The organism is Aeromonas sp. 600527 (assembly GCF_049175415.1).
Classification (GTDB): Bacteria; Pseudomonadota; Gammaproteobacteria; order Enterobacterales; family Aeromonadaceae; genus Aeromonas; species Aeromonas veronii_A.
This window is the reverse complement of the sequence record NZ_JAAKVA010000003.1, coordinates 1-57,671: the sequence shown is the minus strand read 5'-3', so window position 1 is coordinate 57,671 and position 57,671 is coordinate 1. Positions and strand designations below refer to the sequence as shown.

Below are 57,671 nucleotides of genomic sequence, written 5' to 3'. Positions count from 1 at the left end.
GTCTCTCCGCCCTCACTCTGCAACTGCCTGACAGTGTTCGGGTTGCCCTGAAGGGGATGACGACCGAGACCCGTCTTACCGGCGATGATGCCCAGACTCTTTCCAGCAGCTATCAGATGAGCATTGCCAAGCTGGATCTGGAGAACGAGACCGACACCCTGGCGGTGACCGACAGCAAGTTGGCGCTCAACCTCAACGGTCTGGATCTGGAAGGGTATCAGGGGCTGCAGGCCGCTGGTGGCAAGGGAGTTGAAGATGCCGCTATTCAGCAGGCGCTGGATAAGATGCTCAAACGTGGCGCGACCCTTGAACTGGCCGATCTCAGCGCCAAGCTCAACGGTGAGGTGGTGACCATGAAGGGGAACGTGAAGCTGGCCTCCACCTCGCTGGAGCAGCTGTTCAACAGCGACACAGGGATGCAGGCCCTCAGCGGCGTGCTGCATGCCAGCCTTAGCGACAAGCTGGGCAAGGCGGTACCGCAATTGGCCCCCATGCTCGATCAGCTGACCCTCATGGGTTATCTGAAGGCCGACAAGCAAGCGCTGACCTCCGAGCTGAAGCTGGAGAAGGGCGCGGTGACGGTAAACAATCTGTCGCTCTGATGCATGGTGTAGAAACAACAACGGCTCCCGCGGGAGCCGTTGTTGTTGCTGGCGTTTGCATACGTGCCACGTGGACGGATTACTTGAAGACTACAGTCTTGTTGCCGTAGACGAACACCCGCTCGTTCAGTACCAGCTCCAGCGCGCGGCTCAGCACCGATTTCTCTACATCCCGGCCCGCCTTGGCCATGTCGTCCGCACTGAAGGCGTGACCGACGTGGATCACGTCCTGTTCGACGATGGGACCCTCATCCAGATCGTCAGTCACGAAGTGGGCGGTGGCACCGATCAGCTTGACCCCGCGATCGAATGCCTGCCGGTAGGGGCGGGCACCGATGAAAGCGGGCAGGAAGGAGTGGTGGATGTTGAGGATCTTGCGCGGGTAGGCCTCGACGAAGCTCGGTGTCAGCACCCGCATGTACTTGGCCAGGATCACATAGTCAGGCTCATAGCCGTCGATGATGGCGCGAACCTGCTCCTCATGCTCTGTCCGGCTCAGACCCTCGTGACTGACGGTGTGGAACGGGATATCGAATTTGCCGGTGAGCTCGGCCAGGGTGTCGTAGTTGCCGATCACCGCGACGATATCCATATCCAGCGCGCCCGCGTAGTTCTTCATTAGAATATCGCCGAGGCAGTGGGTCTCCTTGGTCACCAGGATAACGATACGCTTCTTGCCCGCCTTGACCAGACGGCGCTGGGCTCCGGTGGGCAGGGCATCATCAAGGTCGGCCAGCAGGGTCTCGTCGTTGAAGCGCCCTTCCAGCTCGGTACGCATAAAGAAGCGGCCATTCTCGTGATCCACAAACTCATCGTTCTTGATGATGTTGAGCTGATGCTTGTAGCAGATGTTGGTGATCTTGGCGATGAGCCCTTTGGCATCCGGGCAATCCGTGAGCAGTATTTTCTTTTCCATCTCTGTCATTTTCCGTTTGTGGTGTTGGCGCTACTGTCTGCGCCGGCAGCGTTGTTCAGGCTCTCTTTTCGGGCCCTGTTTTTTGTTTCGGGAACTATGCCATAAACCGATCCGCGCCATAAAGAAATTCGCCAGTCGCCAGTCACTGTCTTTCGCGCTGGCGAACGGGTTGAAGAGCGCGATCCTGGGCGCAATGTTGAAACACTTTTCAGCCAGCGGGGATTTTGGCTGGTATCTGCAACCGTTTTTCTTTAGGCTGTCTGCGCTTATTCTCAGGGCGGGGTGCAATTCCCCACCGGCGGTATCCTGATTGACTCGGGGAGCCCGCGAGCGCCCGACTTGGCTGATTGCCGAGTTGGGGTCAGCAGATCCGGTGAGATGCCGGAGCCGACGGTCATAGTCCGGATGAAAGAGGATAAGACAGACATTGCCGCGTTGGCCCTAGTGGGCTGGCCGCTGCATGCTCATCTCTGTCTGCCTTTCCATGCCCTGATTCTGGTCCTTGTCTTGTTTAGGAGTTTTACCATGAATCAGTCTCTACTCAGTGAATTCGGTGATCCCATTGCCCGCGTCGAAGCTGCCCTAACGGCTTTACGTGCCGGAGGCGGCGTGCTGGTGGCCGACGATGAAGATCGGGAGAATGAGGGTGACCTCATTTTCGCAGCAGAATCCATGACCAATGAACAGATGGCGCTGATGATCCGCGAGTGCTCCGGCATCGTTTGCCTCTGCCTGCCCGACGAGCGGGTTCGCCAGCTGGAACTACCGATGATGGTGGAGGCCAACTCCAGCCACTACCAGACCGCGTTTACTGTCACGATAGAAGCGGCGCAGGGGGTCACGACCGGCGTCTCGGCTGCTGATCGCATCACCACTATCCGCGCCGCCATTGCCGACGGTGCCAAGCCCGGTGATCTGCACCGCCCGGGTCACGTTTTCCCGCTGCGGGCGCGAACCGGTGGGGTGCTTACTCGCCGCGGTCACACCGAAGCCACGGTCGATCTGATGCAGCTGGCCGGCCTCAAACCGTTCGGTGTGCTGTGCGAACTGACCAAGGAAGATGGCTCGATGGCCCGTCTGCCGGACCTGGTGGCATTTGGCCGCAAACAGCGGATGCCAGTGCTGACCATCGAGGATCTGGTGCAATATCGTCAGTTGTTGTCAGAACGTACAGCCTGAGCTTCATACGAAATTGTAATAAGGCAAAAATTTGGTTAACCTTTGTCCGTGTCCTCACCATGTGGCACTCATTTTTTAGACGAGTCTGGACAAAAAATGTCCGCTCAAAAAAAAATGAGGGTTTTAATGCATTTATCTGTGGTGGGGGCTATGCAAAGTATTATTTTTTTGTGCCATAATCACGCCGCTTGCTAAACGTCTGGCGAGTTCAAGGGAGCTTTAAAAATGAAAAAATTGTTGTTGGTAGGTGTTGTTGGTCTGTCCGCTCTGCTGGGTGGTTGTGCAAACACTAGCGAACTGGAAACTTCCGTTCAGAATCTGTCTAACAAAGTTGACCAGCTGGCTCAAGATGTTAGCGCAGTTCGTGCTGATCAGTCCAAAATCGCTGCTGATGTTGCCGAAGCCAAGCAAGAAGCTATGCGTGCTAACCAGCGCATCGACAACATGGCTACTTCCTACAAGAAGTAATCCATGCGAAAAAAATGGCGCAGTTTTGCGCCATTTTTTTTTGCCCAAAATTCACCGTTTCTACACTATACCCACAGCGCCTTCTTCGTACTTGACCCATGAGGTCATGCCGGTCTCCCGGCACTCCCCCATCATTACCAGACAGTTACTATCCGATCAGTAGAGCAGACTATAGAGTTTGCGACGATAGCTCTGCGCCGCCGGTGTGCTGCCCATGGTCGCCAGAATATCAAGATAGGTCTTTCTGGCATCGCCGAATGCCAAGTCCCGTTTGAGGATCGCCAGCAGCAGTTCTAATGCATCTTCCTGACGGCCAGCCTGGTTGTATTGCACAGCCAGTTCTTGTGCCAGGCCAAAATCATCGGGTTGTTCTGCATGGCGGGCTTCCAGCGCACGCAGTTCCGGGCTGTCTGCTGCTTGCAGGGCCAGCGCCAGCCGTGAGCTCAGGGCATGGAAGTGACCATCCTGCGCTACCATCGGGATGGTACCGAGGCGTTCCTGAGCTTCATCCAGCAGATTGAGATCGAGTGCGGCCTGAATGAGCCACAGGCTGATGTCGTGACGCTCCGGAGCGATCTGATGAGCTTTACCCAGATGAGCATAAGCCTCGCCGGGCTGCTCGTCAGCCAGTGCCCGCTGCCCCTTGGCCAGTAGTTCCTCTTCCTCTTTGGGGGCAAATGCTGCGAAATACTGGCGCAGGGTGGCTTCATCCTGCGGCCCTTCGATGATCCCCTGTTCGTCAGGGCGACCCTGATGGAACAACACCAGCGCCGGCAGGGCTCTCAGACCGAGTTGGCTGGCCAGTGGTTGCAACTGGGGATTGTTCATGTCCACCTTGGCCAGAGTGACCTGCTCATTGGTGGGCCCAATCAGCGACTCGATCAGTGGTGTCATCCCCTGACACTCCGGCATCTGCGGAGCATGGAAATAGATGACGACCGGCTTCTTCATGGACGCATCGATAAGTTCTGCATGAAAATTCTGGGGAGTAATGTCGACGATCATGAGTTGGACTCTTCAGAAAGGGTGTTTAGTAACATGGGGTTGAGTGACTGGCAATTCAAGCGCTCATCAAGCCGGTAAAAGGTCACGGGGGTTGCCGCCGCCGCGAGACTGAGCCAGCCGCTGGCAAAGGGCCAATCCTGCACCTGATAAGGGGTGTCATCCAACCGGTTGTCGAGTCGCCATCCTTGCTCCGGAATGAAGCGCACCTTCTCGAGCCCTGCTGCTATACCGCCACCATGGGCTTTCAGAACCGCCTCCTTGCGTGACCAGAGCCGATAGAAAGCACTCTCCTGCTCTTGAGCAGGCAGCGCGCAGAGCCATTCATATTCACTCTGTGCATAAAACCGACGGGCCAGGGGGAGGGGGTGATGCCGCCGTTTACCCAATTCGATATCCACCCCAAGAGGCCCCTGTGGGCAGAGCGCCAACACCAGCCAGCTGCCACTGTGGCTCAGATTGAACTGCCAGCCGTCATCGTGCAGTCGGGGCTTGCCGTGGGGGCCGTTGCAAAATTGCAGGCTGGCGGCGGGTTGTTGCAGCCGCTCGGCCAATAGCTGGCGTAGCAGGGCGCGGCTCACCAGATATTCCTGACGCCGTTCAGGATGGGTCATGGCTTGCCAAATATGCTGCTCATCGGTTGACAGCCATTCAGGAAATTGAGCAAGCAGTTCCTGGCATACCCTGGCCGGTTTTAACAAAAAAAGATCGGTTTCGATCATGATTTTTCACTTTAAAAAGGTGCTGAAGCAGGGATAAAAGCCAGTTATCTATGAGGCCCAAGGCTCTTTTTGCGATTGTATATTGTTTGGTCATGATCACATTAATTATGAAAAATCGTGCATTTCCTTGCAAAAATGTGAGCTTGATAGGGATTTTCACTTGCCTCGATAGAATTCTTGGATATAGTCGGGTGCTGTTGCCTTATAAATTGCCCTTTGGGGCCGTATTTTAACAAGATTTACTATTTAGCGGGGATAAAGGATTGCGCCACCTGATGCTACTGCTGGTCGCGCTCGGAATGGTGGGTTGTGCCTCGGCACCCCAACCCGAGGTCGCGAGCAAGATCGAAGTTTCCATGGTTGAACCTGTCATCGAACCGGAAGCTTCCCAGACACCCGATGTGAATGAAATCCTGACTGTATACAAAGAGTGGCGTGGTGTTCCTTACCGGATGGGTGGCAGCAGCCAGCGCGGTATCGACTGTTCCGCCTTTGCCCGTGAAGTGTTCCGCAATGCCGTCGGTATCGAATTACCCCGCGATACCCGCTCCCAAGTCCACGAAGGGACGCGCGTTTCCAAGCAGGATTTGGTCGAGGGTGACCTGGTCTTCTTCAAAATCAATCGTCGTCTCAACCACGTTGGTATCTATGTCGGCAATGGTGAATTCATCCACGCCTCGACTCGAGCTGGTGTGACGCGCTCCAAGTTGGATAGCCAATATTGGCGCAACAAGTTCTGGCAAGCTCGCCGGATCGATATCTGAGTCAGGCTGGACAAACGGCTCGCAGTACGGACTGTTTTTCCAACCTCACTTGAACCGGGCTCGATAGCCCGGTTTTTTATTGCCCTCGTTTAGACTTTCCCGAGTCAAATCACTATAGTGTGGGCCCGTTTTCTTCGGCAGGCTCAGCATGAAACCCCGCATCCCATCAGCCGGTGGCCCCAAGTCGGGCGACCGCAAATCCGGACTTCACTCCCGTAATCGCCATCAGACGGGTTACGACTTTGAGGCGCTTTGCCTGCGAACTCCCGAATTGGCCGCTCATGTCTTTATCAATGACTACGGCACCCGCACCATCGATTTTTCCAATCCCGATGCAGTGAAGACCCTCAATCGCGCCCTGCTGGCCCATCACTACGGGATTGCCCACTGGGATTTGCCTGCCGGTTACCTCTGCCCTCCTATCCCGGGACGGGTGGACTACCTGCACTGGGCGGCCGACCTGTTGGCCGAGAGCGCAGGCCAGCTCCCTACCGGCAAGGGGGTGAGGGTGCTGGATATCGGGGTGGGGGCAAACTGCATCTATCCGTTGCTGGGGGCCCGCGAATATGGCTGGCGTTTTGTCGGATCGGATATCGATCCGGTCTCGGTCAAGGCGGCCACCCTGCTAGCCAAGAGCAACGGACTCGGCAACCAGATTGAGTGTCGTTTGCAGGGTAACCCCAACCATGTGTTTCGCGGCATCATAGGGCCGAAAGAGCGTTTCGCTCTGACGCTGTGCAATCCGCCGTTCCATGCGTCGCTGGAAGAGGCGAGCAAGGGGACGGAGCGCAAGCTGCGCAATCTGGGCAAGGAGGTGACAGGCGCTCCTGTGCTCAACTTCGGCGGCCAGAAGGCCGAGCTCTGGTGCGAAGGGGGCGAGGCGGCGTTTCTGGCCAACATGATTGCCCAGAGCAAGGAGTTTGCCACTCAGTGCCTCTGGTTCAGCTCGCTGGTGTCGAAAAAAGAGAACCTGCCGGGGGCGAAAAAGGCGTTGAGCCGGGTGGGGGCGCGTCAGGTACGGGTGATCGACATGGCACAGGGCAACAAGGTGAGCCGGATCCTCGCCTGGTCCTTTCTGGATGAGGAGGGATTGCGCAGCGGCTGGTCGAGCGCGCGCTGACTCCCCACCACAAGGCCCGATAAGGGCCTTTTTTCATAACGACCCCGATGAATTTCCCCTGCTGGCAGCATCTTTGGCAATCGATTTCCTCATTGGCAGATCGTGCTGGTTTACATGGTCTAAGCAGTTACTTCCGCCTTGGTACAGGTGTACGCCGAGATTTTTTTGCACTTACAGCTGAAACTTTAATAAAATAGGACTGGTTAGACCTCTTTACAGGCATTGAATCAAATAGGGATCGGTAGATGAAAGTTGTCGATTTTCTGAAGCGCAAGCGCGAAATTCTGGCGCAGCACCCCTTTGAGCTCAAGGATTGGCTCTCTCCGGCGATCCGCGACTACTGGCGTGAGTTTCAGCAAAAGGCACATCTTCACCCTTTGCTGGGGCGTGTGCTGGACTTGCAAGCCGAGTCCCAGAGCGAGCAGCAACAGGATGCAGCAACCGTGGCACAAGTAGCCAACGGTCAGCCTGCCGTGGCTCAGGAACCAGCTGTTGAGCTGGGGGCCGAGGCGGCCGAGCTTTATGCCGCTCTGCAGGCTCGCATTGGTGAAGAGACCCATGTCGGCGAGTGGCTGCACGTCAGCCAGCAGATGATCGATCAGTTTGCTGCAGTGACCGGGGATCACCAGTGGATCCACACCGATCCGGAGCGTGCGGCCGCCGAGTCTCCCTTCAAGACCACCATCGCCCACGGATTCCTGACCCTGGCGCTGCTGCCGCAGTTGACCGGCTCGGTCGATGAGGCCACCCCCGAGTTCCCGACCGCCCGCATGGTGGTGAACTTCGGGCTGGATCAGGTACGTTTCCCGTACCCCATCAAGGTGGACAGCAACATCCGCGCCCGCACCAAGCTGGCCCGGGTCACCCCCATCAAGGGTGGGCTGGAGCTACTCAAAGAGATCAAGGTTGAGATCGAAGGGATCCGCCGCCCGGGTTGCGTCATCGAGTCGGTGACCCGCATCTACTTCTGAGCCTCCTCATCGGCATGAATGGTGAAACGGGCCCGCTGTCGTGTGCAACGAACAGCGGGCCCGTTTTTTTGCCTGTTTGTTGCAAGGGTTGAGGCGTCAGCCATCGCGCGCCGACCCCAGCTTGATATGACTCACAAAACGGTGCGCCGTGCAGTTAGCCAGCTCTCATTTTGGCGAGTTGGCCGCGTGAGGGGATAGCATGTTATGCCACTATTGGCTTCTTACTCCCGATCCTGGAGACAATAGTGCCCATCAATAACAAGATTATTCTGCCACTGCTGCTGAGCCTCACCATCCTGCTGATCCCGACCCACTGGATCCCGCTCGAGGGGATCACCGTCATCGAGCAGCGGGTCGTGGCCATTTTCGTGCTGGCCGCCCTCTGCTGGATCCTGGAGCCCATCCCTATCTTCGCTACCTCGGTGCTGATCATCGTGCTGGAGCTGCTGCTGCTCTCCGACAAGGGGCTCTGGTTCATGACTGCCGACAAGGCTGAACCGGGGTTTGGTGAGCTGCTCAAGTCCACCGAGGTGATGGCGACCTTTGCCTCGCCGGTTATCATGCTGTTTCTCGGTGGTTTTTTCCTCGCCATTGCGGCGACCAAATACCATCTGGACGTCAATCTGGCGCGGGTGCTGCTGCGCCCGTTCGGTCAGGATCCCCGGATCGTCATGCTGGGGCTGATGTTGATCACCGCCACCTTCTCCATGTTTATGAGCAATACCGCCACCACCGCCATGATGCTGGCCATCCTTACCCCGGTGCTGGCGGCGTTCCCCGACAAGGACCCAGCCAAAATCGGTTTTGTGCTGGCCATTCCGCTGGCGGCCAACCTCGGCGGGATCGGCACTCCCATCGGCACTCCGCCCAACGCAGTGGCCCTCAAATACCTGACCGGCGAGCATGCCATCTCGTTCGGTCAGTGGATGGGATTTGCGGTGCCCTTTGTGGTATTGCTGTTGCTGCTTGGCTGGTTTCTGCTGGGGCGCTTCTTCCCGAGCACCCTCAAGCGGATGGATCTCAAGATTGAGGGGCGCTTTATGCAGACCCCTCGCGCCTGGGTGGTCTACCTCACCTTTATCACCACCATAGTGCTCTGGCTACTGGGGGATCTGCACGGCATGAGTTCCTACGTGGTCGCCATGATCCCGGTAGCGGTGTTCCTGACCACCGGCATCATCACCAAGGACGATCTGCACAAGATCTCCCTCGATGTACTCTGGCTGGTCTCGGGCGGTATCGCGCTGGGGCTGGCGCTGGAGGACTCCGGGTTGGCCGAGCGGCTCATCACCCATATTCCGTTCCACGAGTACTCCACGCTGGCGGTACTGGTCGGCGCCTGTCTGCTGGCAGTGGTGATGGCCAACTTTATGTCCAACACCGCAACCGCCAACCTGCTGCTGCCACTGGTGGCGGCACTGGCGGTCAGCATGCCGGAGCTGGCCGAGTGGGGCGGCAGTCATACCCTGATCCTGGCGGTTACCATTTCGGTTTCGCTTGGAATGTCGCTGCCCATCAGTACCCCGCCCAATGCGCTGGCCCACGCCACCGGTCTGGTGGAGAGTCACCAGATGGTGCGCATCGGCGTCATCATGGGGTTGGTCGGTACCCTGCTGGCGATGGTATGGATCTACCAGATTGCCGCTTGGGGGCTGATCTGAGCGTACGGCCGGTTTCTCATCTGTTGCCTGCTCCATCATCGGAGAAGTGCCATGGCAGGTGATGACCAAAACAGAAAGAGGAGCCGACTTGGCTCCTCTTTCTGTTTGCAGTTGACTCAGAAACTGGCGCCCAGATTGAGCAGGTGCCTGAATTCGGTCTCTTTGTACTTTTGCTCGAGACCGACGAAATGTACTTCGCCATCTTCCCACTCCATCTCGCTCGACCAGGAGAGGCGCAGGTGGTCGTTGAAGTAGTAGCGCAAACCAACGCTGCCCGTGATATCCCGATTGCGTATGAAATAGGGGGAGGGCTGGTCCAGATAGGTCAGATATCTCCCCTGGCTGAACAGCTCCAGCTTCTCCCGCCATAGCGGGATGGGTTGGCGATAATCCCAGTTCATGCTGGCAAAGGGATAATCGATGATCCGGTTTCCTCTGAAAAGCACCCCGATCCCGCTATCTTCTCTGACGTATATTTTGCGCAGGCCTGTTTGTGCTACAAACTCCAGCCTGCGGCGTCTCTCGTTCCAGAAGCGGTAACCCGGGCCGGCACCGTAGTCGAGGTTCAGGTAGTTACTATCCAGCATGTCATATTCGGCATTGAGCGAGCTGCGCACAAACCACTGCTGATCGAAAAAGTAGTCAATGGTCGGGTTCAGTTTGTAGTCGTGGTTATCGGTGATGCTGTCAGACGTTTCGTAGGAGTACTCTCCGGAGAAGCTGTAGCGCCAGTCCAGATTGGCCAACTCGGTCTTGCCCTTGAAGTTGACGTTGTTGGTGTGTTTGTCCTTGTGTTTGAGCTTGATGTTGAGATCGCCACTACCGGTCCAGAGCCAGGCCTTGCGTTCATCCTGCTCATCCTTGAACAGGGTGAATCCACCTTTGGCGGTCGCCTTGGGTTTATCCTGATGCTCTAGTCGCCAGCGCTTGATGGCATCCCGCTTGACGGTAACGGCACCGGTATAGGGCAAAGAGATGCGTACCGACTCATCGCCAATCTCTTTGATGGTACCGGTCAGACGATCGCCATTGTTCATCCAGAGGATGTCTTTTGCCCACAGGGGATGGCAGATCACCATGAGTATGAGAGGCAGGTATTTCATGAGGTAAGGTGACTCCGGTGCGACTCGGGCGCAGCTGACTTAACCACTGACAAGCTGGCTGCTGATGGGGCGGGGCAGGCCATTTTTGCTCTCCAGCGCTGCCGTCACCTCATCCTGCATCACATCAGGTGCGCTGATAAAGCTCTCTATGGCCGGTGATAGCATCAGCGGGGCGCCATTTTCAAGCTCCTCTTCGGTGCGGGAGAGCGGGGAGTGTACCTCCAGCCAGCGCCGACCATCCGGTTCGATGGCTACCTTGACCGGTTGATTGATGACCCGTACCGGCGTGCCGATCGGCACAATCTTGAACAGGGCCTCAATATCGTCAGGTCGCAGCCGGATGCAGCCTGCACTTACCCGCAGGCCAACGCCAAAATCCTTGTTGGTGCCGTGGATCAGGTAGTCGCGCTTGCCATAGCCAAGGCGCATGGCGAACTTGCCGAGGGGATTCTCCGGGCCGGGGGGCACCACGGCGGGCAGGGTGATCCCTTTTTGCTCCAGCCAGGATTTGCGCACCATGGGGCCGGGCACCCAGGTCGGGTTGGGATTCTTCTCGATGACGGTGGTGGTCATCTCCGGAGTCTCGCGGCCGATATCACCAATCCCGATGGGCAGCACGATGACCTCGTTCTTCCCTTTGGGGAAGTAGTAGAGGCGCAGTTCGGGCAGATTGATGACGATCCCCTCGCGAGGCACATCAGGCAGCAGCATCTGAGTGGGCAGCGTCAAGCGGGTACCCGGTTTGGGCAAATAGGGATCTACACCCGGATTTGCTTCAAGCAGCGCCAAAAATCCAATTTGTGTATTTTTGCCAACCAGCTCCAGATGCTCATTCTGCTGGATGATGTAATCCTCCAGCTCACCGATGAGGCGACTCCCGGCTGGTGGCAGCGGGTAGCGTTTGGCCTCTGCCGGCGCAGCGCAGAGCAGGATCGCTGCCAGCAGCAGGGAAAGGGCGGGCGTTAAGGATAGGAGCTTGAGTTTCGGCAATCGCATAAGAAGATCCATCAGTTCAATCGGGGCGGAACGTCATCAACACAGCCGCCAGAATGGCGCGATTGTTCCTCAATCAGCCCATGATTACCAGCTTGCTGCGCACCCGCAATGATGTGGGGATACATAGGAAACCGGCCAAAATCGGCATCACCCATAAATTTGAGCGCCAAGCAGGGAAAAGAGACGCCTGATGGCAATGGGGGAATGTCACGATATGGATAATGGCCGGGTGTGCGAGCGGGTGGATACAGGGCCATACAAGAGTGGCCTCGCAACGCAGGCCGTGCGTGAAGCAATGTGAGCCTGCTCCCAGATATCTGATTCAGCCATTTGATATCTAAGAAATTTTTATTGCATCCTCGGCCCAGCTTGGGTAAAAATCTCATCCCACGGAGAGATGCCGGAGTGGCCGAACGGGATTGACTCGAAATCAATTGTGGCAGCAATGCCACCCAGGGTTCGAATCCCTGTCTCTCCGCCACATACCAAGCCCAAGCAATTAAATTGCTTGGGCTTTTTCGTTTCGTGTGATGCCTGATATGCCATCTGATGTTGGCGGGCTTGAAGCGTCCCCTCTATCGACCACCTGTTAGTCGACTCGAGCCCATATCGAGATGTCTTATCGTCGTGCAATAGGGGCCCCCTTTTACTTGCCCGATCGCCTATCGGTTGCAAGGTTGGCCCCAACGGCTTGCTCGCCAGTCATGATGGCGACACAATGGAGTCCCTTTGGTTGGCCGCTCGCAGCTGGGGCTCGTGGCCGAATGGCCAGCGATAATATGAGCGCGCCCGAGTGTTATGGGCCGGTGACAACGGGAAACATGGCGAGAACAGGAGCAAAAGAGGATGAGGGAAGGGCTTGAATGGTGCTGGCTCAATGAACCGGCCGAATGGCACAAAACAAGCGACGGCTTGCTGGTGGTAACGGACAAACAGACCGATTTTTGGCGCAGCACCTGGTATGGTTTCGAGCGCCACAGTGGGCATCTCTATGGCTGTGAGGTCGAGGGTGAATTTACCTTTCAGGTCTGTGTCGAAGGGGAGTTCACCACCCTCTACGATCAGGCGGGGTTGATGTTGCTGCAAGACGAGGCGCACTGGCTCAAAGCAGGGATAGAGTACAACGATGCCCAACCGATGATCGGCAGCGTGCTCACCAATCTGCGATCTGACTGGGCCACCGGTATTTTCAGCGGCAATCCGCGCCGTTTCTGGCTGCGCCTGACCCGGCTGGCCGATTGTCTGCGTCTGCAATACTCCACCGATGGCGAGGTGTGGTCACTGCTGAGGCTCGCTCCGTTCCCGTCAGGCGAGCGCTGCTTTATCGGAGTGATGTGCTGCACCCCCGAGCGACAGGGGTTGGTGGTGCGTTTTTCGGATCTGCGCCTCACGCCGCCCCTTGGCAAGGCACTGCATGATTTGAGCTAGCCAGCCCATGGCTGGCATTGCGTGTCAACCGGCAGAGTGAACAATGCCGTCGGCCTGTAGCGTCATTCGCAGGGCCTACCGAGCGGGAGGGGCGTTGCCCTCCCGCTTTTTTACACCGGTAGGTCGGGAATGGCGGGTGGCTGTGATGGGCAAGCCTTGGCAAGCAACGTCGAAAAGCATGCGGTATGCGATGTAGCAGACAATAAGTTACCGGAACTGGGATCTCGATCGGGACAACAGGACTTTTGTCCTGCAAGGGGAGGTGGGGGGGCGGCTAGGATGGCCACATCAAAACAATAAAACGAGTCAAACTGGAGCACAACAACCATGACCGCTCATATCAATGCCAACCCGGGCGACTTCGCCGAGACCGTCATTATGCCGGGGGACCCGCTGCGGGCCCGCTACATCGCCGAGACCTTTCTGACTGATGCGCGCGAGGTGACCAATGTGCGCAATATGCTGGGCTACACCGGCTACTACAACGGCCAGCGCATCTCGGTGATGGGGCACGGCATGGGGATCCCCTCCATGGTGCTCTACGCCCACGAGCTGGTGAACGACTTCGGGGTCAAGCGGATCATCCGCATCGGCAGTCTGGGGGCGACCCAGCGCCACGTGCAGATGCGTGACGTGATTCTGGCGCAGGCGGCGGGCACAGATTCCCCGACCAACGCCAAGCGCAGCGCCGGTTACCAGATGGCCACCTCGGCCGACTTCGCCTTGCTGCACAAGGCGTTTACCAAGGCGCAGGAGAAGGGCATTCCGGTCAAGGTGGGCAATATCTTCACCGGCGATCTCTATTACGATCCGGATGAAAACCTCATTCCGGCGCTGGAGAAGTTCGGCGTGCTCGGCATCGACATGGAGGTGGCCGGTCTCTACGGGCTGGCCCATCAGCAGGGGATCGAGGCGCTCGCCATCCTGACCGTCTCCGACCACTGCCTGACCGGTGAAGAGACCACTGCCGAGGAGCGGCAACTCTCCTTCAACCAGATGATCGAGCTGGCGCTGCACACCGCGCTGTAAGCGCCGCGGCCCGCCCAACCCTGCACGCACCCTGACCCCAAGAGAGATCCAATATGAACAATAAGCTCTCCCTCACTGCCATCAGCTTCTTGGCCAACTTCGTGATGGCCGGTTTTGCGACCCAGTTCGGCATGCTGATCGACCCCATCGCCGCCAAGTTCGGCGCCGACGTCAATCAGGTGGCCTCCATCTTCTCCCTGCTCAACGGCGGGGCGCTGGCGGGCACCATTGCCGCCTTCTTCCTCATCGAGAAGGTGGGGCTCAAGCGGATGACGCTGCTCTGCTACGGCCTGATCGCGCTGGCGGCGGCTTCGCTTCATCTGACCGGCTCGCTCTATGTGGTGATGGCGGCCATGACGGTGATTGGCCTGTGCGGTGGGGTGGGACTCTGCATTGCGGGGACTCTGGTGGTGAGCGTCTGGCAGGCGCGGATGCAGAGCACCATGCTGGTGGTGCAGGATGCCACCTTCAACGTGGCCGGGGTGGTCTTCCCGCTTGTCACCACCTATACGCTCACTCACGCCATGGCGTGGAGCTGGAGCTATCTGGCGGTGGGCGTGGTGGCACTGGCGACCATGCTGGTGGCGGTGCTGACCAACTTCCGCAGCTGTGAGGCGGGCGGCGAGAGCGCCGGCAACGAGCACTCGGAGTGGAACCTTGGCATCATCAGCGGTGGGCTGGGGCTTTTTCTGGGCATGCTGGCGCTCTACACCTTCCTCACTTGGGCGCCCATGTTCGTGAAGAACAAGTTCGGCATCCCCTTCGAGGAGGCGGGCAACATCATCACCCAGTACTGGACGGCGGCCCTGCTCGGCGCGCTGGTGTCGACCGCCATCGTGACCCGCATTGCGATCCGCACCTTCCTGTTGGTGATCATCACTCTGGCGATGGGGATGACGGCGCTTATCGTCACCACCGACAACCTGAGCCAGCTGCCATACCTCACCTACGGTTACGGCTTTGTCTGCGCCGCGCTCTACAACGCCTTTATCGCCTACGGGGTGTCGTTTGTGCGCCAGGCATCGAGCAAGAACGTCTCCTATATCCTCATCAGCGGCAGCGCGGGGGCCATGTTCAGCCCGGCCATCAGCGCCCTGTTCGAGCAGGTGATCGGCCTGCAGGCGGTGATGTACGCCATCCCGCTTATCTACGGCGTGATCCTCGCCATGCTGGTGGCCTCGCTGCGTATGGCCCGGCCCCAGCCTTGTCTGGCCTGAGCCGGAGAGTAAACAGCAAGAGGGGCGGTATCGACCGCCCCTCTTTTTTGTTGCTGTTCCGCTTGTTGCTGTTCCACTTGTTGCTGTTAAGTCGGCGACTGATGCCCGCGACTTATGGTTGCTCCAGAAAGGCCTTGAGCCCCGCCAGATCGCGGATCTGCAATCCCTCCTCGCCGCGCTCCACCAGTCCCTTGTCCATCAGCTCTTTCACCGCCCGCCGGTAAACCCTGTCCGTGGTGCCGAAGCGTTCCGCCTCCTGATACCCCTTGCGAAAGCCGCTCACCGGGTTGTGGTGACAGTGGCTGTGATAGAGGTCGAGGGCGATGTTGTAGCTGATGGGGTAGAGCATCCGGCAAGTGAAGATATCCACCGTGTCCTGATAGTCGATGGCGATGGCGGTGGCAAAGAAGAGCGCCACCTTGGGGTGGGCGACCAGCGCCTGCTCCAGCTGCTCGCCGTCGATGCGGGCCACTTCCAGCGGCTCCTCGGCAATGATGTCGAGCTGGCAGCGGTAGCCGGTGAAGAACTCCATCTCGCCAAACAGCTGGTTGTCGCACTCAAGCGTGCCGAGCTGAAAGCGGCGGCCATTCATGGCGGTGTGGCCCATGGCGATGAGGCCATTCGGCACCAGCACCAGATCCCGCAATAGCTCCCCCTGACGCATCAGGGGCTCCCCCTCGGGGATCAGGCGCCGCTCAGTGATGCAGGAGATGACCACCTGTTCGATGAGATCATGGCTGGCCTGCCAGTGGGGCTGAAAGCGCCCCTTGAGAAGGGGTTTGAGTTGCATGGGGTTTCGAGTCGTCGCCAAACACAAACGACTATTACACACCCTTGCATACGGATATGCCAGTTTTGTACCGCAAAGTGGGGCTTACAGGTGTAGAAGTGCAATCTGGAAGCATAAAAAAGCGCCCGCAGGCGCTTTTTTCATTTGGCTGGTAAAGCCTCAATTAGCTAATCAGGCTGGCCCACAGGTCATATTCGTCGGATTCGTCGATCCGCACCTTGACCATGTCCCCCGGCTTGAGGCCGGTTTCGCCGTTGAGGTAGACCAGACCGTCGATCTCCGGCGCATCGGCGAAGGAGCGGCCAGTGGCACCCTCTTCGTCCACTTCGTCGATGATAACGGTCATCTCCTGACCCACTTTGCGGGCCAGCTTGCGGATGGAGACCTGCTGTTGCAGCTCCATAAAGCGCTGGAAGCGCTCTTCCTGAATCTCTTCCGGTACCGGATCCGGCAGCTCGTTGGCCAGCGCTCCTTCGACCGGGCTGTATTTGAAGCAGCCGACGCGATCCAGCTCCGCCTTGTCGATAAAGTCCAGCAGCATCTGGAAATCTTCCTCGGTCTCGCCCGGGAAGCCGACGATAAAGGTGGAGCGCAGGGTGATCTGCGGGCAGATCTCGCGCCACTTCTGGATCCGCTCCAGAGTACGCTCGACCGAACCCGGGCGCTTCATCAGTTTCAGGATGCGCGGGCTGGCGTGCTGCAGCGGGATGTCGAGGTAGGGCAGGATCTTGCCATCGCGCATCAGCGGGATGACGTCATCTACGTGCGGGTAGGGGTAGACGTAGTGCAGGCGCACCCAGATGTCGAGCTTGGCCAGCTCTTCGCACAGGGCGACCATGCTGGTCTTGACCGGCATGCCGTCGTAGAAACCGGTGCGGTGCTTCACATCGACGCCGTAGGCGGAGGTGTCCTGGGAGATCACCAGCAGCTCCTTCACGCCGGCCTCTTTCAGGCGCTTGGCTTCTGCCAGCACGTCGCCGATGGGGCGGCTCACCAGATCCCCTCGCATGGAGGGGATGATGCAGAAGGTGCAGCGGTGGTTGCAGCCTTCGGAAATCTTCAGATAGGCGTAGTGGCGCGGGGTCAGCTTGACGCCGTGGGTCGGTACCAGACTGGTGAAGGGGTTGTGCTGCGGCTTCTCCACATATTTGTGGACGTGACCCAGCACCTCTTCATAGGCGTGGGGGCCGGTGATCTCGAGCACCTTGGGGTGGATCTCGCGGATCTGATTCTCTTTGGCGCCGAGGCAGCCGGTGACGATCACCTTGCCGTTCTCAGCCAGCGCTTCGCCGATCGCTTCCAGCGACTCTTGCACCGCGCTGTCGATAAAGCCGCAGGTGTTGACGACGACCAGCTCGGCATCGTCATAGCTGGGCACCACATCGTACCCTTCGGTACGCAGCTGGGTCAGGATGCGTTCTGAATCGACCAGGTTTTTGGGGCATCCCAAGCTCACAAAACCAATCCTTGGGGGATGAGACCTAATAATGCTGGAAGTCGCTTGTTGGACAGGTTGGTTGTCCAATGGCTGAGCCTGCGTGGTTGCAGGCGTCAGGCTGTCTGAGCTGGGGTCAAAACGGTTGACAGTCATAGGGGGTCGCTGGTCACTGATGCAAAAAAAGATGGCGGATTATACCTGATGAGCAGGAAAGAGGAAGAAGTGATGTGTGTATTTTTTGACCTGCCATATTAGGTTTCAATGCACGATATTTTGTGTCTTTTCCTGAGAGATGAAGATGATGCGCTCATCAACGACAGGGGCCTCGGTTACGAGTTCTGCCTCTAAGTCTTCAAGCCATCTTCGGCCGCCAGCATGTGCGGGAGACCTACATCAAGCAGTCCAGTACTGCCGTTGATTGCGACCGGCAAAATGAATCGCAGCTTGCTGATGATCCTAGCGTTGTTTCCTGATACCACGATTCGGAACATCCTCAATAGTTCAGCCCTCTAGGGTCGCTACTAGTTCAGATATGGCGATGGAGTAGATAACTACTATCCATCGCTGTTGATTCTAAATGCTTCCAGAACACGCATATGGCCTCCGCGAGTGGTCAGAACACCATAACCACCTGCTTGGTTTGGTGCGCTCTGGGACCTAGAGTGCAGCCATGAGTAAGTAGGTAAGAAAACGCAAGGTGGTGTCTGAGAGTAATGAAGTCTCATATCATACTAAGTAATAAAGATTCATACTGAATATTAAAGCATCACGCAGACATGTTAGTTTTAGAAAGGTGCTAGCCGCTCAGCTCTAGAATCACAGTGTTGAGCAATGCTACAAAGTGCTTATAGACCGAGCCCTAAGTAAAATTACTCGCATTCCTCCAAGCTAAAATGTAATATCTTCACTGCTCTGAAGATAGTCGTCTTCAGGCGGCTTATAGGAGGGACGTTTATGGCCCGTTTTATAACCGAAGGTGGATCTTTTCTGTGTTAACTAGGCCCATTGCGCCAGTCAGTCTCGCCTAAGATCCCGAAATCTGCTGTACCAATTCGTTAAATCCAGAGATGCTTATGTATTTTTCTTGCTATCAATGAGGAAAAACAAGCCAGGTAATACGCTTGGAAGATGGAAAAACCCTGCATGATGGTTGGCAAAGGGCGAGCATGAGATTAGCCAACCATCTCTTAATGTCCGTGCATTTAAAATGCGAGTTGCATTATTTAAACACATTCTTTAGGCCAATCCCAGTTTATATACTGCTCTAACTGTTCACCTAGCTCCTCGGATGCTGCACCATCTACATGATATCTGTGATAACTATATTCTATTCCCATTGGGACGTTTTCAAATTCATTTATATCATATGGGTCGAATTTTCCCATATCACCAATGGTGCAGAAATTCGTGTTAATAGTCTTCAACCATGAGACCATAATTGTTCTAGCGCCAGTCCTCTCTATGTATTTTCTTGCTGCATCAAGAGAATATCCTTTTGTGCAGATATCATCAACTAAAAGAACAGTCTTGCCTCGTCGCAATGGAGGGTTCGTATATTGTTGGCTGTAATTTTTAATTGGGAGTCGAGTAAGTGTTATTGTATTTATTTGGTTGTGGTGATCGATGGCGATACCTTTATTCCTAGCGGTTTGTGACTTTTGAGCTGTTGTATGTCTTTCAATTAAGTTATGTAAATATCCCTTTCTGAAACACTTAGCAAAGGTCATCAAATCATCTTTCATTTTATCATTGTCATAACCTGCTTCATGCCCTGGATATGAGGCTACAAAGTCTATTTCATCATGAATACCAGAAAAATACATGCTAGTCACAAGAGCTCCAAGCCAGAAGTCGACATCACCGTTTCCAAATTTTGCTGCGGCACGGGCATTTTCTGAGTATTTTCTGAACTCCTCTTTGTATGTGCTAAATGGAGCTAATGCGTAGTATTCAAAAGAGCCGTCCTTAATTTCATGACTCCAGAAGTGTTCGCGTAGACACAAGGTGTCAATAAATCTAGCCACCTCTTTAGGTTCGCTAAACTCAAAACCATAGTCAGTATTTTTGCTATACCAAATTGCTCGCAAGAACAGTAGACCACCGTTAACAGCAGTTTTCATATCGTCTTCATTACTTCCAATATATACTACTTCGTTTGGTGCCCATCGCATCTTTTCTAGCACGTAGGCTGTAGCTGCTGCTCTTGGTTTTGGAGGGACATTTGCATCCCTCTGGCGAGTGAAAACCACCAAATCATCGAAACGTTGCTCTAGGTAGTCATACAGATTACTTCTCTCACCATTAATCGTGATAGTTCTATCTTGATTAGCTAAAAGGACAGGGGTTATGCCACGAAGCTTTAAGAAGGTCATGAGTTTTGCAACCTCATAAAATACTTCTTTATCTATTTGCCCCATATTGAGTATCGTGTCAGCCACACTAAGGATGACACCCTTTAGTTTTTTAGTCATATGAATTCCTATAAGTCTAAAGAACCTTGGAGGCTGGCAAGGTCAGCCTCATCTAATTCTGTGTGCGGAGGCATTAATTTTTTCGGATTACTAATACACTGAGTAAGTTCTGTGGAGTGGTCTGGGATTTTAAATGCAACCCCTAGAGAGTACTGATTGACTAACTTAATTTCTTCACTATCACAATCAGAAGTTTTCAAGTAAGGCATAATAATAAAACGATGGAATTCTTTTGCAAAGTTAACGGTATGAGCTGTTCCACTTTTTATTTTCCATTCTACAGGGACAACAGTTTCAGCTAAACCTGCTTGAATTCTATTTCTCCTCACAAAATTGTAGGCACTGTAACTTTCACCCAGCAGATATTCAGAAACAATAGTGCCATTATTAGCCAAGATATCAGCTCTGATGCTTTCAGACCCTCTAGGGTAGTTACTATCAATACCAGTACCAAGGATTGCTACTGTGGGAACACCAAATCTTATCGATTCTATATGTGCTTTTTGATCAATGCCTTCAGCAAGTCCACTGACGGATACAAGGCCGAGATTTGAAATTGTGGCGACAATATATTTTGTTAACCATAAACCATCCTCGGACGACTTCCTGCTGCCAATAATAGCAACAGATGGAGAATATAAGTTTGATATATTTCCTTGAACAAATAACCACATAGGGGGTTCGGTAATATTTTTTAGCTGAGAAGGATATGACTCATGACCATAAAATATCAAATAGACATTCTCTTTTGCTAAGTGCCTTGCAATATCTAAACCTTTCGACCAAAGTTCAAGTTTGAAGTGTGCCCAGTTTTCGGGAGAGTTTTTAATGCTTTCTTCAAGTTTTAAACGCAACATCTTTTCGAAGTAACTGATGTCATCAGTTCGAATTAGTTCTCTAAAACTAATTTTTTGAGCTGCGATTCTATATAGCGTTTTGAACCCTACACCATGCAGTGATTGAAGCGCATAAAACGCCACCGTCTCGGCTTTCCAGTATTCTTGTTGCTCCGCCATTATTTACCAGCTTTAATGAACCTCAATTCAGAATACCATACCACAACAATACGATTGATACAGAGAGATGTGTCGTATCATTACCTCTGTAAGCACTTCGCCTCTTTACTGTTTGTAGCTGATGGCCTATGTATTGCTTTCCTTCAGGCTCTGTCCTCTTGATGTCTGCAAGTTGGCGGTTCCTTTGTGGTGTGTCGATCAAGTCTAGGTTGGCGTTATGGTTAGAACCTGCTTTCCTACTGGAGCTGTGAAATCTACACCTTCTAGCCGAGAGGTCAGTCGGACACCTTTTGGTTGCAGATGCTCGACAGTAGTCAGCACGGCCACGGTGTCGCACCCCAGACGGTCAATCACCACAACCGAATCACCTTCACAGTCCCAATACTGTCTCATCAATGAAATACCGATCCATCTGGTCACCTGCTTGCTCAATTTCTTGCTGCTGATTTACTGTGGTTTGGTCGGCGTTGTTGCCCAAATCAGCGATCCAGTAATGACTTCTCCAGCCCCAGGTGACAGCTACATTCAGGGCCTTCTGACAGGCGGGCCCAGCATATTCAGTTTGTTTATGGCCTCGTGCTTGTCAATCAGAGTTAGTAATCCAGATTATTACTAAATCGACTTTCGCAATTCATATGTGATAAGTAGTGAATAGAATTATTACTACAGGCATTACTTAATGTAGTAATTAATTAATGCACTATCACTCGCAATGAAAATCAATGCTTTATTTATTTTAAGTGTTGATTGTTTTACCTGAGACGGTTTAATATTAAGTAGAGAGAGAAGGAACACGCGAGCTATATTATTTGACCATCAAAACATCACTTCGTGAGTTTTCATGGTCAAATAAGCCCGCCCCACATAGCTCAAACCCTGCGGGTTCTGCGCTAATGGGGGATGTACGTGCTCAAACCCAATGGGTTCTGCGCGGTCAAAATTCTCTTCAGATAATGCAGTGTTACTCCAGCATAAAAACAATAACAACAACGGTGCTACCATGAATGAAAGCAAAGATACGAGAAAAAAACCAAACTGTCGCGGTGGTCGTCCACCAAAAAAACAAGATGAGAAAGTGACTCATTTTATTAAAATAGGTCTAACTGAAAAACAGTTTAAGCATTTTTACAATGCATTTAAGGGGCGTAATGAGAGAGTTAATCTTTCCTCTTGCATGCGGAAAATGATTGTCGGATTTCTTAACGATGGTCGTTTCATAGTTAAGAATCCTAGTGAAATTGATGACCAAGCATTGTATGAATTAAGGCGACTAGGTAAAAACATAAATGGATTTTTGATAAATAGTAGTATTGGTAAGGATTACTCACAGCTAATCATTACCTTGTCATCTACTCAGCAACTGATCAACCAAATGATAGAAAAGATAAAATAATAATACTATGAGGCTTGGCAGTTGATGACGATAACAAAAATTAAAAAAAAGACAAAATCCTTTAGGGCTAGGCTGAACTATGTATTTCGTGGTGATAGTCATGAGCATAAACTGCATGATGAGAAGGGGAAGTTAAATGTCAGATTCATCAGCGGGTCTACATTTCAACGTGATCCATATGTAATTACTGGGGGTGTGGTGAATGTTAATATAGATTTATTAGAGTCTGAGTTTCTAGAACGCTCGGCTCAATGTAGGGGTAAAAATGAGTCACATTGTTGTCACTATATTATTAGTTTGGCTCCACAGGAGACTCTATCAGATCAGCAGTGGCAGAATGCTGGAGAGATTCTTTTACGACAACTAGGATACGATTGCTCTGTAGTCTGGTGTGGTGCCATCCATAACGATTCTCAATGCCAACATATGCATATTGTTTCATCCAGCATTTTATCTAACGGTCGCAGCATTAACCAACATAATGATTATCATATGGCAATGAGGGCGGCTCGAATTATAGAGCGAGAATTTGGCCTAAGCATCAATATAGATGCTGATAAAAGTTTCAACAAGGATTCTAAAACAGAACCGGTGCTGTTGAGAATCAGCCAAAAACACAAATTTGAGGAACATGCTGAAACAATTCGAAGAAAGCTAAAGATTATATATAAGACAAGTAAACCTTCAACAATGTCTGATTTTGTCATGAGGCTTAGGAATGTTGGGGTAGCTACACAGATATGCAAAGATCTGAATGGGTTACCCAATGGAATTCGCTACTCAGTTGATGGTAATAAGTGGTTAAGTGGCAGTAGTATAAAAAAAACTAGGTTTACGTGGCGGGCATTACAGACCCATGAGAAAATCAGTTATGTCCCAGAGCGTGATAATGTTGCACTAGGACTTGACAGCGTTACTCCATTATTAAGGGTGCATGATTCTAACGATGATATTTCTTATATCAGAGGGAAGCTTAATAGTACGATTTTATACAATAAACCTAAAACGATGACTGATTTAGTTGTCAAACTGGCTAGATGCGGGGTATATGTCCAGGCTACAGTAGATGAATCAGGAATCCCCGATGGTATAAAATTTTCTCGAGATGGGAATGTTTGGCATTCTGGCTCAGCTATACAAAAAACTAAGTTCAGCTTTAACAGACTTATCGAACGATATGGTATTAGTTATACATCAATAGATAACATTGCCCTCGGGATAGGAGGGGCTAAACAGTTAGATATTTCTGTTTCAATGATGATTACACCGCGAGGAGTTCAGCGTGTTCGTGGTCTTAAAAAACAAGGAATTTACCACCATGACTTATCTGTATATACGAATGGAGATAAATATCGAGTGTGTATACCATATCGATTTTTTATAAGTCAAAAAGAGTTTGTTAATGTTGCAGTCGGCGGGACTCTTGAATATACATCGATTATGTCAGCTATAGTAGAATCATTTATTGAAATGATAAAGAAGATAATTCATGCGATCTTTGGTTGTTCTCCTATGATGCAGCTATGTATTGTTGAGGGGGATCAACAACCAATCGATAATGAGTGGCAATCAGTATCACTGATTGATAATAATAAAAAGACGGTTGACCATAACCTGATAGAGTCTAGAGATTATCTTGAAATAAAAAAAGATTTAGAGCGTGGATTGCAATGGCGACTCAATCCAAATAATCTTGAGCATGTCATGTTAGATGGAAATATTAAGATAAGATGACAATAATAAAGTTTATATTATACCAGAGAAATGTATGTTTTTTCTTGTGAAAATTTCTCATTGAGCTATCATAATTACAAATGATATTAACTGTTATAATTACAACAACAAAGGTTTATCATGACAACGGCAAAATTGAGACAGTGTGGTGATAGTATAAAAGTGATTTTTTCAAAAAGTATATCTAAAAAAAATGATGTTGGAGGGGAGAGGTCTATATCTAGCATGGTTGTGGCCACAGTAGATATAAATTCTGATTTTAGTCGTATTGACAGTTTGAGTGAAAATGAGGTTGTTGATTTCAGGTTATGGGCTGACAAGCAGCAGCGTCTAATACGGAATGCATTTGCAAAAAATGCGAGTCGAGGGATTTATGGTGGCAGGCCAGTAATTAGAGATTCTAAATCTACGTTTGCATTGTATGGTTCTCATATAGATTATATCACTGGCTGTCGATATGGTGAGTTTACTGGAATTATCAGTGAAACGTATCAGACGGGGCATGCCCTGGAATACCCTAATAATACGGACGAAATTTATGCATGGTTAGACCGGTGTAAGGATGCTGGCAGGTTAGAAGAAATATTAGATCCTGTTATCGACTGGGTTAACCAGAAAATGGAAAGTTCATATGAGAAAAATGGAGTTTCTGCGTATTCTGAACCTGAGGAAATTGAGTTATATATGAGTTTGAGACGGTGGTATGGATGTCTGAGAATCACATTTGACTTGCCTGGTGGGAAAATTACAGATAGTGAGCGTGAGAGGGATGCTATATGGAGTGAGAGTTATCAACAAAGGGTTGACGAATATATGTGTGGAAAATATGAAAAGACAACTTGATTTTATAGATTAAATGGGCATTATTACCCAATTCAATACAGCCTGAATGGCACTAACTGAGGACTCGGTGATTTGATCACCACTATCCTTTTCAAGTCTGCATCGTGGACACGTCGCTTAACGCCATCATTAACTGGCATCAATACAACAAGTATCTTATTAACCCTGGTTCGCTCATAATTCTCGCAGAGCGAGGAAAGGCCATAGTTATTATATAGGTGTATTCTGTCAGCTAGCCAGCTCAGTAGCAAAGGTAAGTGGGCCTATATTGCACCACTAGTCGTGGTGCATGTGTTCCAGCTATCTGTCTAGTCGGAGTTTTGTACACTATTTCAGTAATATATGTCCGTATTGTTTAAAACATGATAGATTATTTTCCATACATGAGTATGACTTTTTTACAGATTCCTAATGCACCTTCCAGATCTAACCGAAGTGAGGAGAATGATTTACGCAAAAGCCTATCAGGAAGTGCCCAATCCCACTTTTCTCTATTTAAGTTTTGGACTCCGTCCAGTAGATCTGTCGATAGTATATGTGAGTCATTAATGCTGGCCATAACATTCAGCATTTTTTCTTTGGTGCAATTAATTAAGATGTAAACGCCTTCATTAACAGCATCAATATCATTTTTTTGCATCAACAGAACAAACGCATCATGTGCAATATCACTGGACCACGGGAATAGCAGCACGGCATTACTGCCCACTTCAATCAATGTAGTCGAGTCAAGATCATAGCGTTTAAAGTTTTCTCTTGCTTCGGCCAGTAGCTCTTTTGCTTTGGCATCAAGAAATGGAACGTCAAAGCCACCAGTAAGCACATTGCGCATTTCACCCCTGACTCTTTCGTTAACAGTGGCCAAGCAGTTATCAAAGACAGGAGGAGTCCCTCCTTTTGAGGGGGCCACCAGTATAAATTTCTTTTCTTCATTCACTTCGAGAACTTGCCAGCGGCGACCGGCAAAAATGATCTTTTGGCCGGTGATCAGTGGCCTGCTGATTGGGAGCAAACCAACCTGAGTAGAGGCGCAGATCAGCCTGTATTCTTCATCACTGACAAATGATGCGAAGAATTCGTGATTGTTCACGAGTTTTTCGCCAACCTCCCCATGCAGCAGCAAACCTGATGAGTCCTGATGTATCAATTTCAAGCTGCCCATCTGCTTGAGAAGACCGATGAAGTCATCAGGTGTGAACCCCTCAAAAGGTGCACCAGGGGAGAGCAGGCTATGCCAAAGGTCTCTGGCCATGATGCCGCCGCGCTCACTGATAACAGAAAGGATCTGTTGAACCAGAGTTGAGGCGTGCAAGCCACCAGCAAGCGGAGGCTCAAACCAACCGCTGATCAGTAGCCTGACCATAGCGATAGTCTGGATCAGGTCCTCACGTAATGAATCCGAGATGCTTGTCTTGGGGGAGAGCTCACGCTCGATGATGTAGCCGCGAAGGATGGCGGATTCTCCCTTACGGCGTCCGGATCTACCCAGACGTTGCCGCAATGAAGATACGGCAGGGGGGCGACCGATCTGGCAAATGCTTTTAACGGAGCCAATGTCGATCCCGAGCTCCAACGAACTGGTGCAAATCGCTGTCGCTGGCACGTCACCCGACTTCAATGCTTGTTCGGTTTCTTCACGATATGTTTTCGACAAACTCCCGTGGTGCGCCCAAAACTGGTTTGGGACCCTGTCTTGTTCACAAAGACGACGTAAACGGTCTGTGTACTTTTCAACGTTCGATCTGGAGTTGGGAAACACCAGGTTGTTTGATCCCCTCAGTGCTCGATACAAGTCGTTGCCGATGGCCACATAGGGAGAAGTCGGGTCGTCTTCATCTCGTTCTTCGTCTGGTTCCGTTTTACCTTCGATATAGCCTTTGATGAGGACCTTTAGCTCCTGGCCCCCATCCTTTGACTCGATGAGCTGGACGCTATCAGGTAGGGAAGGGCGCAAGAATTTTGCCGCGAGCGACATATCCCCGAGAGTAGCAGAGAGCCCAACGCGGGGGACCTGACGACCGATGGCCAGCTCAACACGATGCATCAGGGATTGGATCTGTTTTCCTCGCTCAAAGCCGATGAAGGCATGCAGCTCATCAATCACGATGTACTTGATGTTAGCCATCATCCCTGGGATGGATGGCCCCCGATTAACAAAGAGGGCTTCCAGGGATTCAGGGGTGATCAACAACACCCCGTTGGGGTGCTTCAAGAATTTCTGCTTCTTGCTGTAGGCGATATCACCATGCCAGCCAGTAACGGGGATCTCTAATGAGTCACAGAGCTCGTTGAGCCGTCCCCATTGATCATTGATCAGCGCTTTGAGAGGACTGATGTATAGAACCGTAGCGGGCTCGGGGCTGTTCAGTAGCACCGTGAATATCGGCAAGAAGGCCGCTTCAGTTTTACCCGCAGCGGTGGCAGCAGCGATGATCACGTCTGTATCTGCCCCCAATAAGGCCGGTATCGCCCGCTCTTGCGCATCACGAAGAGAGGTCCACCCCTTTTGCCACACCCAGCGCCGGATCCGCTCATCCAGCCGTTCAAAATGTCGGGAGTCAGAGCTGGAACGAGGTGAATTCATCATCGGGCTCCACTGCCAGTTCTAACTCCGCTCCCTGATCAGATTTGATGTCAGTAAAGCCAATGAGCTCTTTCCAGTTTGTATCAGGGTTCTGCTCCAGGACGGCCAGCAGGTTCACAAAGGCGGTGATCGTCGTTCTTGGGGTTCTGAAATAGCTTTCCCCCAACCGGCTCTCACAATGGGCCATAAATGCCGGTAACGCTTCGTCTGGCAATGTGTAACGGGTTTCATCACCACAGGCATAGACATGCCGCAACTTCTCAAGGAGAACGTAGAAATCCTCAGGGGTCAGGCTTGAGAGGCGCAGTACTGGCCCTGAGTAATCCACCAGCCCATCCTGAGCAAAGCTGTTCTCGGCCAAACGGGATTGCAGGGCTGAATAGCTGAAGAGGCCGCGTCGGGTGTCCATCAAAAACTCGGGAGTGCCGCCAAGGATGAACCCGAGCCCGACCGACGTCCCTTGCAAGGAGTCATTGAGGATCCGCAGAATTTGTTCGTAGTTGGAGTTGCGAGCTTGGGTGTTGGCAAGCTTATAGAGGTTCACCATCTCATCAAGGCATACCAGCAAGCCTGAATAGCCTGCCAGCTGAACGAAACGGGCCATCAGCTTAAGCTGATCATACATGGTGGCATCATCAACGATGGTCCGGACACCCAGCGCCATGCGGGCATCGGTCTTGGTTGAGAATTCGCCCCGAAGCCATCTGATGGCGTCATGCTTCAGTTGGTCATTTCCATCTTCGAACCCTTTGCAGTAGGCGGCGATCACCTCGGCAAAGTCATAGCCATTGACCATCTCGGCGAGATCTTCCAGCTTCTTCCGGATGACCGCTTCAGGTTGTGAGCCATTCGCCTTGGCTTCATTTTTCGCTTGAGCGATGAACTTCTCCACTACACCAGCAAGTGCACCGCCATCAGGTTTCGTGCGGGTGGACATATTCTTGGCGAGCTCAGAATAGAGGGACCGCGCTTGGCCGCCGCTGGCATGCAGTCGGCGATCGGGATTGAGATCGGCGTGAACGGTAACAAGCTGCTTCTCAAGCGCGATTGCTCGCACAAGGTTGAGAAGGAAGGTTTTACCGGCACCATACTCCCCGACAACGATCCTGAATGATGAACCTGTATCGGCAACGCGATTGATGTCTGCCATGAAGGCGTCAATTTCGTTTTTGCGGCCAACTTGGATGAGATGCTGACCCACCTTGGGCACGACACCCGCTCTTAAGGATTGAATGACGGCGTCACGCTCTTTTGGCCTGATTTTACTCATGAGGAATTTGCTCCAGAAGGTCAGTGTTCAATTCAATGGTGTCATCACCCTCGATCAGCATTTCATCAAAGTGATCGAGCATGACTTCGTTAATTTGTTCAAGTGCACCATCGAGCATCAGGCCCATGGTGTTGGCAAGTGCAGACAAATCATCACGAGCCCATTCCGGACGGGCAAGCAGAGCCCTGAGGAATTGGCTTAGGTCATCATCAAGGCCAAATAGAGAACGAGTGTCCCCAAGGGGTGTCGGCTCGTCCGCTTGATCTGATGACGCTTCGGTCTTGGCCTGTTGTGGCTGGTGGATATCATCATGTTCACCATCATTCTCTGTAAACACGGATGCGAGCATTGCAGTGACTTGAGAGGTCTCTTGTTTGAGCTGTGCCACCCGAGCCATATCCAAACTGGAAGCTCTGGTAGGAGCCTTGGTCACGCTGCCAGATTTGCTCGTTGATACGATCCTGGCCTCATTTGAATGGAGGTCCGAGTAGACCTGTTTCACATCCAAAGAGATCAGCTTATACAGCTGCTCCAGTACCTTCACTTTGGCAGGGGTGATCGAGTTGTCAGCTTTCACAAAGGCGACGAGCAGCTTGCCGACTAAAGCCTTTTGCTCATCATCTAGGCTATCAATGGATTTCTTTACAATTGACAGGGTCGGGGGAGTCTGAGTGCCAAGCAGTGCTTTTGCGATCAGTCGAACTGATTGATAGTGGGCCAGGAAGTTCATTGAACCGATCTGCTCCTTGAGGAAAGCGATCGTGACTTCCGATTTATCTTCGTCGGTATTCAGGACAACACAGGCCAGATCTACAAATGCGGACACAGTATCCACATTGCTCTGATTTTTGTTCAGCGTCTCTTGCGGATTTATCGGATAGATGACAACAGGCTCGTCTCCCTTCGGGCGCTTATTGCTTCCCTCTGGGTGAGGCTCGATGCTCATATGGTAGTGAGCCAAGATGTTAGCCAAACCTTCATACTGCGCTTTATTGAGGCCTCCCGTGCTGTTGATGTTGATACGAGCTGCAAGGTCAGACCAAGGCAGAAGCATGGCATCAACACCAACAAACTCTTCCAGGGTCACGAACGGTTGTTTCATGGCTGTTGGCCAATACTGATATGGCAGATGAAGCAAAGCTTCCAAGGTGTTTTCTGCCCCAACATTTCTCCCTAGATACCGGCTATATGGCTCAAGCAAGGAGGTGCAAAGGTCAACAACCTTACTCAGCTTTTTGATGTATGGCTGCGAGAAGGAGACATCAGATAGATTGGTGACGCAGCGCTCAATGAATTGGCTGACGGCATAAGAAGACGGCGCATAGGAAACCTCGACACGGGATTTGAGCTCTTTCAGTTTGATGCCATCGCCATACTCCCGTTTATAGGTGTCGATGAACATAGCCTTGAAGATATCAAAGCAGCGCTGCGCGGGGGTCCGTAAGGAAATTGTCGGGGTACAGGTCGCCCAGAGCAAAGCCCAATCGGCAGGAACCGGCTTGCCGTCTCTAACCAGTTGCCCGAGGCAGATTTTCAGCGAAATAGGGACGTGGTAGCTGAGCGGATCGGCCTCTTGTGCGGGGAAAAGGTAATATTCCTTGCTGATGTTCTTCGCCATCCCATATTCGAGAAAATTGGTGGCATATCTTGTGAAAGAGGGGTGCGCCGAATAGATGGTCACCAATCTGGCTATTTCGGCAAGAATAAATGGCATCTCTCTTTTGGCTAGCTCATCTCTTTTGGCATCAATAAAATACCGGCGCTCAAGGCCATAGAAAAAGATGAAAACAAACCCAATTGCGACGTCGGGGTCTTTGCGCCCACTCGCCATCCATTGCAAATATCTTTTCTTGGCGTCGGCAGTGAGATTTTTATAGCTCGGATAATATCCATGCAAATGAAGGTCTGAGGGCGCATCTTTGATGGTGACAAGAGCTTGTGGATCGATGAGGGATGGCTCCTCAAAGAGTCCTCCGTCCAGCCTTGTGTTACCGACATAGAACATGCCGCCGCTAATATTGAGACCAGCAAGAGTGATCTCTTCACCTGGGGACATCCAGCGGCCAACCATACTGGGCCCCGCAGGCATTAGCTCAGAAGGGGTGAAGAGTACGTTTTGCTCAGAAGACACAACGGATGGCCCGCGTTCTCCGAATGAAAAAGATATGCTGAACTCGGGCGCGGGTAGTTCCGTATCGTTATCTGCCAGGGATAAAACAGTAAAAACATCGTCATCAAAATCAAGGGAGGCTGGTGGCGCATCAATAGCTGGATCTGGCTTTGTGTTGGCAAAAGAGTTTGCATCCAAGGTCGTGGGCTCAAAAGGGGTTGATACACCAGAAATCATGAGGTCAGAGGCCGATATCTTGATCAGATCTTCAGTGTCTGGATTTGGTTGCTGGTGGGGTGACGCCTCTGGTTGCATCTTTGTATCCACGTTGGCTATAGCATTCGAAGGACTGGGGGCCGGTGATGGCGCGAAAGCTGCCCTCGGCGGCTCTCGATGCACTGGTGAAGTGTGCTTAGTTGGATGAGGGGTGGCTGTAACTGTTGGCTTTTGTGTGTTGTCGGTGGTTTTTTTGTAACGGTATGTGAAAAAAAGAAATAAAACGCAGAATGCACCCACCCAAAATTGCCAAGGAACCGCTTTAATAGCTTCAATTATCTTGATAGTAATAAAGATGACGATGGCAAGTATAATTAGATAAAAATCTCCAAGTTTCTTTGATGTCCGCCTTTTCCTTGCCATTTATTCTCTCCAAACAGTAATGCTTAAGCTAAGTAAAATCACTAAATTAAATAGCTACCTTAAAGTGTGATGTGCCTAATGATAAAGTTCACGTATACACGAGTAAAGGTTCTATCACCTGAAGATGTTCACTCTGTGAGGAAAGATTAGTGATTTCTTACGTGTATGGAGATGGTATTCACCTGACAGTTGCCCACAAAAGGGTGTTGTCATACGGCTTCAAACCGGATAACAAAACGGTACCCCTACCGTGTTATCTGGAGTCACCATATGACCACCAACGAGAAAGTACACGTCGCAAACCCTGATCTTGCCCACACTCGATGGACACCTCGTTAAGTGAGTAAAATCACTGACAGAGGTGGAGCATGAGCAAAACAACAACTGAACATAAAAAGACCCTAGCCCGTTACTCTCAACCGTACAAGGATGAAGCCTTGGCCCTGGCCGAAAGTGTCGGGATGAGCAAAGCCGCAGCACAACTTGGGCTTAAAGAGGCACAGCTCTATGCCTGGCGCATCAAGGCTCGGCAGGTCATGAATACGGGTGAGCGAGAGCAACAACTAGCGGATGAAAATGTAAGACTTAAACGCCAACTCGCCGAGCATATCGGACAATTTCAGGTGGCTGCAATGACTCGCGTCCTGGGTGTGGCACGTAGCGGATTCTATGCATGGTGTGCTAGGTAAGAAACTGTCTCGGCCCGGACCCTGGTCCGTCATAAGTTGGATGCAAGGGTTGCCGATGCCTTCGCCGCTGCCAAGGAGTGAAGCGACGTGCCCATGATGCAGACTTGAAGAGGATGGTGGTGATCAGATCACCAAGTCCTCAGTTAGTTCCTCAAGCTGCATCGATTTGGGAAACAACGCCTGGGAAAGGAGCAATGACGGCACGATACTGACACTATGATGGCTAGATGCACATGCAGCTAACCTAACTTGGGTGGTAAAGGTAGTAGCAAAAATATTGCAATTTTAACAATTTTTAAACGTTTTGTTTTATTTAAAAATTTAAATATAAAATCTTTTTTTGTTCTCAAACATATATATATATTCCGCGCTTTCACTTCGTTTCAGCGCGAAGGGGAGCCAGGTATTTAAAGATGTGAGGTTTTAAGGTGTTAAAAGAAGAAAATCTTTATAAAGAAATTGAAAAACAAGACATCTATGGCGTATTTTTTTGATAAAAAATACAACATTAAATTATCATGGAAAATGAAGTCGCGCAATGTTTTTTTGCGTGAAACTGAAAAAAAACATCCTGTCAATATGTTTGTGAAATGTTGCATAATAACCAGTGACGCTTCTGGGGGGTGGGCGCTAGGTTGTCAGCGTTAACACCCCATGGCTTTATCAGCCCCTCCCCACTTCGAACCTGAAAAATATAAGTAAAAATAAATATTAGAGAATATAGATAATTCCATTCTGGTGATGAAAATATTTTCCAGTGGGGGTTGATATCTTGTGTTTTCGGATATAATCTTCCACCAAAAGGTCGGCGAGGGATATATGAAGAGAACCGATGACAGTGTTGATAGTGAGAAAATGAAAAAAGCTGAATTATTGTATCGTAGACGGCAGGCTGGTCTGGATATGCCTGACGGCCACTATACACAGGATATTTTTCAATTGAGCAACAAAGAATGGCAGCCCTGCTGTCGCAATATCATGATCGGCGATGATATGCACCCCATTAGGGCGAAGCAGCACGCAAAATCAAAACAGCATATTGCGAATCTGTGCGGTGTTCGCCCAGCGGATTTCATTAAGTATCTCAAAACATCAAAATTAAAATAGAACCAACTGAGATCAGCCTGTGATATAAATCATCGGTGTGGTTCTTCATTTTTATTGGATGTCATATATCTGTTTTTTAATCTAATCGTACAGATAGCTTACAAATATAGTGATTTATCTAGCATATAGATTTTCGTCATAGAGTCGATTTTTTGGAGATGTTATGAATTTAATGTCATCTGCACCAACACTATATTTGTATAGTCGTGTAAGTACTGAAAAACAAGCCGCTGGTAATAAAACTGGCGTGCAACGTCAGACTGAAGGTGCATTGGTTGAAGCAACAAAGGCAAAATATAGTAGTATGCCTGTTGTTCATATGTCAGATAACGGCATGTCAGCCAGTAAAGGGGAAAATATTGAATATGGACGTCTTGGCGATTTTATTGAACTATGCCGTTCAGGTCAAATCGCCCCCGGCTCTGTATTGGCCATGGAAAATATAGATCGTTTCTCTCGCCTAGCGTTAACAAGAGCAAGTGAGTATTTAACATGTGTACTTGCTGCTAATGTTTTTGTTTATACCTGGATTGATGGGGCGGTATATCAAAAAGATAATTTGGCATCTGCCATTTTCGCACTTGTCAAGCTTGAAAGTAGTAATGATTATACAAATAAGCTTTCTGCTCGAGTTACTGGTGCTGCACGTGTTGCTTTAAAGCGGCACCTAGATGGTGTTCGCGATACGGATGGTTATCCGGCAGCGATTAATGGTTTCGGAAAGAACAAATTTTGGGTTGATACTACAACCGGATTTGTTCGCCCTCATCCATATTATTTTCCCGTGATTAAAGAAATCATTTCGATGATTCGTGAAGGGAAGGGGCATATAACAATAAAAAAATATTTAGATGAAAACTATACTCCCCCTACAATAGCTCAAAATTCTAATAAGGAAGGGTGGGGGATAAACCTTATTAAAAAGGTTATCAGTGATCGGGCAGTCTTAGGTGAAAAAATAATTCATATTGATGGTCGTGAGCATCTATTGGAAAACTATTACCCCCTGGCTTGCACTGAGGCTGAATTCGCACAAGCTAGGCATGTGCGTAGTGAAAAAAAGCAATTTACTAGTAAGCTGAAAAGCGCTGCGGGCATCATTACGGGAATGCGTATCGCCACTTGCGGGGATTGTGGCAGTTCACTACAGGTCTACCGCAGTAAGGCGGGAAAAAAAGATGAAAAGCTTCGTTACAAATGCAGCGGAAGATCAGACACATCGGTGAAAAGCTGCACAGCTGCAACATTTGATAACCGATATTTTGAGTACGCACTCATGTTGCTGATTGGCAGTGTCATCCTTCAGCCAAAAAAAAATGAAAATGAGAGTAAGGTTGCTTTACTAAAGAATAAAATAGATGCGATAAGTTCAAAAATAAAGAGTACGTTTCAATCTATTGAGGCTGCCACAGAGGGTGATATACATATTTTGTTTACTGAACGATTAAATAGCCTATCTAGGGAGCGCAAAAAGTTAAATGAAGAGTTGATCATTGAAAGAAGTCATGAAGAGATCTCTATCAATCCAGATATATATATGCTTATACCTTCAAACTTCATTGACTACAATCAGACAGATATAAGAAATGAGGTCAGAGATACAATATATAAAACTGTTAAATCCGTAAAAGTACATTCTGTTACTAGCTGTTTCTACATTCAGGTTGAGTTATTTGGTGGGATGAGTACTGACGGTATTGTCATTGACAATAAGTATATCGCTGATTTCGGTTTTGACATGCATCATCAGCAGGAGAACGAGGAAGCATTCCTAGCTTACAACAAATTTGTCAATAATTTTGAGTGTATAGATAAAGATGGCACGATGATTAAAATGTTAGACTTAGTTAATGGCACTGATCTAAGCATTTCTGATGATCTATATCTCAATAAAAGGATAAAAGCTTTAAAGGAACAATCTATAACTGATGAAATGTGTGCAGCGATTGAAAAATTTGAATGTTGGGTTCCAAAAATCCAGTAATTATTGTGTCAGTTGGTTGAAAGGATTTTGACCATTACCAATGGTTGATATGTCAACTTACTAAGTTATCCTGATAAGACAAGCAATACCATATATTTACACCATGATGCTAACCATATGGCATATGAATCTACCCTATAGCTGCTTCCAACATCTTTTGAGCTGTGCATGGTAAGGTAAATATGGGGAATGGCTAAAGTTACCCATCCCCTGATGCATCTTAATATTTATGACATTAAATTTCCGGTATCACTGCATCTTTCAAATTAATATATTTTCTTCAATGCTTCACAGTGACCATTCTCACAGTAGCCCCACCAGTCAGTCTTTTGACCAATGATCGCTACTATGGATGCACTGTTTTTAGGTAAGCCTTTACGCCAACTAGATACGTCAGTGGCAGAGGGCAAAGGATTCGATTCAGGATGGGTGTGCCACTCACCAATATAAGTAAGATAGCCTCCGGATGTGTGCCAAAGTTGATCAACCATAACTTGATGGTGTTGTTTTTTACGAACAAAACCAAAACGTGATGCTTGGTCGTAGGAGCTAGGTTCTGTAACGTGAGTTATTATTATATGAGGTGGCCGAATTTCTCCAATAAATACACCTCCTTGCTCAGGTTGACCGTGATGTAACTGCCGATATCGATTTAAAATATGAAGTACCGCAGTCTCAACGATGATTAGTCCACCAGCTCGATTACTCAAGGTTAGCTCAGCCTTGACATCAGGAACAAACACTACATTCTCCAAATTTACGAAGCTTTCGACGTTTATGATGAATGGCATTACCTGTCGAGTGTTGAGCATAAGTCCAGGGAAGTCTGTCCTGAAGAGTATTCAGTACAGCTTCTTGAATTAGTGCGGCAGTAATTGTGCTGACGCTAGCATCATAGGGTGTGAAAATGCTGCCGCAGGAAACTCGATGAGGAGCTACAGGCCTATCGACCTCCTTGAGGGTCTCGAGACGTTTGGCACATTCATAACAGGCTTTTCCATCGTCGATCATAACAACAGACGCTTGACCATAAGCATCATTGTAGCCGTGGATGATGAAGGGAGGACGTTGGGTAGAGGCTCGAGCCAAATAACTGAGCATTTTACCTGTTGGGGCGTGACCAGTAGCATCGATCACAATATCATAGCCACGAATATTATCTTCATTCATTTCTAAACGATAAGGTTTGACATCTATTCTTGGATTGCCCAAAGAGTCACGCTTTATTAGCTTACTTAGGGCCTCAGCTTTATTCCAACCGATATAAGTGGCTGGGAGAGCATGCCGACTCAGATTGCCTGGAGACAGAATGTCACTGTCACAGAGAACTAGCCGACCGGTATTGCCACGCCCTGCTCCTACCTTGGCAAGCAGCTGAGCAGCAAAGCCTCCAATGGTGCCGCAGCCAATTATCAAGATTTGCTTGTTCTCAAGATCAAGGAAAACAGGTCTGTTGCGCCGTTGAAGCTCTTGGTCGCTTATCGAGCTCACATTTAAGCGAGAGAATGCGGTCGTTGCAGATTTTGATCTGAGCATAGGAAGGGTAGAGCCGAGCTTTAGTTTGTGTTTACCTCCCCTAGATTTGGCTCGTTCTGTTGTACGGTGTTTCAGGATCGTCTGGGTGGCTTGACTGAAGCAGACTTCAAAGCCAATGATGCCTTCGTTCGAAATATCGAACAACACCATTTGCCTGCTCTTGGTGAGCCTGGTGAGTATTCCATTGGCCAGTGAGTCATGAGCAGGGAGGTCCGCAGATTTTAACCAATCAAAGACTTCCCTGAGTGATTGAGGCGGCCATTTACTTGGTGCTATCGCAGTGTTGTTAACTCTGACAACGGTCACGTCGCCATCAATCCCCACAGCCGGTTTTTCTCCTCGTAACCTAAACCAGTCATCCCTTTGCCCAGCGTTGTGGAAGACAACATATTCTTTGTCTGTTTGTCCATCTGCTGAGGTTGTCACTTTCAGCGACTTGTATGAGAATTTTGTACCTGACAGCTTGCCTGCATCACCATAAATGTAAGCATCTACAACCCCATTCCAGTAGTTCACAAACTCGGTTTGAAATTCCTCTTGCCGTTGATGGCCAGCTGTTACAGCATTGTCCAATGCTTGCTGGATCAGGCTGTTTAACATGGCAATTACAGCAGGTGGGTGTTGGGGATCCCAATCGGCAGTGTCCTGGTTCACCAAACATAATCTTTGGAAACTGCTTATGTGAGGTAAGGCCATACCGATTAAGTTAGCAGGGCGACTGATAACGTACGTTTCCGGCAAGCGACTAAGGTCTTCTCTTGGCCTAACTACAGCAATAATGAATTCACCTGCATGTGTTTGGTAGGCTTTTATATAGGCTGGACACTCTCTCGGTAGAGAAATTGGTAGGCCGGTGATGTTGCGACTCTCGACATATCGAAAGCCGCTATGTAATAACAAGTTATGGATAGTCACTATCAACCACTCGTCATTGAATCGGTCATTTGGCTTTGTCGTTGAGGTTGTCGTTGTTGTTGGTATGCAGGTATGGCAACCCAAGGCTTGATAAGCTCTTCGTTTACAACACTGTCACCAAAAAGTCCATTTAGAGTTTTCAGTACTTCGTTCTTTGTTGAGAGCCTATTCAGTGCTCGATTAAGTTCTTCGTGCAGAGTCTCTGCTTTCGAGATAATGCTCTGAACCGTATTATCATCCATCTTTTCCTTGGGAAACAACAAGCGACCTTCATCTGAGGCATCTGGACTTTCCACTCCATCCCTTAACTTGGTGGCCAACTGTTCTGTTACTTTTAACAAAAGTTCACCATGATCTTTTGTGTCAGGCATAGGTGTATTATCAAAGGTGTCAACGACGCATTTCATAAGAGCTATGGAGGATAATTCAGGAGATTTCCACTGCACATCTCGCCAAGCCTTCAGGTATCGACAGACCTGCCGCATAGGGTCACCATGTCGCGCTACTGCGCTCCTGAACCAACGCGCAACGATTTCTGGATCTGACTTAATCCACTTATCCTTTCCTCTGACAGCCAAGTAAACACAATTTTCATCAAGCTTTCGAGTGGCTGACTTACTGAGAACACTTTCATTCAGTGAATCCATCCCTGCGACAGAGTTCAATGCCACTTCTCGAGTTTCAAACTGATCTCTTGGGATTGCATACATGGGCACATCTACATGCACATTTCTATCTTCGATGACAATACGTCCACAAGTAGGCTTCTTTAATGCTTTCCAGTTGTAGTTTTCTTCTGCCAAAGATGCTAGCGATGCATCTACAAGTAGGAGAAGAAGCTCATGGCCGACTAACGGTTGCTCTTTGAACATATCCATAGGCATGTATGTACCATCATCAATGTCCATCTGCTGCGGAGGTTTATGATATGGCTTGTTCAGTGTTTTGTACTTGTAACTTCCTTGAACCCAAAATCTTGGCTCTGTATTCAAGAATGCTCCGCGTGCGTCATCACTCATATCCAAGAGCAGTTTCACAACTCGCTGGACATCTGCATTGTCAAGATAGCGCAGGTTGGTTTTCCTAATTGCACTTTCTACGAGTTGGATGTTCGTTGAGCTCCGAGAACGGCTGGCCAGCATTTTGACGACATCTTTTGCTTCTGTGAATACACCCTTTGTCCGAATTCTGATCGTGTCCTTAAGTTTCTCGAGAGAAGCCTTGTCGGTGCTGGTAGGCTCCAGTCTTTTCATGAGACCGTCATTGGTATTGGTAAGATATAGATGTGCTGACCATTTCATTCTGACGCTTCCTTACGGTCGGTGGGGTGAATGAAGGCTGGAGCCTCCGTGCTAAAGAAAGTCTCGATAAGTGCTTTTTTGCCAGTAGCTGTGGTTGCTACAGATTTGCCCCACGCGACAAGTGCTTTCAGTGACTCTTCGCTCGCATTGTCTAACGAGATGACTCGAGCTTGTTGATCAGGCACGGTTTCATCAAGCGAGAAATAGCAAGGGGGCATGCCTTCTCGATTTAGTGCCTTACCGGCCATGAACCCGTGCATTTTCTGCGAGGAGGACATGACTGTCTCAATGAGTGCCTTTCCACCGCCCCAAAGGCCAAAATACCCAGGGAACCACCTAGAGATGTTATTGGGATTGATACAAAAATCGTTGGAGAGGGTTCCAATATTAAGAATTTTGATATCGTTTGCTGTTATACCCTTAAACTCCTCATCATCCAGATAATTCAGCGCTTCATGATAGGCGACGAATGATGGATTGTTTGCTAGTAAGCCTCCATCGGCAAAATACGCACTCTGCCACTCGATATAGTGAGGTAGGAAGTAGGTGGGGGCAGCAGATGTAGCCATGGCTACATCAACCAAGGTGAATTGATCATCTCGGGTGAACAGGGAGTTATGACAGGTTTTGATGAACAAAGGGCGACCTGTGCTCAGGTTGACCGTTGGGATGAGCAGGCGTCGTTTTAGCGATCTGACCGTCTTGCCGGTTCCCACGATCTCAGTCACTGCTTTTTCCAGGTTGTTAGCCTTATAGAGGGGGCTCAGCAACAGCTTACCTAGCTGGTATATGTTTCGAACACAATTGGGCACCCAACTCTGGCGAGGGAAAATATCTGGAGCTGCTTTGTGAAACTTGCCCTGCAAGTCTCTAGCTTTCTGACCATCAGCCAAAGCAATGGCAATTATTCCGCCGATGGAAGCCCCGGTGATCATGTCGAAGTAATTACCGATGGCCAAATCAGGATTGTTGTTGCGCTCAGCCAGAACCCGTTCTAGTTCCGCTAAAATGGTAATTGAGAAGAGACCACGCACCCCTCCACCGTTCAAAGACAGGATTTTGAATTGCTTGTTAGAGTCGTTCATGGAGCCTCCATTAGAACCGTACACAATATGCGGGGATTCTGTGCTCACTTCAATGGGGAGCGTAAAAAGAACACTGTAACGGCTACTCTACGGCGCTGTTGCCAAAATGAACTGTTCTGATAACAGCTAACCCTGCTCCAAGTTACTGTTACTCTTTGGTCTTTTCTCCACGGGTCACCTGCCTTGGTAGAACTACTCACCGTGCAGTATGAGCGGGCACAGGCCAACATATATCGGCGATGAATGAGGCTAGAAAAGCTTATGAAATGCGTATTGCACGTCATTCCAGATATGTAGTTATGTTGAAGCTCTGCGGGCTAGAGCTGCATCCTCATTACTTGCTCTGATAGTGTGCTGCATGTGTTATATTCGGCTCAAACATTGAGCTGAATGATGGGCTGGGTCGGCTCATTATTGAGACCCTAGCATGTTGGATGAGGAAATAGTGGAATCATTTTGGATTTGGCAACAAGCAGATTGGCCCCATTTTCGTTGGCGGGATAGCGAGATATTGCCCAGATTACGGCATGCTCAACGCAGGCTGGGAATGCTAATAGGTAGTCATTCCAGATTGGGGAACTCCGACCAAACGTTGGATACGTTACTGGCTAACATCATCTCCTCATCCGCTATTGAGGGTGAGCGTCTCAATGCCCAATCCGTGCGTTCCTCCTTGGCTAGGCGGTTAGGGGGATCAGAAACTCCGTCCTATCCCGTGTCAGATCGCTCAGAGGGGCTCGCGGCCATGATGCTGGACGCCATCGACAATCATGGACAGCCATTGACGATTGAGCGGCTTTACCAATGGCATCGTTGGCTGTTCCCCGCCAACGAATGGTCGGTGCAGCCAGTGAACGTAGGGCAGTTGCGAGGAGATGAGCCGATGCAGGTTGTCTCTGGGCGTGTTGATCGCCCCACCGTGCATTTTGAGGCACCGCCCAGAGCAACACTGGACGATCAACTGGCCGAGTTCATCCCCTGGTTTAACCAGACTCGGCATGACCCCACGATGGATCCCCTTCTTCGTGCGGCAATCATCCATTTCTGGTTCGTGACCCTGCATCCCGTTGATGATGGTAATGGGCGGCTCACGCGGGCATTGACCGATCTCGCGCTGTCACAGGCTGACAGCCAAAGTATCCGGCTGTATGCCATGTCAGTTGCAATTCTCGAACGGCGGGATCACTACTATCGGGCGCTTGAGTCAGCGCAGAGGGGCCCGCTAGATATTACCTCCTGGATCTGTTGGTTCCTCGACACACTGGATTACGCCATAGAGCTGGCATTACAGGTTATTGATCGTTCTCTCGCCAAGACATTTTTCTGGTTGCGGCACTGTAATGACGCTCTGAGTCCAGAGCAAACCAAAGTGCTGAATCGTTTACTGGATGGCGGCGAACAGGGTTTTGAAAATGGCATCAGTGCCAGTCAATATCAAAAAGTCGCCGGAGTTAGTAAGCCCACGGCTACACGCCATCTTGCGCAACTGTTAGATAGGGGGTGCATTGAGAAATTACCTGGTGGCGGACGCAATACACGCTATCAGATCCGCTTGCACACCGAGGGAGTTTGAAAAAGCATCGCCATGGGGTGTTAATTTCATCTGGTAGATGAGACCTGCGACTGAACGTACCAATGAAGTTCTTTAGTTAAACGTTGACGCCATGATGAGTGCCGTCAGGCATATGAACGAATAGACTTAACCGACAGTCATGGCTCTCAACTAATCTTTTGAGTGATAACAAACTATCGAGAACATCGGGATCTATTGCAGGAACATCACCCGTCCCGAGATTTGAAAGCAGTTTGGTCACACTGAGACGTACCAGTTGCTCTTCGGCCAGCGCCTTGGCTCTCTGGACAACCTCGGGTGATTCGGATGAAATCATATCCTCCAATGTCCTCCCCATACGGTGCTCCTACTACAGATAGAATTAAAGGCCCACGCCGAGCAGGCATGGGCTCTCAGCATTAGATCAAGAAGTCATCCAGTGCTTTTCCAGCCGCAACTGCTTCTGCGATGGCCTTGGGCATGCGGCCCTGGCCAGTCCATGTCTTCTCCTGACCATCCTCAATGTACTTGTATTTTGCAGGACGAGGAGCACGTTTCACTTTAGCTGAACCGTCAGCCTTCGCCGGAGCCGCTGTGCCAACAAGCTCACTCGGATCGATGCCAGCGTCTCTCAGCATCTCGGTAAACTCAGCCAGCTTTTGCAGGCGCTCGGCAGATTCGGCTTTGATTTTGTTTTCTTGCTGCTCACGCTCAGCAAAAACCTCATCCAATTTCTCTTTAACTTCGACCAACTGCTCAAATGACAACTCACGCAACGCAGCTCGCAGACTACGAATATTCATCAGTGTTTTCAAAAAATCGTTCATTTTTATCCTCATGTATCACATTTTTATATCAGGAAAATTATCTCTCAATCCCAGCATCAGCTCCACTGTTTTTGGCACCAAGATGATTCGAAAAAGCATCATTTAAAATTCGTGAGCTAAATTGCGTTTGGATCTACTTATTGGCCTAGCTCCAATCTGCTATGAAACTATGTAGCTAAAAATTAAATCCAAGTGGTAGTGAGCGTTGAGACCACCTCACCAGATGAGCCGATGAAGGATCTTGTTCGGCTCACGAAATGAGCCGATAGGACAATATCATTGGCTCACAGAATGAGTCGATGATAAGAAATATTTCTCTCCACACAAACTAGAGTATGGAAGCATATTATTCTTATTATCTCCCTATCCAAGTTCAATGCCTAAACCTGATTCAGTACAGACCAACTCGGTCATCAGCCCTCCTCAATGCAGGGGCATTTTGTTGCTAATCTTCTACTGAAAACGACAGTTTGGGGTAGGATAGCTCATGAGAGGTCGTGTTTGTATAATGAGGAATGCTACATGATGCCCTATGCAACCTATCAAGCAGCTACTGCGAACTTTCTCCTAGAAGCTCTTGGTATTCCTCGTGACCCACTAGGAGCACATCTATGGATCGTGGCTGGCGTATCACCGGACATACTCTATCGGCTCGCTGAATTGATGAAGACGGATGTGGGGACGGTTTGCCAATGGGCTGGTATTAGCCGGAGTGCACTGGCCCGAAAGCTTCGGATTGAGGTTCCCCTATCAATATCGCAGGGTGCTAGGGTATACGGAGTTGCACAGGCCCTCGATGTGGTACTCCTCTTCCACAGGAACGATGCCATCAAGGCTGTGTCATGGTTAAACCGCACAGCCTGGGGGCTCGGTGGCGTGGCTCCAGCCACGTTGTTGACTACACAGATGGGAGTCCAGGCTGTTGTCGAGCTTGTAGGGCGGATTGAGCATGGGGTTTGTCAATAAGTAATAAGTCGGCTGGCTTATATGCTAAAACTAGCATAATAGATTGAAATTTGATCAATCAGATTGATTTTGAAGATTTTTTCACATCCCCCCACTTGAAAAAATTGGAAAACTGTCCATTTACTAATTATGAGAGCTATAAATAAATTTTTTCCATTTCAACATTCCGCTGCTGCGCAGCGAAGAGAGACCAGTTTTACAAACCCACACCTTATTTTTATTCAATCGGTGAGTTGGTGTTGATGAATTAAAATTCATTAAGTTAGCTTGAAAATCAATGCACCATCACTTGGTAATGGTTTTTCTATGATCTGACAGAAAATAGAAAATAGAAAATAGAAAATAGAAAATAGAAAATAGAAAATAGAAAATAGAAAATAGAAAATAGAAAATAGAAAACATAGTATCAATAAAATATGGCTATATTCGCCCATGTTGGGCGGAAATAAAAAACGTGCTTTTGCAGAGTATGATTGTTTTACCAATGCAAACTCTTCTCTGCTGCGCCTGTCGCAGGTTGTCACAACCAGATCGTTTTCTTGCACCCGTTGAATCCCAGAACAATCAGATCCCGTCGGACTCCATCTGACCTTCAAGTCGATGGATGCGTTGTGCTATGGCTCCTAGACAAGCGAGAAAATCCCCCCATGCTGGAACGTGCAATATTTGGTTAGAGTAACAGCTATGGTTATGGCAGCAATGATGCAGGCGAGACCCCAAGAGCTTTGGCGATCAGATAAACTTTTTCCAAGGTTACCCTAGTCTCCCCACGTTCGATTTTTCCCATGTGACCACGATCTATACCAGCAATTAGCGCAAGTTTTTCCTGTTGCATACCGCGTGCAGACCGCAGTTCCCGTACATTTTTACCGAATGCAGTTGCGAGCACCGCAAGATCAAACTCGTCAGAATCCATGTTATCTCCTCACAAGAGGAGATATGGTCTACATTATACGGCACACTGTACACGGCTATGAGTACACGCCTATAATGACACTGCATATAAGCATCATTTGAGGGTGGAAAATGTCCAATCAACAGATCGTTTTGAGTCAGAATCAAAAAAGTAGCACCGTGACACTAATTTTTCAAAACGCGGATTTCTTAGCCGCAGTAGGAGATTCTCTGAGAGTGGAGTCATTCTTACATGTCACTATTAATCAATCCACATATGATGAATTTGTTAAGGGTGTTATGGCTTCGTTTGTTGCCGAATTTATGGATTTTAAGGAGCAATGGCCGATACCTCAGGAGCTTCAGGAGCTAAGGAAGGTCTGAACAAGTCTCTGGCATGGGATGTCGGAATTCATACGGATCTTCATCTCGGAGGGGCATCATTAGTAATGCTTGGTATTCCACAGTCAGTCTACAGCCCTTGGGTGAATCACATAGAGCGGCAGTAGCAAAGTTAGAGAGACCATCACACGCAATCATCAATGCAGAGGAGTGGTCAACCTGCGGACTCGATGCAGTTGATTCGCAGATGCTGCATGAATGGAGTAACAGGATATGAAAATCATGACCAAAAAAGAGGTCGAGGTAATCAGCGATATTCGCTGTGATGTTTGTGAAGAGAGTTGCCAAACGGAGGGGGCTGTTAGCAATATCGAGTTTGGCACATTGAGTGCCCACTGGGGTTATGGAACTCAGCACGATGGCGAAAGTTACGAGGTTCACCTGTGCGAGAGTTGCTTTTTTCAGGCCATAGCAAATCTGAAAGAGCAGCGGCGAGGTGCACTGATGTTTTCAGAGAAAGGGTATGAACCAGTTGCTGATTTTGGATTGATTAACCGGCACCTTGAACTTATCTGAACAGATTCGATATTGATCTTTGTAGGTTGTGTTTGAGCCAAGTTGCTTCAACTTTGATGTCTTCCAACGGAAGACCGCCGCTCTTCGCTCATCGTGGTTTGTCGCAGCGGTGGATGCATTTGTCGCTGGACCTCGTAAAGTAATGCTAACCCAGCCTCAGCTTGTTTTGGATTATAACCGGCGCTAAGTGATGGGATACCGCTAGCACAAGCCTGACTGTATTAGATGTGGATTGGTCTTGCGATCTTAGGTCAACCCAAGGAGACGAATCCTACTTTGGGGGCCTGTTTTGTGTTGGACATCGCTCAATCACTCTTAGGTGGCTCTTCTTTAAGGGCGCGGATTTTACCGGAATGGTTAACCAAAAACTATACAGCCAGCATGGCAGAACCGAACAATATCTCCGACCAGGCAAGATTGGGCCGCACCAACAGCCGTTGATGGCGCGCCCTTGGTAGGGCTATTGCCTCTGCCGTACGGGCTTGTTGTGGGGATGCTCCTTTGTTGATTTTTCTGTCAATTTTGACGTTGTGGCGGGGAGAGCGTCAAAGGGAGTCACTATACTTCCATCACGGGGTCCCGTTGGAGAAGGCGATGGAAAGTTCATTTGGCGAAAAAATGCAGAGCGTACATGCCACGCTCAGGCAGCGCTTTGACAAGCTGAGTCGGGTGGCCATCGCGATTTACGATCCCCATACCGATCAGCTCAAGACCTTTGCCCACAGCACCGAGGGGCCCTCGCCACTGGTGCAGTATGAGGTGAAGCTGAGCGATGTTCCCTCCCTGAGTTATCTGGCGGAGCACAAGCAGCCCCGGGTGCTCAGCAATCTGGATGCCCTGCGTGGCTCTGCGTCGGAGCACAGCCGCAAGGTGCTGGAGGCGGGCTATGCCTCCAGCTATACCGAGCCGCTGCTGTTTAACAGCAAACTGTTTGGCTTTCTGTTTTGTGATGCCATGGAGCCGGGATACTTCGAGGAGTCGATCCGAAGCGAGCTGTCGGCCTATGCCCAGGCGCTCTCGGCCATCATTGCGGTGGAGTTTTTCTCCATCCAGACCCTTGGCGGCGCGCTGACCACGGCGCGGGAGTTCAGCCGTTATCGGGATGAGGAGACCGCCAACCATCTGCACCGGATGTCGGCCTACTCCCGGCTGATTGCCAAGACGCTGGCCCCGACTTGCGGGCTGAGCGATGAGGAGGTGGAGTTTATCTACCTCTTCTCCGAGCTGCACGACATCGGCAAGATCGCGGTGCCGGATGCCATTTTGCTCAAGCCGGGCAAGCTGACGCCGGAAGAGTTCGAGATCATGAAGATCCACCCAAGCAAGGGGCGGGAGATGATCAGCCTGATGATCAACGAGTTTGGTCTCGATGGCATTCATCACACTGACATGCTGACCAATATCATCGCCAGCCATCACGAGCGCTTTGACGGCACCGGCTATCCGCTGGGGCTGGCGGGGGAGGCGATCCCGCTGGCGGCGCGTATCGTGACGGTGGCCGATGTGTTTGATGCCCTGACCAGCGAGCGCCCCTACAAGAAGGCCTGGCCGTTCGAGACGGCGTTTGCCTATCTGGAGGAGCATGCCGGCAGCCAGTTTGATCCCGTCTGTGTCGCCGCAGCCCTGCACAACAAGGCCGAGTTTTATGCCATCTATCAGCAGTATCAGGATCCGGCCTGCTCTGCGAGCGTGGCGGCCAGCGGCGCCGAGCCGGGTTGAGCTCGTGTGATGAGCGTAAGGGGGGGAAAGAGGCGGTTGAAGCATGGCGAGGAGTAAATAGAGAGGGGGCACCAGCAGGTGCCCCTCTCTTTTATGTGCCTCTCGATTCCACGCGCCCTTATTTTGCCGACCTTATCTCTGCGACTATGGCGTTTGCGCTCAGGTTACTTTTTGGGCGCCGGCTCACTGATCTGATAGAGGTGATCCGCGCAGGCGCTGGAGCAGCCACAGGGGCGCACCTCTTTATCTTCCCGTTTCTGGGCAAGCTGGTATTGGCGCCACCAGATGATGGTACCCATGGCCAGGATCAGCACGAACGAGGCGAGCAGGCTCAACAACCAGATGGACATGATCTCTTCTCCTTGATGATGACATGCACGGCGATGGCATCAGTGATGCTGGCAGCAACCGCCCTGTTGGCCTGCGCCCTCACTGTCGTGACAACAAGTATGGCCTTGCTGTGGGCTCTCTGCCTGATTGCCACTACTGGCGCAACAGTGATTGGCGCCACTGTTGCAACCACCGTGACAATTCGCATGGCTGTGGCCTGCGCCGACGGGCTGGATGGCACGGATAGTCGCCTTGCTCTGATGACGACGAGACGGACGCCCCTGACTGGCCTCGGTGAGAGGTTGCAGATTGGCGGGGGCCAGCAGCGCGGGCAGCGGCAGGCGGGCAGAGCGGCACTGCAGCACCCGGATATTGGCCGCCAGCAGGCGACCCAGCATCCGCTCGCCGATATTGCGCACTACCACCTGACCCACCTGATAGTGGGCGAGGGCGTCGAGCAGCGCTTGCTTGCCGTGGCAGCCTTCGGCGGCGGCCGGGTTAGCCAGGGTGGCGATAACGTTCCCTTCGGGGTTAAGAATTTGCAGCTGCTCGGCACGGGTAAAGTGGCCAGCCAGCAACCCCTGACTCAGCATCAGGGCGCTGTTGCTGGGGTTGGTGGTCATGGTTGTGACAGCATTCATGTCGGCTCTTCTCCACTGGTTGGGTGGTCGGGCTCGGCGGGTTGCATCATCAATGCCTTGCCCAGACTCAGACACTCCACCACTTTATAGCGCCCTTTTTTCAGGATATTAGCCAGGGTCTGACGGGAAACCCCCATCACCAGGGCGGCCTCCTGCTGCTGCATTCCTTGAAGGTCGACGAGGCGCAGTGCCTCGAACTCATCAGGGGCCAGCGTGACCTGTTCCAGCTGATGCATGGGGCGGCCGTTGGGTTTGAAGCAGCTGTTGGCGGGGCGGCCACAGATCTGGCGGGCAATCTTGGGTCTTGGCATGGTGGCTCCTAATTGGCATAAGCCATTTATACGCTCATATGTAGCATATGCCAATAATTTTGTCTGATGCAGAGGGTAGCGCCAGTGCTGTTTACGGCAGAGAGGGGTAAAGAGGGGGAGGCGGAATACGTACAAACGCTGTGAAGGTGGCAGAAACGACGCAGGCCCGAACATGGTTCGGGCCTGCGGTTTTGCAGAGGATGGTCGAGCTATCCCGGCGAGCTTACGGCTGTTCGGCCTCGGCCACGGGGGCTGCGCTCTCGCTGCCATTGGCGAAGCGATCCGCCCACAGGGCAATCACGCCGTCACCGGTGACGTTGCAGGCGGTGCCGAAGCTGTCCTGCGCCAGATAGAGGGCGATCATCAGGGCGATGGAGGCTTCACCAAAGCCGAGCATGGAGGTGAGCAGGCCCAGCGCCGACATCACGCCACCACCCGGGGCGCCCGGGGCGGCGATCATGATCACCCCCAGCATCATGATGAAGGGGAGCATGGTTTCGATGCCCGGAATGGCCAGATGCTCGGAGAGGAACATCACCGCGGTGGCGCAGGTGACCAGGGTAATGGTGGAGCCACAGAGGTGAATGGTGGCACACAGCGGTACGGTAAAGTTGGCGATGCCGTCGCTGACCCCGTTGTTCTTGCTCGACTGCAGCGCGACCGGAATGGTGGCGGCGCTCGACATGGTCCCCAGCGCGGTGAAGTATGCGGGCAGCATGTTCTTGATGAGCTGGGCTGGTGAGCGGCCAAGGGCCAGACCGGTACCCACGAACAGCACGGATAGCCAGATCCAGTGCATCAGGATCGCCATCACCAGCACCACGCCGAAGGTTTTCAGGGTGGCGAATACGGTGCCTTCTACCGTCATCTCGACAAAGACACCCGCGATATAGAACGGCAGCAGCGGGATGATCACCTTGGCCAGCAGGCGGTCGATGATGTCACGGCCCTGATCGGCGACACGGCGCAGATCGGTGGCCTGGGTGGCGCTGATGCCGATGCCGAACACGAAGGCGGCAGCCAGTGCCGACATCACGCCAAACAGCGGCGGGATCTCGAGATTGACATAGGAGGCGAGTTTGATGGCTGTGGCCGTGGTGGGCTCGGCGGCGGTGGTGAACTGCGGGATCAGGTGGCTCGCCACGGTAAAGGCGAACAGCCCCGCCAGAATGGTAGAGCAGTAGGAGAGGGCCACGGTTTTGCCCAGCAGCTTGCCGGAGTTTTTCGGCAGGCTGGCGATGCCGCTCATGATGAAGAACAGAATGATGAGCGGAATTGTGAAGGTGATCAGCTGACCTATCACTGTCTTGGCCGTAAACAGCACGCGCGCCACCCACTCAGGGGCGTAGAGACCGAGCAAGAGACCGGCAAGGATGCCAGCAATGAGTTTCAGGACAAGTTTCATAAGGAAATCCGGAGTTGGTTGTATTGTCTGTTTTGTTATTAAATTTTGATATTAATCGAACTTTTTAACACGTAAGCCGTGTTATGTCTGCCTTTTATGCGTTAATGCCGAGTTAAATATTGTCGATAGCCAAGATCGCCGACTAGCAGCCGGCTTGGCATTGAATGGGAAAATCCGTGATGAATTAGCCCGTTAGGTGGCCTGATGATCGCCGCGCAGCAACATGACGTACTGGTTGGCATATTGACTTGCGGAGTCTGAGGTGCTGGCTGATACGGCTTCCATCGAAGCCAGTTGCAGCGCTACCCCGGATGAGGTGACGATTTGCTGAAGATGCGGGAGCTGCTGGTCGTGGCTCATTTCGCCGCTTGGCTGTAGGGGGAAACAGAGCGGAGCGCCCGCTTTGAGCAGGGTCGCCAGCTGTTGCAACAGGGGGACAAGAGTGGCCACGTCGCTATCAAGCGGGCGGCTCAGCCAGATCCCATCGTAAGGGAGCACCGAGTGCATCTTCGCCAGCGGGCAGACCCGCACAGCTTGCCCGGATTGCTGCGAGGCGACTTTGGCGTCAGCCAGTACCGCTTCACAGGCGGTGACCACATACCCTTCTGCACGCAGCCAGCACAGATCCTCCCCCATACCGCACTGACCATTGAGCAGGTGAGCGCTGGGTTTGAGGTGCGCCACAAAGGCAGTTCGAACGTGGGCGTGCTGGTCGTTAAATGGCCGGGAAGCGGGGATGGCGTCAGAGTGTGGCACAGGGGTTACCTCAAGCAGGGGGCGCACAGGGTAACAAATCGGGGCCTGACTGCCAAAACGCGCGGTCAGTCCCCGATTTGGATGTGAGGACGTTGCCGGAGCCTGTTAGCGGCCGCAGGCAGGTCCGTGGGGGTGGGCCAGCATGGTAAACATGCTCTCTATCAGGAAGGCTGATTCGCTCTGCAGGTCGATCCGCTCCGGAAAGTGGAGCCAGTTTATGATGTAGCCATCCAGGGTACAGTGGAGCAGGGTGGCTGCACGCTGCAGGTTGAGGTTGGCAGGCAGCTGCCCCCGGCGTACCGCGTTGGCCAGGGTGGTCTCCAGGTCCCGGAAAAAGTTGGCTGACTCGCTGCGGATATGCTCGCGCAGGGAAATGGCTTCCCCCTCCAGCGATTCGAGATTGAACAGTATGGTGAACATCTGCCGCTGGGCCGGATTGTGAATGAAGCTTTGGAGCACCCCTTCGAAGAAGAGGCGCAGTTGTCCCAGCGGATCGGGCTCATCTGGGTTGAGGCAGGCATCGAGCTGGTGGGCGAGGGGGCTGCAGAGTTCCTCCCAGAGCGAAATGAAGAGTTCATCCTTGTTCTTGAAGTGCCAATAGATGGCCCCGCGGGTAAGGTCTGCCGCCCTGGCGATGTCGGTCAGGCTGGTCTTGGCCAGGCCCTGAGAGCAGAACAGATCCAGCGCCGTGCTCATGATGTGGCAGCGGGTTTGCTGCGCCTCTTCTTTGGTTCGTCTGGCCATCGAAATTTGTGCCTCATGCAAGCAAAAAGTCACTTACATACATTTATGAATGTATGTATATTGCCTCATCTTTCGACTATTTACCAACAGGGCCCATGTGGCCCTGATTGTTCATTGACTGGCAAAGGCTAAGGTGTTTCATGCATAAACATATTCTTGCTCGTTCAGTTGGTCTTGCCTTGCTGGCTACAGGCTTGCTGGCAGGTTGTGGTGACAAGGGGGGCGCACCCCAGGGACAGGGCGGCATGCCCCCCGCGGCGGTCAACGTGGTGACCCTGCAGAGCGGCCCGTTGATGTTGACCACCGAGTTGACCGGCCGCAGCGCCCCGTTGCGGGTGGCCGAAGTGCGTCCGCAGGTGAGCGGCATCATCCTCAAGCGCCTCTTTACCGAGGGGAGCGATGTGAAGGCGGGCGACCTGCTCTATCAGATCGATCCGGCTGTCTATCAGGCGGCGGTTGCCAGCGCCAAGGCCAATCTGGCCAAGGCAGAGGCCAACGAGCAGAGTGCCCGTCTCAAGGCACAGCGCTATCAGGAGCTGCTAAAGGTCAAATCCATTAGCCGTCAGGACTATGACGACGCCGACGCCAGCTGGAAGCAGGCCAAGGCCGAGATCATGGCGAGCAAGGCGGCCTTGCGCACTGCAGAGATCAATCTCGGTTACACCCGCATCACCGCCCCCATCAGTGGCCGCATCGGTAAATCCGCGGTGACCGAGGGGGCGCTGGTGACAGCCCAGCAGGCTGACAGCCTGACCGCCATCCAGCAGCTCGATCCCATGTATGTGGATGTGCGTCAATCCACCGCCGATCTGCTGCGCCTCAAGCGACTGGTCGCCGAGGGCAAGTTGACCCAAGACGAGCAGAAGGGAGCCAGGGTGACCTTCCAGCTGGAAGATGGCAGCACCTATGGCGAAGAGGGCTCGCTGCAGTTCTCCGATGTGACCGTGGATGAGACCTCCGGCATGGTGACCCTGCGGGTGATTGTGCCCAACCCTCACCAGCTGCTGCTGCCCGGCATGTTTATGCGCGCCACCCTGCAAGAGGGAGAGCGGGCACAAGGACTGCTGGTGCCGCAAACTGCGGTGACTCGCACCCCCAATGGCGGCGCCACCGTGATGGTGGTAACCGCTGACAACAAGGTGGAGCTGCGCAACGTGCAGCTGAGCCGTGTCGTCGGCAGCAACTGGGTGGTGGAGTCAGGGCTCACCTCCGGCGAGCGGGTGATCGTGGCTGGCTTGCAGAAAGTGCGACCGGGCGCCGTGGTCAATCCCGCCGAGCAGGGTGCTGATGCACAGTCTGCTCAAGCTGCGTCCAACACCCCGGCCAACAAGTAGGATGGAGTAGTCGCCTCATGGCTCGATTTTTTATAGACAGACCCATTTTTGCCTGGGTGATCGCGCTGGTGATCATGCTGGCGGGCAGCCTGGCCATCATCAAATTGCCGGTCGCCCAGTATCCGAGCATTGCGCCGCCCGCGGTCGGTATTTCCGCCAGCTATCCGGGGGCCTCTGCCAAAACGGTGGAAGACTCGGTCACCCAGATCATCGAACAGAACATGACCGGGCTGGATCACCTGCTCTACATGTCTTCCCAGTCTGACTCTGCGGGACGGGTGTCGGTGACCCTCACCTTCCAGCCGGGGACCGATCCCGACATCGCCCAGGTGCAGGTGCAGAACAAGCTGCAGCAAGCGATGTCGCTGCTGCCGCAAGAGGTGCAGCAGCAAGGGGTTCGGGTACAGAAGACCTCCAGCAGCTTCCTGATGGTCGCGGCGTTCATCTCCAACGATGGCTCGATGAACAACGACGATCTGGCGGACTATGTGGTCTCCAACATCAAGGAGCCCCTGAGTCGTCTGGACGGGGTAGGGGATATCACCTTGTTCGGCAGCCAGTACTCCATGCGGGTCTGGCTCGATCCCAACAAGCTCAACCGGGTGCAGATGACCCCGGGGGATGTGCAGGCGGCCATCAAGGCGCAGAACGCCCAGGTAGCGTTCGGCAAGCTGGGTGGTACTCCGTCGGTGGAAGATCAGCAGTTCACCGCCACCATCATGGGGCAGACCCGTCTCTCTACCGTGGAGCAGTTCAACGACATCCTGCTGCGGGTGAATCAGGATGGCTCCAAGGTACGGCTCAAAGACGTGGCCCGGGTCGAGCTGGCGGGCGAAAGCTATGACGCAGATGCGCTCTACAACGGTCAGTCTACCGCCGCGGTCGCCATCAAGCTGGCTACCGGCGCCAACGCGCTGGATACCGCCGAGAAGGTTCGTGCCAAGCTCAATGAGCTGTCGGATTACTTCCCGGCCAACATGGAGATCGTCTACCCCTACGACACCACGCCGTTTGTGAAGATCTCCATCGAGGAGGTGGTGCAGACCCTGATCGAGGCGATCTTCCTGGTGTTCTGCGTCATGTATCTGTTCCTGCAGAACTTCCGCGCCACCCTGATCCCGACCATTGCGGTGCCTGTGGTACTGCTCGGTACCTTCGGGGTGATGGCGGCGTTCGGCTTCTCCATCAACACCCTCACCATGTTTGGTATGGTGCTGGCTATCGGGTTGCTGGTGGATGACGCCATCGTGGTAGTTGAGAACGTGGAGCGGCTGATGAGCGAGGAGGATCTCTCCCCGCTGGAAGCGACCCGCAAGTCGATGACCCAGATCACCGGCGCGTTGGTGGGGATCGCGTTGGTGCTCTCCGCCGTGTTCGTGCCGATGGCCTTCTTCGGAGGCTCGACTGGTGCCATCTATCGCCAGTTCTCGCTGACCATCGTCTCGGCAATGGTGCTGTCGGTGCTGGTGGCGTTGATCCTGACCCCGGCCCTCTGTGCCACTCTGCTCAAGCCGATGAAACACGGCGAGTTTGGCGCCCAGCGTGGCTTCTTTGGCTGGTTCAACCGCGCCTTTGATGCCGGTACCCAGCGCTATCAGCGCGGTGTGCGCAAGGTGATCAAGCAGGGCGTGCGTTACAGCATTATCTACGGCGCCATGCTGGCGGTGCTGGCAGTGCTCTTTATGCGGATGCCCACCTCCTTCCTGCCGGAAGAGGATCAGGGGGTCATCATGTCCATGGTGCAACTGCCGGTCGGAGCTACCAAGCAGCGCACCGAGGTGGTGCTGGCCCAGATGCGTGACTACTTCCTGGACAACGAGAAGGATAACGTGGATGCCGTATTGACTGTATCGGGCTTCAGTTTTGCCGGTAGCGGTCAAAATACCGGTATGGCGTTTATCAAACTCAGGGACTGGAGCGAACGCAAGAGTCCTGATCGCAGTGCCAACGCCATTATCGGTCGCGCCATGGGCTATCTGTTCAGCATCAAGGAGGCGCAAGTGTTCGCCTTCAACTTGCCATCTATTCCTGAATTGGGGACGGCGACCGGTTTTGACTTCTTCCTGCAGGATCGTGGCGGTATCGGTCACGACAAGCTGATGGCGGCGCGTAATCAGCTGCTCGGTATGGCGGCGCAGGATCCCACACTGGTGCGGGTACGCCCGAACGGGATGGAAGATACGCCGCAACTCGATATCAAGATCGACTACGAGAAGGCGCTGGCGCAGGGGCTCTCCATCGCGGATATCAACAACACCCTGGCTACTGCCTGGGGTTCCTCCTACGTCAATGACTTCGTGGACCGTGGCCGGGTCAAGAAGGTCTATATGCAGGCGGATGCCCCCTTCCGGATGAACCCGGAAGATCTGAAACTCTGGTATGTGCGCAACAGCGCCGGTCAGATGGTGCCCTTCTCCGCCTTTGCCAGCACCGAGTGGAGCTTCGGCTCGCCGCGTCTTGAGCGTTACAACGGTGTGCCAGCGATGGAGATCGTCGGTGAAGCTGCGCCCGGCAAGAGTACCGGTGATGCAATGGCTGCCATCGAACAGATGGTGAAACAGCTGCCGGAAGGGGTGGGCATCGAGTGGACCGGGCTCTCCTTCCAGGAGCGTCAGGCCGGTTCACAGGCGCCAGCGCTCTACGCCATCTCCTTGCTGGTGGTGTTCCTCTGTCTGGCGGCCCTCTACGAGAGCTGGAGCATTCCGTTCTCGGTGATGCTAGTGGTGCCTCTCGGGGTACTGGGAGCCATTGTGGCCGCCACCCTGCGTGGGCTGGAGAACGACGTCTACTTCCAGGTAGGCCTGCTCACCACCATAGGCTTGTCGGCGAAGAACGCGATTCTGATCGTGGAATTTGCCAAAGAGCTCTATGACAAGGGGATGGGACTGGGTGAAGCCGTAGTGGAGGCGGCGCGCCTGCGCCTGCGTCCGATCCTGATGACTTCGCTCGCCTTTATCCTCGGGGTATTGCCGCTGGTGATCAGCTCCGGTGCCGGTGCCAGCAGCCGTAACGCCATCGGTACCGGCGTAATGGGGGGAATGATCAGTGCCACCGTGCTGGCCATCTTCTTCGTTCCGCTCTTCTTCGTGCTGGTGATGCGCTACTTCACCAGCCACCAGAGCAAAGAGGCGCGCATGGTTGCAGCAGTTGAGTCAAAAGGTGACTGAGCAAAGTGACCCCTTGAGTTCTGGGGGCAGATCACAATAAGACAAATAAATCAGGTATGAGTGAGTAATAAATAGAGCGACTTGGAATGTCGCTCTATTTTTTTGTTGTAAAAACGGTAACTTGGTCTTGATTATCTGGCTGCGCCCAGATGTGTATGAGGAGTTATTCGCTCTTCCGTCGCCCCTTATCGAATCCTTATCTATGGTAGTTGGCGAACGACTTTTGCGGTGCAGGTTTGTAGGAAACGAGATAGAATCTGCGTCTTATCGGGCTGGTAAGTGGTGAGTCGTCGGACATTGACCTTTTTGGTCTTGAGCCTTGTATGTCTTTGCCAAACACAATCAATACAGAAAAATGCTGGAGGACATGATGACCAACAGCAAACACAATCAGGTCAAAAGCAGCATGGTGGGAGCTGTAACCCAGGGGCGGTAGCCTTGGGGTTATTTGGTGATTTGTGTGAATAATGTTCACTCAGTGTTTTGTTGCTGTTTGAGATGGTTAAATTGCCGTCTATTTAGGTGTTTCAACAGTGCAGCAGTGAACAGCCAGCCCCTATCCGATGTCACATCAACGCCTCGCAAGAGATACATATCTATGAAAATCCTCGTGACCGGCGGTGCCGGCTTTATCGGCTCTGCCGTGGTGCGCCATATCATCCGTGATACCCAAGATTCTGTTATCAATCTCGATAAACTCACCTATGCCGGCAATCTGGAATCCCTGGCCGATGTATCGACAAGCGAGCGTTATGCGTTTGAGCAGGTGGATATCTGCAACCGTGCCGAGCTGGATCGGGTGTTTGCTCTGCACCAGCCGGATGCGGTGATGCACCTGGCCGCCGAGAGCCATGTTGATCGCTCCATTACAGGGCCGGCTGACTTTATCGAGACCAATATCGTCGGCACCTATATGTTGCTGGAAGCGGCACGCGCTTACTGGAATGGTCTTCATGATCAGCGCAAGGCGGCCTTCCGCTTCCACCATATCTCCACCGATGAGGTGTATGGGGATCTGCCCCATCCGGATGAAGTGGCTGCCGGTGAGTCATTGCCGCTCTTTACCGAGACCACACCCTACGCCCCCAGCAGCCCTTATTCTGCCTCCAAGGCTTCCAGTGATCATCTGGTGCGTGCCTGGCGCCGCACCTACGGCCTGCCCACCATCGTCACCAACTGCTCCAATAACTACGGTCCCTACCACTTCCCCGAGAAGCTGATCCCGCTGGTCATTCTTAACGCGCTGGATGGCAAGCCGCTGCCGGTCTATGGCAAGGGCGACCAGATCCGTGACTGGCTCTATGTGGAAGATCACGCGCGTGCGCTCTACAAGGTGTTGACCACAGGCGTGGTCGGTGAGACCTACAACATCGGCGGTCATAACGAGAAGCAGAATCTGGAGGTGGTACACACCATCTGCGATCTGCTGGACGAGATGGTGCCCAAAGCGGGCTCTTATCGTGATCAAATCACCTATGTGGCGGATCGCCCCGGCCACGATCGCCGCTATGCCATCGATGCCAGCAAGATGAGCAGTGAGCTTGCTTGGCAACCGCAAGAAACGTTCGAGTCGGGTATTCGCAAAACCGTACAGTGGTATCTGGATAACCAGCAGTGGGTCAACAACGTGAAGAGTGGCTCCTATCAATCCTGGATTGAGCAGAATTACGGGGAGCGTGCCTGATGCATATTTTGCTGTTTGGCAAAAACGGTCAGGTAGGCTGGGAGCTGCAACGCGCACTGGCGCCGCTCGGGCGTATCACGGCCGTCGATTTTGACTCGACCGATTATTGCGGTGATTTCAGCAACCCGGCCGGGGTGGCCGACACGGTACGTCTGGTCAAGCCGGACGTGATTGTCAATGCCGCAGCCCACACCGCAGTCGACAAGGCCGAAAGCGAGCGGGAGTTTGCCGAGCTGCTCAACGCGACCAGCGTGGTTGCGATAGCCAAAGAAGCGGAAGCCTTGGGTGCCTGGCTGGTGCATTACTCCACCGACTATGTGTTCGATGGCAGCGGTGAGCG

The 57,671-nt window shown here is 51.7% G+C and carries 48 protein-coding genes, 1 tRNA gene, 3 pseudogenes and 1 riboswitch (1 of these 53 running past the window's edge); of the genes and pseudogenes, 28 read left to right on the top strand and 24 right to left on the bottom strand.

The features are described from left to right. Positions 1-602 carry the final stretch of a DUF945 family protein gene (locus G5154_RS06025; protein WP_421250524.1) on the top strand. Its footprint begins 661 nt before the window's first position, so the window shows 602 of its 1,263 coding nt (coding positions 662-1,263); the start codon falls outside the window, past its left edge; it ends in the stop codon at positions 600-602. 79 nt (positions 603-681) lie between these two features. Here the strand turns inward: G5154_RS06025 and purU are convergent, their stop codons facing one another. Next, positions 682-1,518: a formyltetrahydrofolate deformylase gene (purU, locus tag G5154_RS06020; RefSeq protein WP_115544112.1), complete on the bottom strand. Its 837-nt coding sequence runs from the start codon at positions 1,516-1,518 to the stop codon at positions 682-684. Positions 1,519-1,782: 264 nt separating this feature from the next. Beyond that, positions 1,783-1,939, top strand: a riboswitch (FMN riboswitch). A gap of 104 nt (positions 1,940-2,043) precedes the next feature. Between purU and ribB the strand changes: the two genes are divergently transcribed. Together ribB and G5154_RS06010 are read left to right on the top strand one after the other, a co-directional pair. Then, positions 2,044-2,697, top strand: a complete 654-nt coding sequence (gene ribB / locus G5154_RS06015; RefSeq protein WP_005344189.1) for a 3,4-dihydroxy-2-butanone-4-phosphate synthase — start codon at positions 2,044-2,046, stop codon at positions 2,695-2,697. A gap of 225 nt (positions 2,698-2,922) precedes the next feature. Then, entirely contained in the window at positions 2,923-3,165 is a 243-nt protein-coding gene (locus tag G5154_RS06010; RefSeq protein WP_005334342.1) for an Lpp/OprI family alanine-zipper lipoprotein, read from the top strand. A gap of 156 nt (positions 3,166-3,321) precedes the next feature. Here G5154_RS06010 and G5154_RS06005 read toward each other — a convergent pair whose 3' ends face one another. Together G5154_RS06005 and G5154_RS06000 are read right to left on the bottom strand one after the other, a co-directional pair. After that, complete coding sequence (locus tag G5154_RS06005) at positions 3,322-4,170, bottom strand: tetratricopeptide repeat protein (RefSeq protein WP_421250523.1); 849 nt, start codon at positions 4,168-4,170, stop codon at positions 3,322-3,324. Then, positions 4,167-4,889 (bottom strand): 4'-phosphopantetheinyl transferase family protein, encoded by a 723-nt coding sequence (locus G5154_RS06000; protein ID WP_349929991.1) that lies wholly within the window; start codon positions 4,887-4,889, stop codon positions 4,167-4,169. Before G5154_RS06000 ends, G5154_RS06005 begins: the two co-directional genes overlap by 4 nt. A gap of 275 nt (positions 4,890-5,164) precedes the next feature. Between G5154_RS06000 and G5154_RS05995 the strand changes: the two genes are divergently transcribed. The 4 genes from G5154_RS05995 (at position 5,165) to G5154_RS05980 (ending at position 9,405) form a co-directional block, all read left to right on the top strand. Continuing rightward, positions 5,165-5,653, top strand: coding sequence for a C40 family peptidase (locus G5154_RS05995; RefSeq protein ID WP_005334331.1), 489 nt, complete (start codon positions 5,165-5,167; stop codon positions 5,651-5,653). Positions 5,654-5,801: 148 nt separating this feature from the next. Then, the gene (gene rlmF / locus G5154_RS05990; protein WP_349929990.1) at positions 5,802-6,773 is read left to right on the top strand and encodes a 23S rRNA (adenine(1618)-N(6))-methyltransferase RlmF; all 972 of its coding nucleotides are present in this window, start codon (positions 5,802-5,804) and stop codon (positions 6,771-6,773) included. Between the two features lie 245 nt (positions 6,774-7,018). Further along, positions 7,019-7,744: a MaoC family dehydratase gene (locus G5154_RS05985; RefSeq protein ID WP_019445964.1), complete on the top strand. Its 726-nt coding sequence runs from the start codon at positions 7,019-7,021 to the stop codon at positions 7,742-7,744. A 245-nt stretch (positions 7,745-7,989) separates the two neighbouring features. Continuing rightward, on the top strand, positions 7,990-9,405 hold the full coding sequence (locus G5154_RS05980; RefSeq protein WP_005353291.1) for an SLC13 family permease: 1,416 nt from the start codon (positions 7,990-7,992) through the stop codon (positions 9,403-9,405). A gap of 116 nt (positions 9,406-9,521) precedes the next feature. Here G5154_RS05980 and G5154_RS05975 read toward each other — a convergent pair whose 3' ends face one another. Both G5154_RS05975 and G5154_RS05970 read right to left on the bottom strand, forming a co-directional pair. Continuing rightward, the gene (locus tag G5154_RS05975; RefSeq protein WP_421250522.1) at positions 9,522-10,508 is read right to left on the bottom strand and encodes a DUF481 domain-containing protein; all 987 of its coding nucleotides are present in this window, start codon (positions 10,506-10,508) and stop codon (positions 9,522-9,524) included. 39 nt (positions 10,509-10,547) lie between these two features. Next, positions 10,548-11,504, bottom strand: coding sequence for a L,D-transpeptidase family protein (locus G5154_RS05970; protein WP_236268366.1), 957 nt, complete (start codon positions 11,502-11,504; stop codon positions 10,548-10,550). Between the two features lie 391 nt (positions 11,505-11,895). Between G5154_RS05970 and G5154_RS05965 the strand changes: the two genes are divergently transcribed. The 4 genes from G5154_RS05965 (at position 11,896) to tsgA (ending at position 15,178) form a co-directional block, all read left to right on the top strand. Beyond that, positions 11,896-11,985: transfer RNA gene (locus G5154_RS05965), tRNA-Ser, on the top strand. Between the two features lie 365 nt (positions 11,986-12,350). Next, on the top strand, positions 12,351-12,932 hold the full coding sequence (locus G5154_RS05960) for a DUF1349 domain-containing protein (RefSeq protein ID WP_421250521.1): 582 nt from the start codon (positions 12,351-12,353) through the stop codon (positions 12,930-12,932). Positions 12,933-13,259: 327 nt separating this feature from the next. Next, positions 13,260-13,961, top strand: a complete 702-nt coding sequence (gene deoD / locus G5154_RS05955; RefSeq protein ID WP_042051187.1) for a purine-nucleoside phosphorylase — start codon at positions 13,260-13,262, stop codon at positions 13,959-13,961. A gap of 53 nt (positions 13,962-14,014) precedes the next feature. Then, on the top strand, positions 14,015-15,178 hold the full coding sequence (gene tsgA / locus G5154_RS05950; RefSeq protein WP_195878891.1) for an MFS transporter TsgA: 1,164 nt from the start codon (positions 14,015-14,017) through the stop codon (positions 15,176-15,178). A gap of 112 nt (positions 15,179-15,290) precedes the next feature. On the opposite strand, the gene G5154_RS05945 is transcribed toward tsgA, so the two are convergent. From G5154_RS05945 to G5154_RS05930, 4 genes are all read right to left on the bottom strand, one after another. Next, the gene (locus tag G5154_RS05945; RefSeq protein WP_421250520.1) at positions 15,291-15,968 is read right to left on the bottom strand and encodes a Crp/Fnr family transcriptional regulator; all 678 of its coding nucleotides are present in this window, start codon (positions 15,966-15,968) and stop codon (positions 15,291-15,293) included. Between the two features lie 163 nt (positions 15,969-16,131). Then, a complete protein-coding gene (rimO, locus tag G5154_RS05940; RefSeq protein ID WP_421263906.1) occupies positions 16,132-17,559 on the bottom strand; it encodes a 30S ribosomal protein S12 methylthiotransferase RimO in 1,428 nt (475 codons plus the stop codon). Between the two features lie 1,070 nt (positions 17,560-18,629). Further along, positions 18,630-19,877 carry an HAD family hydrolase gene (locus tag G5154_RS05935; protein ID WP_323950337.1) on the bottom strand — a complete coding sequence of 416 codons (1,248 nt, stop codon included), beginning with the start codon at positions 19,875-19,877 and terminating at the stop codon, positions 18,630-18,632. Between the two features lie 8 nt (positions 19,878-19,885). Continuing rightward, complete coding sequence (locus G5154_RS05930) at positions 19,886-20,893, bottom strand: DNA-processing protein DprA (protein WP_421263905.1); 1,008 nt, start codon at positions 20,891-20,893, stop codon at positions 19,886-19,888. 1,000 nt (positions 20,894-21,893) lie between these two features. On the opposite strand from G5154_RS05930, the gene G5154_RS05925 reads away from it, so the two are divergent. The 3 genes from G5154_RS05925 to G5154_RS05915 all read left to right on the top strand — a co-directional run bounded on the left by G5154_RS05925 (position 21,894) and on the right by G5154_RS05915 (position 24,863). Next, positions 21,894-22,286 (top strand): hypothetical protein, encoded by a 393-nt coding sequence (locus G5154_RS05925; RefSeq protein WP_128297483.1) that lies wholly within the window; start codon positions 21,894-21,896, stop codon positions 22,284-22,286. A 24-nt stretch (positions 22,287-22,310) separates the two neighbouring features. After that, on the top strand, positions 22,311-24,020 hold the full coding sequence (locus tag G5154_RS05920; protein WP_201972128.1) for a relaxase/mobilization nuclease domain-containing protein: 1,710 nt from the start codon (positions 22,311-22,313) through the stop codon (positions 24,018-24,020). Positions 24,021-24,140: 120 nt separating this feature from the next. Continuing rightward, complete coding sequence (locus G5154_RS05915) at positions 24,141-24,863, top strand: hypothetical protein (RefSeq protein WP_128297515.1); 723 nt, start codon at positions 24,141-24,143, stop codon at positions 24,861-24,863. Positions 24,864-25,233: 370 nt separating this feature from the next. On the opposite strand, the gene G5154_RS05910 is transcribed toward G5154_RS05915, so the two are convergent. From G5154_RS05910 to G5154_RS05900, 3 genes are read right to left on the bottom strand one after another with little or no spacing between them, the layout of a single operon-like run. Then, positions 25,234-27,450 (bottom strand): DEAD/DEAH box helicase, encoded by a 2,217-nt coding sequence (locus tag G5154_RS05910; protein WP_421263904.1) that lies wholly within the window; start codon positions 27,448-27,450, stop codon positions 25,234-25,236. Continuing rightward, positions 27,422-28,717, bottom strand: a complete 1,296-nt coding sequence (locus tag G5154_RS05905; protein WP_190283681.1) for an ATP-binding protein — start codon at positions 28,715-28,717, stop codon at positions 27,422-27,424. The genes G5154_RS05910 and G5154_RS05905 overlap by 29 nt, the downstream gene beginning before the upstream one ends. After that, complete coding sequence (locus G5154_RS05900; RefSeq protein WP_421263903.1) at positions 28,710-31,466, bottom strand: TerB N-terminal domain-containing protein; 2,757 nt, start codon at positions 31,464-31,466, stop codon at positions 28,710-28,712. The genes G5154_RS05905 and G5154_RS05900 overlap by 8 nt, the downstream gene beginning before the upstream one ends. Before the next feature lie 368 nt (positions 31,467-31,834). On the opposite strand from G5154_RS05900, the pseudogene G5154_RS05895 reads away from it, so the two are divergent. The 3 genes and pseudogenes from G5154_RS05895 to G5154_RS05885 all read left to right on the top strand — a co-directional run. Then, positions 31,835-32,146 (top strand): annotated as a pseudogene (locus tag G5154_RS05895) (transposase); the annotation flags it as partial. A gap of 828 nt (positions 32,147-32,974) precedes the next feature. Continuing rightward, the gene (locus G5154_RS05890) at positions 32,975-33,262 is read left to right on the top strand and encodes a hypothetical protein (RefSeq protein WP_201971944.1); all 288 of its coding nucleotides are present in this window, start codon (positions 32,975-32,977) and stop codon (positions 33,260-33,262) included. Between the two features lie 163 nt (positions 33,263-33,425). After that, the gene (locus tag G5154_RS05885) at positions 33,426-35,246 is read left to right on the top strand and encodes a recombinase family protein (RefSeq protein WP_421263902.1); all 1,821 of its coding nucleotides are present in this window, start codon (positions 33,426-33,428) and stop codon (positions 35,244-35,246) included. 266 nt (positions 35,247-35,512) lie between these two features. Here G5154_RS05885 and G5154_RS05880 read toward each other — a convergent pair whose 3' ends face one another. From G5154_RS05880 to G5154_RS05865, 4 genes are read right to left on the bottom strand one after another with little or no spacing between them, the layout of a single operon-like run. After that, on the bottom strand, positions 35,513-35,989 hold the full coding sequence (locus G5154_RS05880; RefSeq protein ID WP_408802009.1) for a Mov34/MPN/PAD-1 family protein: 477 nt from the start codon (positions 35,987-35,989) through the stop codon (positions 35,513-35,515). After that, on the bottom strand, positions 35,976-37,697 hold the full coding sequence (locus G5154_RS05875; protein ID WP_421263901.1) for a ThiF family adenylyltransferase: 1,722 nt from the start codon (positions 37,695-37,697) through the stop codon (positions 35,976-35,978). The genes G5154_RS05880 and G5154_RS05875 overlap by 14 nt, the downstream gene beginning before the upstream one ends. Before the next feature lie 2 nt (positions 37,698-37,699). Next, positions 37,700-38,998, bottom strand: a complete 1,299-nt coding sequence (locus G5154_RS05870) for a CBASS cGAMP synthase (RefSeq protein WP_042024857.1) — start codon at positions 38,996-38,998, stop codon at positions 37,700-37,702. Next, complete coding sequence (locus tag G5154_RS05865) at positions 38,995-40,083, bottom strand: CBASS cGAMP-activated phospholipase (RefSeq protein WP_042024858.1); 1,089 nt, start codon at positions 40,081-40,083, stop codon at positions 38,995-38,997. Before G5154_RS05865 ends, G5154_RS05870 begins: the two co-directional genes overlap by 4 nt. Before the next feature lie 427 nt (positions 40,084-40,510). Between G5154_RS05865 and G5154_RS05860 the strand changes: the two are divergent. Together G5154_RS05860 and G5154_RS05855 are read left to right on the top strand one after the other, a co-directional pair. Then, positions 40,511-40,762: pseudogene (locus G5154_RS05860) on the top strand (DUF4172 domain-containing protein); the annotation flags it as partial. Between the two features lie 66 nt (positions 40,763-40,828). Further along, positions 40,829-41,656: a Fic family protein gene (locus G5154_RS05855; protein ID WP_266141042.1), complete on the top strand. Its 828-nt coding sequence runs from the start codon at positions 40,829-40,831 to the stop codon at positions 41,654-41,656. A gap of 398 nt (positions 41,657-42,054) precedes the next feature. Here G5154_RS05855 and G5154_RS05850 read toward each other — a convergent pair whose 3' ends face one another. Then, positions 42,055-42,462 (bottom strand): H-NS family nucleoid-associated regulatory protein, encoded by a 408-nt coding sequence (locus tag G5154_RS05850; protein ID WP_324038835.1) that lies wholly within the window; start codon positions 42,460-42,462, stop codon positions 42,055-42,057. A 426-nt stretch (positions 42,463-42,888) separates the two neighbouring features. On the opposite strand from G5154_RS05850, the gene G5154_RS05845 reads away from it, so the two are divergent. Further along, the gene (locus G5154_RS05845) at positions 42,889-43,428 is read left to right on the top strand and encodes an antitoxin Xre/MbcA/ParS toxin-binding domain-containing protein (RefSeq protein ID WP_082186744.1); all 540 of its coding nucleotides are present in this window, start codon (positions 42,889-42,891) and stop codon (positions 43,426-43,428) included. Between the two features lie 688 nt (positions 43,429-44,116). Here G5154_RS05845 and G5154_RS05840 read toward each other — a convergent pair. After that, entirely contained in the window at positions 44,117-44,344 is a 228-nt protein-coding gene (locus tag G5154_RS05840) for a helix-turn-helix domain-containing protein (RefSeq protein WP_042019791.1), read from the bottom strand. Between the two features lie 110 nt (positions 44,345-44,454). On the opposite strand from G5154_RS05840, the gene G5154_RS05835 reads away from it, so the two are divergent. From G5154_RS05835 to G5154_RS05820, 4 genes and pseudogenes are all read left to right on the top strand, one after another. After that, a complete protein-coding gene (locus G5154_RS05835) occupies positions 44,455-44,706 on the top strand; it encodes a hypothetical protein (RefSeq protein WP_017778755.1) in 252 nt (83 codons plus the stop codon). A gap of 80 nt (positions 44,707-44,786) precedes the next feature. Beyond that, positions 44,787-44,895 (top strand): annotated as a pseudogene (locus G5154_RS05830) (IS630 family transposase); the annotation flags it as partial. Positions 44,896-44,937: 42 nt separating this feature from the next. Then, the gene (locus G5154_RS05825) at positions 44,938-45,240 is read left to right on the top strand and encodes a hypothetical protein (RefSeq protein WP_042878961.1); all 303 of its coding nucleotides are present in this window, start codon (positions 44,938-44,940) and stop codon (positions 45,238-45,240) included. A 594-nt stretch (positions 45,241-45,834) separates the two neighbouring features. Further along, positions 45,835-46,959, top strand: coding sequence for an HD-GYP domain-containing protein (locus tag G5154_RS05820; protein ID WP_421250518.1), 1,125 nt, complete (start codon positions 45,835-45,837; stop codon positions 46,957-46,959). A 164-nt stretch (positions 46,960-47,123) separates the two neighbouring features. Here the strand turns inward: G5154_RS05820 and G5154_RS05815 are convergent, their stop codons facing one another. The 6 genes from G5154_RS05815 to G5154_RS05790 form a co-directional block, all read right to left on the bottom strand. Next, a complete protein-coding gene (locus G5154_RS05815; protein ID WP_005350263.1) occupies positions 47,124-47,309 on the bottom strand; it encodes a hypothetical protein in 186 nt (61 codons plus the stop codon). Positions 47,310-47,348: 39 nt separating this feature from the next. Then, positions 47,349-47,930: a NifB/NifX family molybdenum-iron cluster-binding protein gene (locus tag G5154_RS05810; protein WP_421250517.1), complete on the bottom strand. Its 582-nt coding sequence runs from the start codon at positions 47,928-47,930 to the stop codon at positions 47,349-47,351. Beyond that, a complete protein-coding gene (locus G5154_RS05805) occupies positions 47,927-48,241 on the bottom strand; it encodes a DUF134 domain-containing protein (RefSeq protein ID WP_005338107.1) in 315 nt (104 codons plus the stop codon). The genes G5154_RS05810 and G5154_RS05805 overlap by 4 nt, the downstream gene beginning before the upstream one ends. Positions 48,242-48,464: 223 nt before the next feature. Next, on the bottom strand, positions 48,465-49,646 hold the full coding sequence (locus G5154_RS05800) for a dicarboxylate/amino acid:cation symporter (protein ID WP_421250516.1): 1,182 nt from the start codon (positions 49,644-49,646) through the stop codon (positions 48,465-48,467). A 192-nt stretch (positions 49,647-49,838) separates the two neighbouring features. Continuing rightward, the gene (locus G5154_RS05795) at positions 49,839-50,402 is read right to left on the bottom strand and encodes a hypothetical protein (RefSeq protein ID WP_421250515.1); all 564 of its coding nucleotides are present in this window, start codon (positions 50,400-50,402) and stop codon (positions 49,839-49,841) included. 105 nt (positions 50,403-50,507) lie between these two features. Continuing rightward, a complete protein-coding gene (locus G5154_RS05790; RefSeq protein ID WP_421250514.1) occupies positions 50,508-51,146 on the bottom strand; it encodes a TetR family transcriptional regulator in 639 nt (212 codons plus the stop codon). 140 nt (positions 51,147-51,286) lie between these two features. Between G5154_RS05790 and G5154_RS05785 the strand changes: the two genes are divergently transcribed. The 4 genes from G5154_RS05785 to G5154_RS05770 all read left to right on the top strand — a co-directional run. Then, positions 51,287-52,480, top strand: a complete 1,194-nt coding sequence (locus G5154_RS05785; protein ID WP_421250513.1) for an efflux RND transporter periplasmic adaptor subunit — start codon at positions 51,287-51,289, stop codon at positions 52,478-52,480. 17 nt (positions 52,481-52,497) lie between these two features. Further along, positions 52,498-55,647, top strand: a complete 3,150-nt coding sequence (locus G5154_RS05780) for an efflux RND transporter permease subunit (protein ID WP_421250512.1) — start codon at positions 52,498-52,500, stop codon at positions 55,645-55,647. Positions 55,648-56,245: 598 nt separating this feature from the next. Then, entirely contained in the window at positions 56,246-57,331 is a 1,086-nt protein-coding gene (gene rfbB, locus G5154_RS05775) for a dTDP-glucose 4,6-dehydratase (RefSeq protein ID WP_216979012.1), read from the top strand. Beyond that, positions 57,331-57,671: sugar nucleotide-binding protein (locus tag G5154_RS05770; protein ID WP_421250511.1), on the top strand; the 341-nt coding region annotated here is incomplete at its 3' end. The genes rfbB and G5154_RS05770, both read left to right, overlap by 1 nt.

What these genes read in the sequence shown, in the direction of transcription:
- G5154_RS05805 (WP_005338107.1), bottom strand. Translation starts at nt 48,241, where the DNA reads ATGCCAAGACCCAAGATTGCCCGCCAGATCTGTGGCCGCCCCGCCAAC.
- G5154_RS05935 (WP_323950337.1), bottom strand. Translation starts at nt 19,877, where the DNA reads ATGACTAAAAAACTAAAGGGTGTCATCCTTAGTGTGGCTGACACGATA.
- G5154_RS05870 (WP_042024857.1), bottom strand. Translation starts at nt 38,998, where the DNA reads ATGAAATGGTCAGCACATCTATATCTTACCAATACCAATGACGGTCTC.
- G5154_RS05890 (WP_201971944.1), top strand. Translation starts at nt 32,975, where the DNA reads ATGAAGAGAACCGATGACAGTGTTGATAGTGAGAAAATGAAAAAAGCT.
- ribB (WP_005344189.1), top strand. Translation starts at nt 2,044, where the DNA reads ATGAATCAGTCTCTACTCAGTGAATTCGGTGATCCCATTGCCCGCGTC.
- G5154_RS05785 (WP_421250513.1), top strand. Translation starts at nt 51,287, where the DNA reads ATGCATAAACATATTCTTGCTCGTTCAGTTGGTCTTGCCTTGCTGGCT.
- G5154_RS05825 (WP_042878961.1), top strand. Translation starts at nt 44,938, where the DNA reads ATGAAAATCATGACCAAAAAAGAGGTCGAGGTAATCAGCGATATTCGC.
- G5154_RS05945 (WP_421250520.1), bottom strand. Translation starts at nt 15,968, where the DNA reads ATGCAACTCAAACCCCTTCTCAAGGGGCGCTTTCAGCCCCACTGGCAG.
- G5154_RS05930 (WP_421263905.1), bottom strand. Translation starts at nt 20,893, where the DNA reads ATGGCGGAGCAACAAGAATACTGGAAAGCCGAGACGGTGGCGTTTTAT.
- G5154_RS06005 (WP_421250523.1), bottom strand. Translation starts at nt 4,170, where the DNA reads ATGATCGTCGACATTACTCCCCAGAATTTTCATGCAGAACTTATCGAT.
- G5154_RS05865 (WP_042024858.1), bottom strand. Translation starts at nt 40,083, where the DNA reads ATGAACGACTCTAACAAGCAATTCAAAATCCTGTCTTTGAACGGTGGA.
- G5154_RS05845 (WP_082186744.1), top strand. Translation starts at nt 42,889, where the DNA reads ATGCAGGGGCATTTTGTTGCTAATCTTCTACTGAAAACGACAGTTTGG.
- G5154_RS06000 (WP_349929991.1), bottom strand. Translation starts at nt 4,889, where the DNA reads ATGATCGAAACCGATCTTTTTTTGTTAAAACCGGCCAGGGTATGCCAG.
- G5154_RS05820 (WP_421250518.1), top strand. Translation starts at nt 45,835, where the DNA reads ATGGAAAGTTCATTTGGCGAAAAAATGCAGAGCGTACATGCCACGCTC.
- G5154_RS05985 (WP_019445964.1), top strand. Translation starts at nt 7,019, where the DNA reads ATGAAAGTTGTCGATTTTCTGAAGCGCAAGCGCGAAATTCTGGCGCAG.
- G5154_RS05840 (WP_042019791.1), bottom strand. Translation starts at nt 44,344, where the DNA reads ATGGATTCTGACGAGTTTGATCTTGCGGTGCTCGCAACTGCATTCGGT.
- G5154_RS06010 (WP_005334342.1), top strand. Translation starts at nt 2,923, where the DNA reads ATGAAAAAATTGTTGTTGGTAGGTGTTGTTGGTCTGTCCGCTCTGCTG.
- G5154_RS05800 (WP_421250516.1), bottom strand. Translation starts at nt 49,646, where the DNA reads ATGAAACTTGTCCTGAAACTCATTGCTGGCATCCTTGCCGGTCTCTTG.
- G5154_RS05815 (WP_005350263.1), bottom strand. Translation starts at nt 47,309, where the DNA reads ATGTCCATCTGGTTGTTGAGCCTGCTCGCCTCGTTCGTGCTGATCCTG.
- G5154_RS05920 (WP_201972128.1), top strand. Translation starts at nt 22,311, where the DNA reads ATGACGATAACAAAAATTAAAAAAAAGACAAAATCCTTTAGGGCTAGG.
- G5154_RS05960 (WP_421250521.1), top strand. Translation starts at nt 12,351, where the DNA reads ATGAGGGAAGGGCTTGAATGGTGCTGGCTCAATGAACCGGCCGAATGG.
- G5154_RS05780 (WP_421250512.1), top strand. Translation starts at nt 52,498, where the DNA reads ATGGCTCGATTTTTTATAGACAGACCCATTTTTGCCTGGGTGATCGCG.
- G5154_RS05885 (WP_421263902.1), top strand. Translation starts at nt 33,426, where the DNA reads ATGAATTTAATGTCATCTGCACCAACACTATATTTGTATAGTCGTGTA.
- G5154_RS05855 (WP_266141042.1), top strand. Translation starts at nt 40,829, where the DNA reads ATGATGCTGGACGCCATCGACAATCATGGACAGCCATTGACGATTGAG.
- G5154_RS05915 (WP_128297515.1), top strand. Translation starts at nt 24,141, where the DNA reads ATGACAACGGCAAAATTGAGACAGTGTGGTGATAGTATAAAAGTGATT.
- tsgA (WP_195878891.1), top strand. Translation starts at nt 14,015, where the DNA reads ATGAACAATAAGCTCTCCCTCACTGCCATCAGCTTCTTGGCCAACTTC.
- rfbB (WP_216979012.1), top strand. Translation starts at nt 56,246, where the DNA reads ATGAAAATCCTCGTGACCGGCGGTGCCGGCTTTATCGGCTCTGCCGTG.
- G5154_RS05925 (WP_128297483.1), top strand. Translation starts at nt 21,894, where the DNA reads ATGAATGAAAGCAAAGATACGAGAAAAAAACCAAACTGTCGCGGTGGT.
- G5154_RS05910 (WP_421263904.1), bottom strand. Translation starts at nt 27,450, where the DNA reads ATGATGAATTCACCTCGTTCCAGCTCTGACTCCCGACATTTTGAACGG.
- G5154_RS05810 (WP_421250517.1), bottom strand. Translation starts at nt 47,930, where the DNA reads ATGAATGCTGTCACAACCATGACCACCAACCCCAGCAACAGCGCCCTG.
- deoD (WP_042051187.1), top strand. Translation starts at nt 13,260, where the DNA reads ATGACCGCTCATATCAATGCCAACCCGGGCGACTTCGCCGAGACCGTC.
- G5154_RS05905 (WP_190283681.1), bottom strand. Translation starts at nt 28,717, where the DNA reads ATGAGTAAAATCAGGCCAAAAGAGCGTGACGCCGTCATTCAATCCTTA.
- G5154_RS05900 (WP_421263903.1), bottom strand. Translation starts at nt 31,466, where the DNA reads ATGGCAAGGAAAAGGCGGACATCAAAGAAACTTGGAGATTTTTATCTA.
- G5154_RS05790 (WP_421250514.1), bottom strand. Translation starts at nt 51,146, where the DNA reads ATGGCCAGACGAACCAAAGAAGAGGCGCAGCAAACCCGCTGCCACATC.
- G5154_RS05995 (WP_005334331.1), top strand. Translation starts at nt 5,165, where the DNA reads ATGCTACTGCTGGTCGCGCTCGGAATGGTGGGTTGTGCCTCGGCACCC.
- G5154_RS05970 (WP_236268366.1), bottom strand. Translation starts at nt 11,504, where the DNA reads ATGCGATTGCCGAAACTCAAGCTCCTATCCTTAACGCCCGCCCTTTCC.
- G5154_RS05835 (WP_017778755.1), top strand. Translation starts at nt 44,455, where the DNA reads ATGTCCAATCAACAGATCGTTTTGAGTCAGAATCAAAAAAGTAGCACC.
- purU (WP_115544112.1), bottom strand. Translation starts at nt 1,518, where the DNA reads ATGGAAAAGAAAATACTGCTCACGGATTGCCCGGATGCCAAAGGGCTC.
- rimO (WP_421263906.1), bottom strand. Translation starts at nt 17,559, where the DNA reads ATGACTGTCAACCGTTTTGACCCCAGCTCAGACAGCCTGACGCCTGCA.
- G5154_RS05975 (WP_421250522.1), bottom strand. Translation starts at nt 10,508, where the DNA reads ATGAAATACCTGCCTCTCATACTCATGGTGATCTGCCATCCCCTGTGG.
- rlmF (WP_349929990.1), top strand. Translation starts at nt 5,802, where the DNA reads ATGAAACCCCGCATCCCATCAGCCGGTGGCCCCAAGTCGGGCGACCGC.
- G5154_RS05850 (WP_324038835.1), bottom strand. Translation starts at nt 42,462, where the DNA reads ATGAACGATTTTTTGAAAACACTGATGAATATTCGTAGTCTGCGAGCT.